The sequence below is a fragment of the Pseudomonas sp. GW821-FHT04C07 genome, assembly GCF_059420325.1.
This window is the reverse complement of sequence record NZ_JBWKTM010000006.1, coordinates 57,672-115,342: the sequence shown is the minus strand read 5'-3', so window position 1 is coordinate 115,342 and position 57,671 is coordinate 57,672. Positions and strand designations below refer to the sequence as shown.

48 protein-coding genes, 1 tRNA gene and 3 pseudogenes are annotated in these 57,671 nt (G+C 58.6%); 21 read left to right on the top strand and 31 right to left on the bottom strand.

What is annotated here, in order from left to right; genetic code table 11:
• The first annotated feature begins 173 nt into the window (after positions 1-173).
• Positions 174-866, top strand: a complete 693-nt coding sequence (locus AC07UI_RS13030) for a Crp/Fnr family transcriptional regulator (RefSeq protein WP_494992871.1) — start codon at positions 174-176, stop codon at positions 864-866.
• A gap of 20 nt (positions 867-886) precedes the next feature.
• Here the strand turns inward: AC07UI_RS13030 and AC07UI_RS13025 are convergent, their stop codons facing one another.
• Positions 887-1,678: an SDR family NAD(P)-dependent oxidoreductase gene (locus tag AC07UI_RS13025; protein WP_494992870.1), complete on the bottom strand. Its 792-nt coding sequence runs from the start codon at positions 1,676-1,678 to the stop codon at positions 887-889.
• 113 nt (positions 1,679-1,791) lie between these two features.
• Entirely contained in the window at positions 1,792-2,922 is a 1,131-nt protein-coding gene (locus AC07UI_RS13020) for an alkene reductase (RefSeq protein WP_494992869.1), read from the bottom strand.
• 128 nt (positions 2,923-3,050) lie between these two features.
• Here AC07UI_RS13020 and AC07UI_RS13015 point away from each other — a divergent pair, with 128 nt between their 5' ends.
• The 7 genes from AC07UI_RS13015 to AC07UI_RS12985 all read left to right on the top strand — a co-directional run bounded on the left by AC07UI_RS13015 (position 3,051) and on the right by AC07UI_RS12985 (position 9,889).
• Positions 3,051-3,938 carry a LysR family transcriptional regulator gene (locus AC07UI_RS13015; RefSeq protein WP_494992868.1) on the top strand — a complete coding sequence of 296 codons (888 nt, stop codon included), beginning with the start codon at positions 3,051-3,053 and terminating at the stop codon, positions 3,936-3,938.
• Positions 3,939-4,291: 353 nt separating this feature from the next.
• Positions 4,292-5,635: an NADH:flavin oxidoreductase/NADH oxidase family protein gene (locus AC07UI_RS13010; RefSeq protein ID WP_494992867.1), complete on the top strand. Its 1,344-nt coding sequence runs from the start codon at positions 4,292-4,294 to the stop codon at positions 5,633-5,635.
• Positions 5,636-5,771: 136 nt separating this feature from the next.
• Positions 5,772-6,698, top strand: a complete 927-nt coding sequence (locus AC07UI_RS13005; protein WP_494992866.1) for an alpha/beta hydrolase — start codon at positions 5,772-5,774, stop codon at positions 6,696-6,698.
• A 411-nt stretch (positions 6,699-7,109) separates the two neighbouring features.
• The gene (locus AC07UI_RS13000; protein WP_494992865.1) at positions 7,110-7,262 is read left to right on the top strand and encodes a hypothetical protein; all 153 of its coding nucleotides are present in this window, start codon (positions 7,110-7,112) and stop codon (positions 7,260-7,262) included.
• Positions 7,263-7,353: 91 nt separating this feature from the next.
• Complete coding sequence (locus AC07UI_RS12995) at positions 7,354-7,608, top strand: DUF2790 domain-containing protein (protein WP_494992864.1); 255 nt, start codon at positions 7,354-7,356, stop codon at positions 7,606-7,608.
• 146 nt (positions 7,609-7,754) lie between these two features.
• On the top strand, positions 7,755-8,426 hold the full coding sequence (locus AC07UI_RS12990; protein ID WP_494992863.1) for a heavy metal response regulator transcription factor: 672 nt from the start codon (positions 7,755-7,757) through the stop codon (positions 8,424-8,426).
• Positions 8,423-9,889, top strand: coding sequence for a heavy metal sensor histidine kinase (locus AC07UI_RS12985; RefSeq protein WP_494992862.1), 1,467 nt, complete (start codon positions 8,423-8,425; stop codon positions 9,887-9,889). The genes AC07UI_RS12990 and AC07UI_RS12985 overlap by 4 nt, the downstream gene beginning before the upstream one ends.
• Positions 9,890-9,892: 3 nt before the next feature.
• Here the strand turns inward: AC07UI_RS12985 and AC07UI_RS12980 are convergent, their stop codons facing one another.
• Both AC07UI_RS12980 and AC07UI_RS12975 read right to left on the bottom strand, forming a co-directional pair.
• Positions 9,893-10,198: a hypothetical protein gene (locus AC07UI_RS12980; RefSeq protein ID WP_494992861.1), complete on the bottom strand. Its 306-nt coding sequence runs from the start codon at positions 10,196-10,198 to the stop codon at positions 9,893-9,895.
• Between the two features lie 226 nt (positions 10,199-10,424).
• A complete protein-coding gene (locus AC07UI_RS12975) occupies positions 10,425-10,871 on the bottom strand; it encodes a VOC family protein (protein WP_494992860.1) in 447 nt (148 codons plus the stop codon).
• Between the two features lie 105 nt (positions 10,872-10,976).
• On the opposite strand from AC07UI_RS12975, the gene AC07UI_RS12970 reads away from it, so the two are divergent.
• Entirely contained in the window at positions 10,977-11,636 is a 660-nt protein-coding gene (locus tag AC07UI_RS12970) for a TetR/AcrR family transcriptional regulator (protein ID WP_494992859.1), read from the top strand.
• 52 nt (positions 11,637-11,688) lie between these two features.
• Here the strand turns inward: AC07UI_RS12970 and AC07UI_RS12965 are convergent, their stop codons facing one another.
• The 7 genes from AC07UI_RS12965 to AC07UI_RS12935 form a co-directional block, all read right to left on the bottom strand.
• The gene (locus AC07UI_RS12965) at positions 11,689-12,582 is read right to left on the bottom strand and encodes an NAD-dependent epimerase/dehydratase family protein (protein ID WP_494992858.1); all 894 of its coding nucleotides are present in this window, start codon (positions 12,580-12,582) and stop codon (positions 11,689-11,691) included.
• Between the two features lie 33 nt (positions 12,583-12,615).
• Positions 12,616-13,869, bottom strand: coding sequence for an NADH:flavin oxidoreductase/NADH oxidase family protein (locus AC07UI_RS12960; RefSeq protein ID WP_494992857.1), 1,254 nt, complete (start codon positions 13,867-13,869; stop codon positions 12,616-12,618).
• Between the two features lie 161 nt (positions 13,870-14,030).
• On the bottom strand, positions 14,031-16,424 hold the full coding sequence (locus AC07UI_RS12955) for an efflux RND transporter permease subunit (RefSeq protein ID WP_494992856.1): 2,394 nt from the start codon (positions 16,422-16,424) through the stop codon (positions 14,031-14,033).
• 20 nt (positions 16,425-16,444) lie between these two features.
• Positions 16,445-17,599 (bottom strand): WD40/YVTN/BNR-like repeat-containing protein, encoded by a 1,155-nt coding sequence (locus tag AC07UI_RS12950; protein ID WP_494992855.1) that lies wholly within the window; start codon positions 17,597-17,599, stop codon positions 16,445-16,447.
• 79 nt (positions 17,600-17,678) lie between these two features.
• Positions 17,679-19,037: a DUF1329 domain-containing protein gene (locus AC07UI_RS12945; protein ID WP_494992854.1), complete on the bottom strand. Its 1,359-nt coding sequence runs from the start codon at positions 19,035-19,037 to the stop codon at positions 17,679-17,681.
• A 17-nt stretch (positions 19,038-19,054) separates the two neighbouring features.
• Positions 19,055-20,875, bottom strand: a complete 1,821-nt coding sequence (locus AC07UI_RS12940) for a DUF1302 domain-containing protein (protein WP_494992853.1) — start codon at positions 20,873-20,875, stop codon at positions 19,055-19,057.
• A 104-nt stretch (positions 20,876-20,979) separates the two neighbouring features.
• Positions 20,980-21,771, bottom strand: coding sequence for an SDR family NAD(P)-dependent oxidoreductase (locus AC07UI_RS12935; protein ID WP_494992852.1), 792 nt, complete (start codon positions 21,769-21,771; stop codon positions 20,980-20,982).
• Between the two features lie 285 nt (positions 21,772-22,056).
• On the opposite strand from AC07UI_RS12935, the gene AC07UI_RS12930 reads away from it, so the two are divergent.
• Positions 22,057-22,668: a TetR/AcrR family transcriptional regulator gene (locus AC07UI_RS12930; RefSeq protein ID WP_494992851.1), complete on the top strand. Its 612-nt coding sequence runs from the start codon at positions 22,057-22,059 to the stop codon at positions 22,666-22,668.
• A 167-nt stretch (positions 22,669-22,835) separates the two neighbouring features.
• On the opposite strand, the gene AC07UI_RS12925 is transcribed toward AC07UI_RS12930, so the two are convergent.
• On the bottom strand, positions 22,836-23,567 hold the full coding sequence (locus tag AC07UI_RS12925; RefSeq protein WP_494992850.1) for an SDR family NAD(P)-dependent oxidoreductase: 732 nt from the start codon (positions 23,565-23,567) through the stop codon (positions 22,836-22,838).
• A gap of 155 nt (positions 23,568-23,722) precedes the next feature.
• Here AC07UI_RS12925 and AC07UI_RS12920 point away from each other — a divergent pair, with 155 nt between their 5' ends.
• Positions 23,723-24,085 carry a hypothetical protein gene (locus tag AC07UI_RS12920; protein WP_494992849.1) on the top strand — a complete coding sequence of 121 codons (363 nt, stop codon included), beginning with the start codon at positions 23,723-23,725 and terminating at the stop codon, positions 24,083-24,085.
• Between the two features lie 79 nt (positions 24,086-24,164).
• Here the strand turns inward: AC07UI_RS12920 and AC07UI_RS12915 are convergent, their stop codons facing one another.
• The 7 genes from AC07UI_RS12915 to AC07UI_RS12885 all read right to left on the bottom strand — a co-directional run bounded on the left by AC07UI_RS12915 (position 24,165) and on the right by AC07UI_RS12885 (position 32,674).
• Positions 24,165-24,479, bottom strand: coding sequence for a DUF3303 domain-containing protein (locus AC07UI_RS12915; protein ID WP_494992848.1), 315 nt, complete (start codon positions 24,477-24,479; stop codon positions 24,165-24,167).
• Positions 24,480-24,744: 265 nt separating this feature from the next.
• Positions 24,745-25,542: a transglutaminase family protein gene (locus AC07UI_RS12910; RefSeq protein WP_494992847.1), complete on the bottom strand. Its 798-nt coding sequence runs from the start codon at positions 25,540-25,542 to the stop codon at positions 24,745-24,747.
• A complete protein-coding gene (locus AC07UI_RS12905) occupies positions 25,539-26,489 on the bottom strand; it encodes an alpha-E domain-containing protein (protein ID WP_494992846.1) in 951 nt (316 codons plus the stop codon). Before AC07UI_RS12905 ends, AC07UI_RS12910 begins: the two co-directional genes overlap by 4 nt.
• Positions 26,490-26,492: 3 nt before the next feature.
• Complete coding sequence (locus AC07UI_RS12900; RefSeq protein WP_494992845.1) at positions 26,493-27,902, bottom strand: circularly permuted type 2 ATP-grasp protein; 1,410 nt, start codon at positions 27,900-27,902, stop codon at positions 26,493-26,495.
• Positions 27,903-28,788: 886 nt separating this feature from the next.
• On the bottom strand, positions 28,789-29,787 hold the full coding sequence (locus tag AC07UI_RS12895; protein ID WP_494992844.1) for a LacI family DNA-binding transcriptional regulator: 999 nt from the start codon (positions 29,785-29,787) through the stop codon (positions 28,789-28,791).
• Between the two features lie 105 nt (positions 29,788-29,892).
• Positions 29,893-31,368, bottom strand: coding sequence for a glycoside hydrolase family 32 protein (locus AC07UI_RS12890; RefSeq protein WP_494992843.1), 1,476 nt, complete (start codon positions 31,366-31,368; stop codon positions 29,893-29,895).
• 13 nt (positions 31,369-31,381) lie between these two features.
• Positions 31,382-32,674: an MFS transporter gene (locus AC07UI_RS12885; protein WP_494992842.1), complete on the bottom strand. Its 1,293-nt coding sequence runs from the start codon at positions 32,672-32,674 to the stop codon at positions 31,382-31,384.
• Positions 32,675-32,927: 253 nt separating this feature from the next.
• Here AC07UI_RS12885 and AC07UI_RS12880 point away from each other — a divergent pair, with 253 nt between their 5' ends.
• From AC07UI_RS12880 to AC07UI_RS12870, 3 genes and pseudogenes are all read left to right on the top strand, one after another.
• Complete coding sequence (locus AC07UI_RS12880) at positions 32,928-34,541, top strand: carbohydrate porin (RefSeq protein ID WP_494992841.1); 1,614 nt, start codon at positions 32,928-32,930, stop codon at positions 34,539-34,541.
• Between the two features lie 350 nt (positions 34,542-34,891).
• A pseudogene (locus tag AC07UI_RS12875) lies at positions 34,892-37,711 on the top strand (multicopper oxidase domain-containing protein); the annotation flags it as partial.
• 82 nt (positions 37,712-37,793) lie between these two features.
• On the top strand, positions 37,794-37,988 hold the full coding sequence (locus tag AC07UI_RS12870; protein ID WP_494992840.1) for a hypothetical protein: 195 nt from the start codon (positions 37,794-37,796) through the stop codon (positions 37,986-37,988).
• Positions 37,989-38,055: 67 nt separating this feature from the next.
• Here AC07UI_RS12870 and AC07UI_RS12865 read toward each other — a convergent pair whose 3' ends face one another.
• A complete protein-coding gene (locus tag AC07UI_RS12865; protein ID WP_494992839.1) occupies positions 38,056-38,409 on the bottom strand; it encodes a DUF1428 domain-containing protein in 354 nt (117 codons plus the stop codon).
• 898 nt (positions 38,410-39,307) lie between these two features.
• Here AC07UI_RS12865 and AC07UI_RS12860 point away from each other — a divergent pair.
• Complete coding sequence (locus AC07UI_RS12860) at positions 39,308-40,948, top strand: NRAMP family divalent metal transporter (protein WP_494992838.1); 1,641 nt, start codon at positions 39,308-39,310, stop codon at positions 40,946-40,948.
• 425 nt (positions 40,949-41,373) lie between these two features.
• Positions 41,374-41,625, top strand: a complete 252-nt coding sequence (locus tag AC07UI_RS12855; RefSeq protein ID WP_494992837.1) for a hypothetical protein — start codon at positions 41,374-41,376, stop codon at positions 41,623-41,625.
• A gap of 101 nt (positions 41,626-41,726) precedes the next feature.
• Here AC07UI_RS12855 and AC07UI_RS12850 read toward each other — a convergent pair whose 3' ends face one another.
• The gene (locus AC07UI_RS12850; RefSeq protein WP_494992836.1) at positions 41,727-42,344 is read right to left on the bottom strand and encodes a DJ-1/PfpI family protein; all 618 of its coding nucleotides are present in this window, start codon (positions 42,342-42,344) and stop codon (positions 41,727-41,729) included.
• 113 nt (positions 42,345-42,457) lie between these two features.
• On the opposite strand from AC07UI_RS12850, the gene AC07UI_RS12845 reads away from it, so the two are divergent.
• Positions 42,458-43,792, top strand: coding sequence for an aminotransferase-like domain-containing protein (locus AC07UI_RS12845; protein WP_494992835.1), 1,335 nt, complete (start codon positions 42,458-42,460; stop codon positions 43,790-43,792).
• A 220-nt stretch (positions 43,793-44,012) separates the two neighbouring features.
• Entirely contained in the window at positions 44,013-44,339 is a 327-nt protein-coding gene (locus AC07UI_RS12840; RefSeq protein ID WP_494992834.1) for a DUF2388 domain-containing protein, read from the top strand.
• 97 nt (positions 44,340-44,436) lie between these two features.
• Here AC07UI_RS12840 and AC07UI_RS12835 read toward each other — a convergent pair whose 3' ends face one another.
• Entirely contained in the window at positions 44,437-44,760 is a 324-nt protein-coding gene (locus AC07UI_RS12835) for a hypothetical protein (RefSeq protein WP_494992833.1), read from the bottom strand.
• Positions 44,761-45,239: 479 nt separating this feature from the next.
• Between AC07UI_RS12835 and AC07UI_RS12830 the strand changes: the two genes are divergently transcribed.
• Positions 45,240-45,497, top strand: coding sequence for a type II toxin-antitoxin system RelE/ParE family toxin (locus AC07UI_RS12830; protein ID WP_494993089.1), 258 nt, complete (start codon positions 45,240-45,242; stop codon positions 45,495-45,497).
• A gap of 96 nt (positions 45,498-45,593) precedes the next feature.
• Here the strand turns inward: AC07UI_RS12830 and AC07UI_RS12825 are convergent, their stop codons facing one another.
• Positions 45,594-46,526, bottom strand: coding sequence for a LysR family transcriptional regulator (locus AC07UI_RS12825; protein WP_494992832.1), 933 nt, complete (start codon positions 46,524-46,526; stop codon positions 45,594-45,596).
• A 142-nt stretch (positions 46,527-46,668) separates the two neighbouring features.
• On the opposite strand from AC07UI_RS12825, the gene AC07UI_RS12820 reads away from it, so the two are divergent.
• Positions 46,669-48,126 (top strand): MFS transporter, encoded by a 1,458-nt coding sequence (locus tag AC07UI_RS12820; RefSeq protein ID WP_494992831.1) that lies wholly within the window; start codon positions 46,669-46,671, stop codon positions 48,124-48,126.
• A gap of 347 nt (positions 48,127-48,473) precedes the next feature.
• Positions 48,474-49,325, top strand: coding sequence for a CAP domain-containing protein (locus AC07UI_RS12815; RefSeq protein ID WP_494992830.1), 852 nt, complete (start codon positions 48,474-48,476; stop codon positions 49,323-49,325).
• Between the two features lie 98 nt (positions 49,326-49,423).
• On the opposite strand, the gene AC07UI_RS12810 is transcribed toward AC07UI_RS12815, so the two are convergent.
• The 8 genes and pseudogenes from AC07UI_RS12810 to selA all read right to left on the bottom strand — a co-directional run bounded on the left by AC07UI_RS12810 (position 49,424) and on the right by selA (position 57,567).
• Entirely contained in the window at positions 49,424-50,188 is a 765-nt protein-coding gene (locus AC07UI_RS12810) for a methyl-accepting chemotaxis protein (RefSeq protein ID WP_494993088.1), read from the bottom strand.
• Between the two features lie 93 nt (positions 50,189-50,281).
• Positions 50,282-51,313, bottom strand: a pseudogene (locus AC07UI_RS12805) (HAMP domain-containing protein); the annotation flags it as partial.
• Entirely contained in the window at positions 51,303-52,538 is a 1,236-nt protein-coding gene (locus AC07UI_RS12800; protein WP_494993087.1) for an aspartate aminotransferase family protein, read from the bottom strand. The pseudogene AC07UI_RS12805 and the gene AC07UI_RS12800, both read right to left, overlap by 11 nt.
• A gap of 39 nt (positions 52,539-52,577) precedes the next feature.
• A pseudogene (gene ctlX / locus AC07UI_RS12795) lies at positions 52,578-53,492 on the bottom strand (citrulline utilization hydrolase CtlX); the annotation flags it as partial.
• A gap of 262 nt (positions 53,493-53,754) precedes the next feature.
• On the bottom strand, positions 53,755-54,093 hold the full coding sequence (locus AC07UI_RS12790; protein ID WP_494992829.1) for a carboxymuconolactone decarboxylase family protein: 339 nt from the start codon (positions 54,091-54,093) through the stop codon (positions 53,755-53,757).
• A gap of 52 nt (positions 54,094-54,145) precedes the next feature.
• Positions 54,146-54,241 (bottom strand) — tRNA-Sec (locus tag AC07UI_RS12785).
• Positions 54,242-54,247: 6 nt separating this feature from the next.
• Positions 54,248-56,167, bottom strand: a complete 1,920-nt coding sequence (selB, locus tag AC07UI_RS12780) for a selenocysteine-specific translation elongation factor (RefSeq protein ID WP_494992828.1) — start codon at positions 56,165-56,167, stop codon at positions 54,248-54,250.
• A complete protein-coding gene (gene selA / locus AC07UI_RS12775; RefSeq protein WP_494993086.1) occupies positions 56,164-57,567 on the bottom strand; it encodes an L-seryl-tRNA(Sec) selenium transferase in 1,404 nt (467 codons plus the stop codon). Before selA ends, selB begins: the two co-directional genes overlap by 4 nt.
• Positions 57,568-57,671: the final 104 nt, after the last annotated feature.

Here is a 57,671-nt window from a genome sequence, read left to right as displayed (position 1 = left end):
GTGTCCCGCATCCCGAAACAAGGGGCACTGATTGAGCGCAAGGTTAGGGTTTTGCGCTGCCGCGAACTGCAACGAATCTTGCAATTGGACACCTTTTTAAACGCATGAACCGAGGTTGCCTCAAGGCCGCAGAGCGGCTCACTATGTCGTCTGAACGGCGAGAGGTCAGCGCGATGTTTGATATGGATCTACTTCTGACATGGATGACTGCTAATCCATGGTTTGCGAGTCTTGAACACCCCATTCAAGTGACACTGTTGGCAGAGGCCAGGTTGCAACGCCTCAACTCAGGCGAGTACCTCGTTCGTCAAGGAGATGCACCGGGCTGTTTCTATGGACTGGTCCGAGGCGCTCTGAAAGTGTCGACGTTACGAGAAGATGGCAAGGAAGCCATCCTGACGGTGTTAGAGCCCGGCAACTGGTTTGGTGAGACGTCGTTGCTCGATGGCCTGCCTCGGGTGCACGACATCAGCGCGACGGATCCTGCACAGGTACTTTGTATCGATCCGCAGGCGTTCGACAACCTCATGGCTCATAACAGCTTCGCCAGAGCAATTGCCGCACTTCAGGCAACGCATTCCCGGCTGGTCTACAAGATGCTGGAAGACGCCATGCTGCGTTCGACTCGTGTACGAATTGCACGTCGCCTTGAACACCTCGCCAGAGGGGACGCGACCCAATCGTTGAACGAACGACACCTCCTCAACGTCACTCAAGATGACCTGGCCATGATGTTGGGTATCACCCGGCAGACGCTTGCGCTGGAACTCAAGGCGATGGTTGCTTCGGGTGTATTGAAATTACGCTATGGACAAGTGCAGATAGAATCTCTGACGAAATTAAAAGCGATGGAATCGCAACTGTGAACGGTCTGCAAGGAAACAGCTCAGTGAAGACCCATCCCACGCGACGCAGCCGCGGCGGCGCGAACGGCGAGCGCGCGCGGAATAACACGGGGCAACCATGAGGTGATGCGCACGCTGGACCGCCCCGGATACACCACCCGCTGCTGACGATCAAAGGCTTGCAGAGTCCTTTTGACGACAACCTCTGCTGTGTCCATTTTTATAGAGGGCTGCGTAGCCGATATTGCATCGAAGAATTTGGTTGCGGTGGGGCCGGGACAGGTCGCCATCACCTGTACATTGCTCTGAGACAGCTCATGACCCAGTGCTTCCGTGAAATGGAGCACGAATGCCTTGCTCGCCGCGTATGTCGCCATGTACGGAATAGGCTGGAAGGACGCATTGGAGGCCACGTTGATGATGCCACCCTTTTTCCGGGCAGCCATCGCCGTACCGAGCCTGTGGGAGAGACTCACCAAGGCCTGGATATTCACCTGGATCAGGTCTTCCTCCCTGGCCAGCGGGTTCGATAGAAAGTCGCCGGTGAGTCCAAAGCCAGCATTGTTGACGAGCAGGTCCACCGCGATATGCTGCCGTTCAAGCTCTTCGCTGATGCGCGTCACGGCATCGCGCTCGGCCAGGTCGGCCGTCAATACAATGGCCTGGACGCGGTACTGTTCAGTGAGTCGCTTCGCCAGGGCATTCAACGTGTCGAACGAACGTGCTACGAGAACGAGATTGGTGCCTCGTGCGGCGAGTGCTTCGGCGAACGCTTCACCAAGGCCCATGGATGCGCCGGTAACGAGAGCAAAGGCATTGCGATAAGTAAACATGATGTGAACCTCGATAATAGAAATATGTTGAACCAGGTGGTCAAATTCGGCCGCATGTCAGTGCGTCATCCGATCTCGACTCAAGGCGAACGATGCACGCGGACTACCGTGCATTACGCGAGAACAGCGTTCGCCGCTGTAGCCATCGGCCACGCCGGATAGTCCGAGTAACCGTGCTCGTCACCGCCGAACAGCGTGTCGCCGGCAAACTCGGCCAGGGGAAGACTTTCCGCCAAACGCCTTGGTAGATCGGGGTTGGCGACGAAGGGACGTCCAAACGCGACCAGGTCGGCATAGCCTTTGCCAATCACCCAGTTGGCGCGGTCCAGATCGTACTTGCCGGCAACGATGATGGGCCGTTGGAAGCGCGCCCGAATGTCGGCTCGGAACGTCTCCGTGAACTGCGGCGCGTCGTCCCAATCGGCTTCGACCAGATGCAGGTAGGCAATGCCGAGTGTTTGCAGGAACGAGGTGGCGTCAAGAATCGTCGGCAGAATGTCGGGGCAGGCCATACCGCGTGCGGTCAGAAACGGTGCTAGCCGGATTGCGGTGCGCTCGGCACCCACTTCGTCCGCGACAGCACTGACCACTTCCTTGAGGAATCGCAAGCGATTTTCGCGCGAGCCGCCGTATTCGTCGGTGCGGGTGTTGGCGGTAGTGCGCAGGAACTGATCCACAAGGTAACCGTTCGCTCCGTGGATTTCGACGCCGTCGAAGCCAGCCTCTATAGCGTTGCGCGCTCCGACGCGGAAGTCGTTAACGATACTGTGGATTTCCGCTCTGCCAAGTGCACGCGGCGTCGGGCAATCCACCATCTCGCCTTGACCGGTCGCAGGGTTCACTTTCCAGATTTGTGCTTCGAATGAAACCGCCGAAGGTGCGACCGGCAACTCTGCGTTGTGAAAGTCGGGATGAGACATCCGACCGACATGCCACAGCTGAAGAAAGATGCGTCCACCGGCGGCATGCACGGCATCCGTGATGAGGCGCCATCCTGCTATCTGCTCTTGGCTATGAATGCCCGGGGTAAAAGAGTATCCCTTACCTTGCGGTGAAATCTGCGTCGCCTCCGAGACGATCAGAGCGGCCGAAGCACGTTGCGCATAGTAATGGGCGTTCATCGCGTTGGGCACGTCACCCGGTTGTGTGCTGCGAGCGCGGGTCATCGGAGCCATCACCACGCGGTGAGCAACGTTTTGTTCGGCAACAAAGATCGATGTGAACAGAGGTGAAGAGGCTGTCATGGCAAGACTCCAGAAGCTGGCTGTAGTCGAACAGAGGTTTTCTGATCGGGTACGGACAGTGTTATCTCTTGCCTTGCGTATTAGAATATAGCTATCGGTAGATAGATTATTGAACAAGGGTTGATAGTATGCTGGACGATCTCAACGAGCTTCGTACCTTCCAGCGGATCCTGGTGTGCGGCAGCCTGTCAGCGGCCGCGCGCGATTTAGGCGTGGGACTCGCGGTAGTCAGCAAGCGGCTCATGGCACTCGAGCGGCGCGCCGGACAGCGGTTGATCAATCGAACCACTCGCACACTGTCCGCGACCGACGAGGGTTTGGCCCTGATTGCTCATGTCGATCGGATACTCGAGGAGTTGGACGCTGCGGAGTCCCGAATGGCCGTAGGCGGTGAAGAGCCGTTCGGCCTGCTGCGGGTCAGCTCGCCCGTTTCGTTTGGGCGCATTCACCTGGTACCGTTGGTGGCTGAACTGGTCGAGCGCTATCCGAAGCTTGATATCGAACTCAGACTTGACGACCGGCTTGTCGATCTGACGCATGAGCGGATAGATGTTGCGGTGCGCATTGGCCAACCGCGAGACAGCAGCGCCATCCTGCGCAAGCTTGCTGACAATCACCGAATCCTGGTTGCCGCACCTGCGTATCTTGAACGTCACGGGGAGCCTGAATGCGTACGTGACCTTGATCGTCATTGGTGTCTGCGCTACGACGATCTCTCCCTGCCATGGCGCCTGGAAGGTCCGCAAAACGAGGCCGTCGATTTTCAGCCACGCTCCCGGCTTCAGGCCAATAGCGGCGATGCCGTGCGGGATTGGGCGATCGGAGGCCACGGCGTGATGCTCAAATCCAGGGTCGACGTTGCGGCCGATCTTGCCGCCGGCCGCCTGATACATATCCTGCCTGACTGGCACAGTGCGTACGCACCTATCTATGCATTGCTTCCTTCCAGACGCCACATTCCGACAAAGACAAGGACGTTTCTCGAAGCCATCAGCACCCGACTCGCAGACCTTTAATTGCACATGGGTTGCTCTGCCCCGGCCCGACGCCTTGGCCCTATCGCTGTGTAAGGACACACAGGAATGCAGTGATCGCCTGCTGCTGGGCGGGAGATAAACGAATACGTCCCGAAGATACCTCTTGCGATTGCGGGACGACCTGGAAGCTGGATTGATCCTGTGGGAGCCCGGATTAAGTGTCTAGCTGTCCACTGCCTACCCGAAACGGTGGGATGTCACGCATAAAATACCACTTGTACTTCAGATACCAGTGAGTATTTAATGCGTTTCCAGCTTCGCGAGACAACCTCGCCAGCACCTGAACGGGTAGCCACCGACATTGGCCCCCCAACCTGCGGAGTTTATGTCCCATGCCTATTCAACCCGTCCGGACTGCCGCCGATGCGACACCTGATGCTGCAAGCGTTTTGAATACTCCACTGACGCTGCCCTGCGGCGTCACGCTCCCAAACCGTTTAGCCAAAGGTGCAATGTCGGAGCTACTCGCCGACTCAAGCAACCGAGCGACAGTAAAGCACCAAACCTTGTACCGCACCTTCGCCCGGCAAGGTCCCGGAATGCTGCTAACCGGCAATGTCCAGATAGATCGCCTCCACCTGGAACACGGTGGAAACGTGGTCATTCAAGGCCGACAGTCACCGGCACAATTGAGAGCGTTAAAGGCTTGGTCTAGTGCCGCCAAGATCGCCGGTGGACACATATGGATGCAGCTCTCCCATGCTGGCCGCCAGACCCAGAAGTCCATCAACCCCACACCAAAGGCTCCCTCGAACGTTCAAGTCGCCCTCCCCGGCAACAAATTCGGAACACCGGCCGCCCTGACACATGCGGAGATACTTGACCTGATCGACCGGTTTGCCTTCGCTGCGGGTATCGCGCGCGAGACCGGTTTTGACGGCGTCCAGTTGCACGCCGCACACGGGTACCTGATCTCACAGTTCCTGTCGCCGCGTACGAATCAACGGAACGATACATGGGGCGGCGATCTGCCTGGACGAGCGCGCTTCCTGTTGGCTTCAGTCGCTGCTATTCGCGAAAAGGTCGGGCCTGACTACCCCATTTCAGTGAAGCTGAACTCTGCTGATTTCCAGCGAGGAGGCTTTAGTTTCGAAGACAGCCAAACCGTCGCCGGTTGGCTTGATGAAGCGGGCGTCGACCTCATCGAAATTTCGGGCGGCACCTATGAGCAGCCGAAGATGGCCAATATCGAAGGGCTTGAACCGGTTTTCGATCCCACCATCAGCAAATCGACACGCGAACGCGAAGCTTTTTTTGCCCGCTTCGCTCCGGAAATTCGCCGCCATGTCAAACGTGCAAAGTTGATGGTAACCGGCGGTTTCCGCACCGCTGCGGGCATGGCCGATGCGATTACCCACGACGGTGTCGATCTGATCGGCATTAGCCGACCGCTCTGCGTATCTCCAGGCGCCCCAGCGGCACTGCTAAGCGGTGAGTTGTCAGGCTTTGAATCCCTGGAGCACCGTCTGCGCCTGGGGCCTGGCCTGCTCGGCCCACAATCCTCTATCACCATTATCAAGGCGATCAACGGGTTTGGATCAGTGACCTGGTACAACGAACAACTGCTTCGCATCGCAGATGGTTTGGCGCCTGATCCGAAGATGAACTTCTTTATGGCGGTCGTGAGAGGCATTTCACGCGAAAGCCGGGTGGCACGTGAATTGGTCCGTGAGTGATCGCCCCTGAAAAGTCCCGCCACGCCGCCTCGTAGAACATTTTCCGCTGGCGGCGTTCTCGTGACAGGAAACAAGGAACAGCGTCTGGCTATGACTTGGCCACGCCTTGCGAATTGAACAAAGAGGATGATTCATCATGCTCCATACGGGTAACGACATCTCACCTTTACGCACTACCGTACGTATTCCCACGGCTTCTGGCGATGAGTTAGAAGCCTGGGTTTATCAGCCAGATGGCGATGGCCCGCACCCGGCAGTCGTACTGGCTCATGGGCTAGGCGCGGTAAAATCGGGCGGGCTCGCGCCGTTCGCAAATCGGTTCTGCCGTGAGGGCTTCGTTGCGATCGTATTCGATTACAGGCAATGGGGCGGCTCTGGCGGACAGCCTCGCGACGTACTCTGCGTCCCGCGTCAACGCGAGGACTACGGCACCGTCATTGGCTGGGCGACCGCGAATCCCGGCATCGACAAGAATCGGATCTTCGCGTGGGGCACCTCGTTCGCCGGCATGCACATCGTATCGCTCGCCGCGTCGGATACCCGGCTTGCCGGTGCGATTGCCCAATGTCCCCTCGTCGACGGCCTTGCTGGCGCAGCAATGGTTCCGCTGGTGCAATCGCTCCGGTTGATGGGAGCGGCGCTTCTGGACGGCATGGGCTCGGTCTTTGGACTATCCCCACGATATCTGCCCATCAGCGTAGCGCCAGGGCAGTTTGGCATATCGGCAACCGAGGACGCCCTCTACGGAAAATCGCTTATCCAGCCCAAAGACTCGACTACATGGCAAAACCGTCTCGCCGCCCGTTCGCTCCTCAGCATATCCACACACCGGCCAGTACGACAGGCAGCCGCCATTCGCTGCCCCATTCTGCTCATCGTCGCCGAACACGACACGATGGCGCCGGTCGGCCCTGCGCTGCGTGTCGCTGAACGAGCCCCCCGAGCAGAACTCCATCGCAGTCGCGGCGGCCACTATGACGTCTACAAGGGAGGGATAGACTACGACAACACTCTAAATATTGAGGTTGAATTCCTCCGCCGACATGCGGGACTACCAGTGTGATGTGATCAGGATGGGGCTTGCCGAATTGGCTTTTCAAGGTCACCACCGACTGTGCTCATGACATATTGAAATCGCTGATCTGCTGGACCGCCAATACGTTAAATTCCAGCCTGCAATTAGCCGTCCTGACAGCCAAAACCGCGCGTTTGAAGATGCTGACCAATACCCTTCAAGCGCTAGCTCTAATATTCAATTCCGGCAGCATTTTCATTCCCCCTCGAGTCTTTCTCTAGAGGACGCAGGGCGCAGGCGCGCCTCCTGCTCACGCCTTTTAGTCGTGTCGATCACCGCGACAAATTTTCCAGGCCGCTTGCCTGCCTTACGATCGTCTCACAGCCGTTTCTTTTTGGTCGCCGCGCGGCGTGGAGCTTTGGTAAGGCAAAGCAACGCAGCACATGGACAACCGCTCGCATGGCCTATATCAGCGCGTTGCTCGATGAGGTAACGCCATTTCGCTCCTACCGGATTAATCCAGCGCCGCAAAGCAGACTTGATCACCTCAGCGACATCCCGCTGGAGCACATCAGCTTTAGCCTCGGACAAGATTGCATTACGACTTTGTAATTGCTCTGTTCGTCGGCTGTTTGAGTTGCCTTGTTACTGTGAACTCACTGCCAGAAAACAGGCAGCCCACCTTAGATAAGGAGCTACAGCCATGAAACTGTTCATGCTCGGGTTCGCCACCCTCCTCGCCACCGGTTCAGCCTTCGCCGATACCACCGACACCTCGGCGGTGATCCACGACAAGACCGGTTTCTTCGTCCACTTGGACGTTGCAAAAGTAAAATCCATGACTGACACCTCAGACCAATGCGGCGTCATTCCGGCCCGCATCGATTACCTGGATCATCAGGGTCGGGAACATGTGCTGGACTATCTGGTTCAAGGACGTTGCACGAACGAAAACTGATGGAATGCTTTATGCCCATGACTGTCCGAGAGCAGGCAATACGCAACACAACCTGATGATTGGGCTACACTTGCGGGTAGCCTGCTCTCGGCTTTCAGGTCCGTTTTTTGTGGATCGAATACCGAAACCGAACCAAGGTAATTCTCATGAACATCCTTGTAGTGGAAGACGAGCCCAAGGCGGGCAATTACTTACTCAATGGCCTGCAGGAGCAGGGATACTCCGTCAGCTTGGCCCGCGATGGCGTTGATGGTTTACACCAAGCGCTGGAAACGCCTTTCGACGTCATCGTGCTGGATGTGATGATGCCGAAGATGGACGGCTGGGAAGTACTGCGCCGCCTGCGCAAGGAAGCTGACACGCCGGTACTGTTCCTGACCGCGCGAGATGACATCGCCGACCGAATCAAAGGCCTGGAACTGGGGGCCGACGACTACCTGATCAAACCCTTTTCTTTCGCCGAGCTGGTCGCACGCCTGCGCACCCTGACCCGCCGAGGTCCGACCCGGGAAGAAGAGCAACTGCAGATCGCTGACCTGCAGATTGATGTAATCAAACGCCGCGTCACCCGCGCCGGCGTGCGAGTGACGCTGACAAACAAGGAGTTTGCATTGTTGCACCTGTTCGCCACGCATCAGGATCAGGTGCTGTCTCGTTCACTGATCGCCTCCAGGGTCTGGGACATGAACTTTGACAGCGACACCAACGTGGTGGACGTGGCTGTGCGACGCCTGCGCCTGAAAATCGACGACCCTTTCCATCTGAAGCTGATCCACAGTGTGCGGGGCATTGGCTACCGCTTTGATACGCAACCATGACCCATCGCCATTACTCCCTGACGCTGCGCCTGGCTGTGGTGTTTGCCTTGCTGGCCTACGCCCTGCTGGCAACCACCGGCGTCGCACTGTACCGCGACCTTGAGCGCGAACTGATACGACGCGACGAGTCCACCCTGGTCTACCGCATAGATCAGCTGCGTAATTTTCTCAATGGCAGCAATACGCTGGAACTGATCAGGAGCAAACCTGTGCTGTTTCAGAACATGCTGGGCAATCGCGAGTACGTACTCACTATTGGCGTTTCAGGGGAAGCCCCTTTACTACAGGTCAATCCCAGGAATATCGATATTCCCGACCTCACTCCCGTGGCAATGGACCATTCCCTGGCGCTGACAGATGTACAGCATCTACCCGCCGTGAACGGTACTCCCTTCGCGGCCATCTCCGCGAGTATCGACTCGGGCAAACTGAAAGTGACCATTGGCTGCCTGATGACCGAACGAACCGCAGTGCTCGCCAGCTATCGTCTCAGCGTATACGTCCTCGCCGGTCTCGCGGCCATTGTCCTGGCGCTGGCTGGATATGTAGTGGTTCACCGCGGTTTGTTGCCCCTCAGACGCCTGGCTCATCAAGCCCACGGTATCGGCATTGGCAATCTGACAGAGCGACTCGACGGCCGAGGCGCCCCGAAGGAGTTGCTTCCGATGATCGACTCTTTCAACACCGTGCTTGAGCGACTCGCCAAGGGTTTTGCGCAACTGAGTCAGGTCTCGACTGACATGGCCCACGAACTACGCACGCCCATCAACAACTTGCTGGGTGAAACCCAGGTCGCCATGCAGCAGAACCGCAGCGTGGAACATTACCAGCAGTTGCTCGCCTCCAACGTCGAAGAACTCGAACGCCTGGCACGCATGCTCGACAACATGCTGTTCCTCGCTCGTACTGACCCCGGTAGCGCTCGTGACCAGCGCCAGGAACTGGGCGCCGCCGACGAACTGGAACGCGTCGCCGATTACTTTGAAGGTCTGGCCGCGGACGCCGATATCACCATCCGCGCGGAGGGCGACGGCCTTATCTGGGCCGAGCCAACACTGCTACGCCGCGCCTTGGCTAACCTGTGTGCCAATGCGATAAAATATGGTGCACCTCATTCCGAACTGTTGATCCAGGCCACACCGTCCGAGGGTGGCATCAATCTGCGCGTGCGCAACTACGGAACAACCATCCCGGCGGAACACCTTCCGAGATTATTCGAGCGTTTCTACCGCGTTGATCAATCACGCGAGCGCTCGGCCCAGTCCAATGGCCTGGGGCTTTCGATCGTAGCTACTATCATGCAGCTGCATAGTGGCCGCTACAGCGTCACCAGCGAGAATGGCGTGACTTGTTTCGAGCTGTTTTTCCCCATGCGGGATCAGCAAGAGCGTCAGGCCGGCTTTCAAACCGGCCCAGACACCCCTCGCCTCAGCATCGTCGTGAAGCGCCCGTCCCCCGGTTGACCTTCATCGAACTTCCACAGCAAGCTCCGTGGAGTCCCATCCCCCACCGAGCGCTTTGACGAGGCCGACATTGGCACTCAATTGTTGTGTCTGCAGGTCACGCCTGCAACGAGACTGTCTGGGCTTCGACCACATCCAGGTACCCAACCGCGCCCTGCTGATAACGGGCCAGCGAAATATTCTCTGCAGATTGCGCTGCATCAGCTGCGCGGCGCCGAACACTGTAACCACCCGAGCCAACGCGGTCTCGGTACCGGCGCGCCTGTCCATGGGCTCGGTGGCGAGCCAGATCGAGTCGATGCGGATCATCGTGTCAGACCGCGAACAAACCGGGCACATCCTGCCGGGTCGATGGCGGGCCATGTCACGCTCAGTGTCCCTTGTTCGCATGGTATCTCGATGCTGACTGAGGCCTCAGGGGGTGCTTGAGCCTTGGGTGGAAGCTGCAAGGGTACAAAGGCAGGCAAGTTCGTGACCGCGTTATCGCGCTTGGGCGGTAGCCATTTGCGTACGACGTGGATGCGCCAATGCGGGCTCAGGCAGATCTTGCCGCTTGCGCCTCAGACGCCGGGAAATTCAGCTCAATGATCACGCCAGACGGATCCTCAACGAAAACCTGATGCAGTCCAAGACCAGGAACCGTGCGATCGCGCCAGGCAATCCCCTCAGCCTTGAGCAGGCTCCAGAATTCAACCAATCCTGTAACCAGAAAAGCGATATGGTCAACCGTGCCGGTGCCTGTCAGCAACATGTCTTTGTCACCCAAATATTGCTTCAAGCCCTCTGGATTGGAAGGGTCAATGCCAATAATGTGAACCGTGCCAAAGTCGGCTTCATCCCCCCCCATGTACAACCAGGCTCCGGGAAAATCGAATGGGGGACGGTAACCGCGCACGAAGCCGAGCACCCTTTCGTAGAAATGGCAGGACCTTTCGAGATCCAGCGAACGAATCGAGTAATGAGCAAGTTTCTTGACGTGCATGGTGCCTCCAGGTTGCTTTTATATGTACGCTGAATGGCCGTGCGACAATGATCGCTGTAGTATCATATTCATTTGCACACCATGGCAGCTGACCGTAGGAAAAAAATGAGACAGTGGAGCGCAGACAACCCCAAAGCCTCGCTGATGGAGCGTAAACGCGCCCTCATCGTGGCCGCTGCACAGCAGGCGTTTCTGGACAAGGGCTATGCCGAGTCGTCCATGGGCCGCATCGCCGACGCTGCTGGAGTTTCAATCAAAACCGTCTATCGACACTTTGAGAACAAGGACGATTTGTTCAGTGCAGTCATGCATGCCGCGTGCAATGCAAATGGCACGAGCGACACTGGCGAGCACGCACCACAGCACCTCGAACGCCCTTGGTTCTCCAAAGAGCCCGAACAAGCCCTTCCCCTGGCCGGCATCGACTACCTCACCGACGTTCTCGGTGCCCAGCAACTGGCGCTCTACCGGGTGGTCACGCGCGATGCTCACCGGTTTCCCGAATTAGGCCAACGATACCGAGCGGAAGTGACTGAGCGTCGCACTGCACTTTTCGCAGACTACCTCCGGCACTGGGCCCCATTGGAGCAATGGAAAATCAAGGATATCGAAGAAGCATCACGGACATTTCTGGCATTACTGCGCGTCGACCTGCTCGATAACGCCCTCTTTGGTACCCATCAACCGAACGATGAGGAAATAAGCAGTAGAGCCCACCGCGCATCGGACAACATGCTGCACTTGCTACAAGCCTCCCGATTCTGAGCTCCTCGCTGATGGCGCTACAGGGATATGTAACGCCATCAAACGCTGAGGTTCAGGCGCCTTTGCGGAAGTCTTCAGCCAGCGACGGCCGGCTTGGCGACCAGCCCAACCGGCGTGCGTTGACTGCACTCACGCGACTGTTGGACGCTGCTCCATAACGCGCAGCCTCACCGAGATTGCGCGTGACATCGTCGACATCCAGGCTATGGGTTTTGCCGCCAAAACCCAGTGACTCACTGATCAATTGGGCGATTTCAAGAAACGAAGCATGACCGTTCTCGGCAAAATAAAACGAGCCCCCGGGAGCCTTCTCCAGGACCAGCAGATACAGGTCAACCAGATCGTCGATGTGGACGTTCGAATAACGGTTCAGCCCCTTACCTACATGAATACCCGCGCCCACCTGCGCCGAAATGGCAGTCATTTGCGGAATCTGTTCACTCTCTTGCTTGAGTCCCGCACCTACGCCATAGATCATCGACGGACAGATCACGACAGCGCGGACACCTTTGTCGATCGCCGCCTGGCGCACGTGTCGATTCATCTCGACGCGCTGGCGACGAAACGGGACCGGTACAAAGTAGTCATCGTCGCTGAATACTTTCTCACTGGCATATTCGCCACACGCATCGTCGGCCACGATGGCGGAGCCACTGGTGTGGATCAGCAGCTTGGCGCTGCGTTCAAGTGCTGCGACCAGGGTATGAACGGACGGCTCGTGATCGGCACTGGCAGCGTGTATCACTGCGTCAGCTTCCTGAGCGGCCCTGGTCAATACCGCCGCGTCATCCAGCGTGCCAATGATCGGTTCGATACCACGCTGACGCAGCAACTGTGCAGTGGCCTCGGTACGTGTCAGGCCCGTTATGCTGTGACCCAATTGAAGCAAGCGATGAGCAACGGCTCCGCCTATGTAACCAGACGCCCCTGTAATAAAAATCTTCATATAGAACTCCTCGATGAGAAAACGAATTGGGGATCAGGACTCGACAACTGCACGATGCTCAAGCAGCTTGTGCATTGCACGCTCTTCGATAGCGATGAACTCGGCGACGGCAGCCTCACCCGCCAACGTCAGATCCGGCTCGACACCGTCGGCCAAGCGCTCGATCTGTACGTTGAACCATGGCAACAAGTGGAATGGGTTGATGGTCGCTTCGGGTGTCAGAGCAGTGGCCCATTCGCCAGCCAGCAGCCGTGCCGGAGTAAGCGGATCCGAGATCAATGGACGGCCCAGGCCAACCATGTCGACATCACCGCGCTCGAAAGCCAAAAGCATGCCTTCAACGCTACGGAAATTCCCCGTCACCATCACCGGCATATTCGCCACCTCGCGTACCGCACCGGCAAATTCGACGAAATAAGCTTCGCGTTGAATCGTGCTCGCGCGCGGCGCATCTTCGCCCTCATCCTTGACTACCAGCCCTACTACTTTCGGCTGCTCCAGCGAACCACCCGATAGCTCCAGCAGGTCCAGACTGGTGTTGTTGAGCAACCCAACCAGCGCAACGCATTCGGCATTGGTGAAACCGCCCTTCTGGAAATCAGACGAGTTCAGCTTGATGCCAATCGGGAAGTCGTCGCCAACCTCGGCTCGCACTGCAGCGATGACCTCAAGCAATAGGCGCGCACGATTCTCCAGCGCTCCACCCCAAAGATCTGTGCGCTGGTTGGATAGCGGGCTGAGGAACTGAGACAGCAGGTAGCCATGGGCAGCATGCAGTTGCACGCCAGTGAAACCCGCAGCCCGTGCCTGATTTGCAGCGAAAGCGAATTGATCGATAACGGCGGCAATCTCATCCTCGCTCATGGCACGTGCCAACCCAAACTCCAGACCCAGCCCCGGTGGAACCTGAATCGCTACCGGCGAAGGCGCCAGGGGTTCGGGATTTATCGCATGGAGTACCTGACGCCCGGTATGGCTCAACTGCAACCAGAAATCGGAGCCACCAGCCGTTCCGGCAGCAGCCATCGCCCGTAAAGCGCTCAAGTCAGTGTCGGCATCAAGCACGATGTTCCCCGGGCGCTCCAGGTGCTGGCGGTCCACCTGCACGTTCCCGGACAGCAGCAAACCTGCGCCGGACGAGGCCCAACGCCGGTAAAGATTGACGTGGCGCTGAGTGGCATCATTTTTGTGGTCGGCCAGGCCTTCGCTCATGGCCGCTTTGCACAGTCGGTTTGCCAAAACTGCGCCACAAGGCAAATGCAGCGCACTAGAGATTTGATCAGTCATAAACACCTTCAGCTACATGACAGGGGCTGCTTGAGCTGCTCGGTTGAGCTGCACGCGGCAGGCCAGGACATAAAGTAAAACGATCGTTGTCGTACGTACGACAATGATAATTGTTGTTTTGCCAGTGTCAAGCGAAACCTCGGGCTACGAGGCATGCCGCTTCATGCCTTCTCCAACACCACCTGCACCTCTTGCGCACCTTCCTTATGCCGCGCAGGCAAGAGCAGACAAGCCAGGGCCGGCATCATCAACAGGGCGCCAACCATGTTCCAAAGGAACATGAACAACAGCAGCAGTCCCATGTCGCCCTGAAACTTGATTGATGAAAACATCCAGGTGGAGACCCCCAACGCCAGAGTAATTCCGGTGAGGGTGACGGCGGCGCCGGTGGTTTTCAGGGTTTCGTAGTACGCGTGCTTGAAGTTCAAACCGCGGTTCATGAAATGTTCGATTCGGTTGTAGATATAGATGCCGTAATCGACCCCGATACCGACTCCCAGCGCGATGACGGGCAATGTGGCGACTTTCACCCCCATGCCCAGTTGAGCCATGAGCGCCTCACAAATCACCGAGGTGATATAAAGCGGAATCATGATGCAGATCGCCACTCGCCAGGACGCAAACTCCCACCACACCAACAGCGCGACGATGCTGTAAACCAACAGCAGAATTCTGGGCTCGGATTGCTTGATTACTATGTTGGTGGCGGCCTCGATACCGGCGTTACCGGCTGCCAGCAAAAAGGTAGCGTGCTCATCATTGTTCGCCTTCGCGAACGTCTGTGCCGCATCGACCACCTTGGCCAGGGTTTCGGCCTTGTGATCGGTCAGATACACCATGACCGGCACCATTGAGCAGTCGCTGTTGTAGAGCTCGTTGGGAATGGTCTTAAACGCCGCATTGGCGATGTAGCGATTGCGAGTAATGGCATACCAGCGCAAGTCGCCACCGTTCGAACCCGCAGAGAACTTCTTCAGTTCATCCACCAGGGAGTGGGTCGACTCCACGCCTGGCACCCCCTCCATCGTCCACTTCAAACGTTCGATCGCGCTGCTGACCGGGTACGAACCGCACTCTCCTGCCTGGGTCTTGACCATCACCACGAACACGTCCGGGCTGCTGGCGTAATGGTGGGCGAGAAAGTCATTGTCCTGGTTGTAACGACTGTCCGGGCGCAGTTCTGGCGCACCGCGATCCAGATCACCGATCTTCAGATCCTGTTTCAAATACCAGGCGCCGCCGAGCAGCATTGCCGAGAGCAACAAGCCGATCAGGGCCGGCTTCGGTTCGGCGGCATGCGATAACCAACGTGCCAGGCGATGAGCGCTGGTGGCCTTGCGGTTCTGATGACGCAAGCCAGCTGGTGATACCCCGCACCAGGACATCAGCACAGGCAGCAAGAACATTTTGGTGAAGATGATCACCGCCACACCCACGCTCGCGCTGATAGCCAACTCGCCGATCATGTCGATATCGATCAGCATCATGGTCGAGAAACCTACTGCATCGCACAACAGTGCAATCGACCCCGGAATGAAAAGCATGCGAAAGGTTCGACGGGCAGCTTGCATAGGGCTGTAACCGGCAGCGCAGTCGGCGCTCATGGTGTTGATATTCTGCACGGCATGGCTGACGCCGATCGCGAACGTCAGGAACGGCACCAGGATCGAATACGGGTTAAGCCCGAAGCCCAGCAAGTTGACGATACCCAACTGCCACAGCACCGCGAGAGAGCAACACAACAATGTGACGGCGGTACTTCGCCAGCAACGCGAATACGCCAGAAGCAGCAGCGCCGTCAGGACGAACGTAATCGCAAAGAACTCGAGAATATCGTGCGCGCCTTCAATCAGGTCACCGGCAATTTTGGCGAAGCCGGTGATATGAATGGCGTATCGATCGCTGTTGTACTTGTCGCGTACCAGTGTTTCCAAACGCTGGGAGAACTGACCGTAATCAAGCTTTTCGCCGGTGAGCGGGTCGCGCTCAAGCAAAGGCACAAGCACCACCGAGGACTTCTGATCCGCGGCCACCAGACTCCCGATACGCCCGGAACGTTGAACGTTGAGTTGCACCTGGGCCAAGGTTTTGGCTGAGCCATCGAAGCCATCCGGAATGATGCGGCCGACGGCAAAACCGTCTTCGGTGACCTCCTGCCACAAGACGTTGGGGGTCCAAAGTGATTTCAAGTTCCCACGATCAACGCCCGGAATGAAGAACACCTCGTCTGTGACGTTCTTCAGTGTTTCGAGATAGTCCTTGTCGTAGATGTTGCCCTGCCGTGCTTCAAGCGCGATACGCACCACATTGCCCAGCGGACGCAGTTCGTTTTCATACTGCTGGTAGTTGACGATATACGGATGATGGCCGGGCACCATTTTCTGCAGGCTGACATCGAGCCCAAGCTTGCCGGCCTGATGGGCGAGAAACACCGATATCACCAAGAACAGCAGGACCACCATGACCCGATGGTTAAACAGTAGCGGCTCTATGCGGGCCTCCAAAAAACCCGGCTTCACTGGAGCGGCGGTAAGATTGTCTTGTTTCGCGCTCATGGGGGCGGTCTCCGTGAGATTCATTTAGCGTCTAGCGCGATCGAATGCGCGCCCGCAATACCAGCGGTCAGCACCGCCCCATCGGGTAGCTCGACCAGCGAGGCAACCCGCAAGCCGGGACTGGCTTCGGTCATCTGAAAATGCTGACCACCATCGACGCTGCGCAACAAGCTGGCGTCCTGACCTAACAGGACGATCTCGCCGTTATCACGCACAATGCCGGCCACCAGAGTAGGTGCCTTGACGTCCGCGCCTACCTGCTCCCAAGAGACCCCCTGATCAATTGAGCGAAAAATATGCCCGCCGAATCCATAGGCCAGCAAAACGTCGTGGTTGTCCTGACGCAATTGCAACACGCCATAGAGAGCACCGTTGTAGCCGACGTCGAGCGTCTTCCAACTGCCGTCGGCAGCGCTGATGTACACCTTGCCCGCTTCTCCCGCGATGACTTGCCGTCCTGACTTGTCGCCGCTGATCGAGTTGTAGTGCAGCGCATCAGGGTTGTTGATCTGCTGCGACAGGGATATCCAATGGACTCCACCGTCGGCGGTGGCGAAAATCTGACCGTTCGATCCCACCACATAGCCTGCGGTATCGTTGGCGAACCAGACACCGAGCAACGGGCGGGAAGGCCCGAATTGTGCACCCGCGTTGACATCATCGAGCCCGAACTGCGCCTGTTCGATCTCGCTTTGCAGCGTTGAATCACCAGGCGTCTCCTGCAGCGCCGCCTTAGCGCGCACCAGCCGTGCTTCGGCGTCGACCCGTACCAATGCGTTAAGCCGATTACCATCGGCCTGCTTGACCCAGGTCTTGCCACCATCGGTGCTGTGAAGGATCACGCCATCGTGCCCCACCGCCCAGCCGCTGGAGGGGTTGACGAAGTACAGCGCCGTCAGCGTGACCGAAACCGGCACTGCACTCTGGTGCCAGCCGTGCGCGCCATCGTCTGAATACAGGATGATGCCGCGCTCTCCCGCCAACACCACACGGGTACCCGCAAGAGCCGTGGCCATCATGGTTACTGTGGCGGTACTGGCTGATTGCATGGCTGGCAGGTCCAGAAGATCGGACGCCGCTACGGCCAGCGGCGGCATCAAAACTGCCGCGCTCGCCAGAATCAGAACGACGCCCACACTGCTACAGCGCCGTATATTGCGATAGGTCTTCACCATTTCATCACCACGAGAAAAAACTGACGATAGCCGTAGGCAACGCCTTCTCTGGAAGGGATGCCTACGGTGATTTACACGATCAGTTGCTGGATCGTCGCAAGTTGTCCACCGTGTAATAGGCAGCACTTCGCTTGACCTTGTAGTCAGCAGGTTTTTCTTCGTTAGACAGGAACATCACGAAAGCACGACGCGATTGCAGGTCGTAATCGACCTGGCCTGCGGTGGTGCTGACGAGGACGTCGTAAAGGTTAACCGCGTGGTTTTCCTGAACTCGCCAAAGATTGTCGCGACTGTCATACAAGTCGCCATGCACGATTTCCCAACTGTCCTCGTCGACGTAGAGCATGCGCCGACCATAGATGCTGCGAACCCCTGGTTTGACTTGCGCTTCGACCACCCATACCCGGTGTTTCTCATAGCGAGGCAGATCCTGATTCAAGTGATTCTGCTGCACGATGTCGCGGTACTTGAGAGCCTTCGAAGTGAGGTCGTAGTTGTTGTACGACACGATCATTTCTTTCTTGCCAACCAGTTTCCAGTCGTAGCGATCCTGCCCGCCGCCAAACATGTCGTAACTGTCGATGGTGCCCAGCCCGTCGCTGTTGAATTGCGGTGTGTCATACGCCACGTCTGGCGCGCGCAACACGCGACGCTGGCCCGGGTTGTAGGTCCAGGTCTTGCGCGCTCCATCCGTACGGTCCGAGACGTCGATCAGCAGAACCGCCTCGCCGGCAACGTTGGACGGGCTCAACGTGCGCTGCATGTAATAGGTGATCTGGTTAGGAGGATTGTCAGCGATTGCCTTGCCCGTCGTTCGTGATTCGGCCCATTTTATCGGCGTGAAACTGCCGTTGCTCTGTACCGGAAAAATGACGAACTGACGCTCCGAACTCAAGCCGTAGTAACGATATTCGTGGTTGTAGATCACCTCTGAACCATTTTTCGGCACAGGGAAAGGTACGCTTGAAGCGAGGACACCGATCACTCCCATACCACCCTCAACCGTCTTGATCCGCCCGGCTTCGGTCTTGATATCGCTGTATTCCTGCGGTGGCAATGCAGCCGTTCTGTGGGTGGGGTAGACCTTCATTTTGTAGTCCGGGTAACGCTTGAGCATTTCGATCTGCCCTGGCGCCAACAGGTTCTGGTATTGCGCCAGATTGGCGCCTGTAACCGTGTAAAGCGGCTTCTCCGCCGCGTATGGATTGGCATACCCCTTGGTGCTATCGAATCCCGCCACAACCTGGGTCAAACCGCCTTCCCAAGGTGGAATCGAACCATCGGCATTACCTGCTTTTTGCGCCCCGACAGGCGTGAGATCCTTGCCCAGTCTGGCAAGGTCTTGCTCTGAAGTTTCGGCATGCGCGCCGAGGGTCACCCCGACAAGTGCGCCCGCGGCCAAGATGCCCAGCACGCCTTTTAGTCTTTTGTTGTCCATGCTTTTGCCTGCTTTGGTTAGAAGTTGATGCCAGCGACCAGAGAGAAGAAATCACGATCATGGAATTCGTCGTACTTCGCGTTGTGGTTGAAACGCGAATAGCTGAAGTCGACGTAATACTTGCCGCTGTAGTCGAGGCGAATACCTGGCGCGATTACTCGTCGCCCCTCACTGAACAAGCCATCACCGGAGTAACCGTGTATGTCATCCGACACGAAGACTCGCGGCTTGACGTTTACCCCGGCGAATACGTCCGGGTAGCTGACCTCCAGTTGGGCACGTACACCCCATACGTTGGATGTGGCGAAGCCTTTGTTTTGGCAATAGCTCGTATCTGGGTTAAGCGCCTCGCACGGCACGCCTGCGACCGGACCTGAGCCGAACACAGCGGCGCGTCCGTAACGAGTCGAGTTGTCTGGATTGCCGATTCCATCCCAGTGCTGATAAACCGCTTCCGCCGCCAGAGTGGCAGCCTCGGCACCGAGGATCCGTGGCAACACCTGAATGGTCGACAGCTGAGCCTGAGTTTTGGATTTGCGGTCATAACCGCTCACGAAGGAACCATCCGGTGTGGATACCAAATTGGCCTGCGGGCCAATGCCAGCGACAAGGCCGTTAATCAGGTCGGTACCGTTGATCTGCACGGGCAGGCCAGACGTATGGCTAATTTCACCAAACACTGACCAACCACCGATGACGGTAGACGCACTCAGGCCAACGACATGGATACCGTCAGCGCTGTAGTCGAGGGTCTCCTGCGCAGCGCGCAGGCCTTGCGGCGGGTCGGCAGACCAGATCGATCCAGGTATCGTGGTGGGCACCAGCGTCGCGCTTACGTTAGGGATGCGGGTGTGATAGCGCACATAGTAGAGCCCGAAATCAGTGTCCAGCGCCTCGACCCGGTGACGCAGCGCGATGCCGTACTGACCGCTGTTTGGGGGCTCTCGGTCAGGCGTCAACGCCATCCGGAAGTTGGCTCCGCCCAATGCAGGAACTCCGGCGAAGGTCTGGCGGTCAGTAAACTGCCCCCCGCCCACCACCGTTCCGCTGTTCGAGCAGTTGACGACACTGGACGCAGACCAGTAGGTGCCACAGCCGTCCAGCACGGTTTTTTCCCAACGCAACTGGTAGAACGCTTCCACACTGGTGCCGTCGGCTATGCCGAAGCTGGCGAACAACTGTGGCAACGGGAGGAGGATTTCTTTGACCTGGGCGCCAGGCCGGTGGGCTGCGGTGATGTCGAACGCACCGTATTCGTTGATACCGGGCACAAACAGACTTTCCCCCCAGTTCACGACCTGGTTGCCCAACCTGACGGTCAAAGGATGATCGCCACTCAGCTGGAATGTGTCGTAAACATAGGCGTCGAGTAGTGCGACGCCGGAGAATTTGGACAAGTGATCGAAATCGGAGTCGTCCAGCCGCGCGCCGTGCTCATAACCGTTGGCGACGCTGCCATGGGGCACGCCACTGTTGTTGAGCGTGAAGTCGTCCCAGGCCTTGCCGCGTACAAACACGCCAAGATCGCCCTTACTGATATCGATGTCGCCCAGGATATTCAAGACGGTTGAGTAGCGTTGACCCTTACCGAAGTTCAGATCGCCGTTATCGTTACCGCTGCTGGCTTTACCACCATTTCCCACGGAAATCAGACGAGGATCGGCGCTGCTTGCCCGCCAACTGGTGCCCAGCGATGTGCCGAGCGACCAGCGAACATCGACCCCCTCATCAGTGGTAAACGAGCCAGCCTCGGCGCTGCTCGCAGCCAGACCTGCAAGACACAACGCGACGCCTAGCCTGCCGGCGCGCACAACGCCGGAATGGTCCTTGTTTTTCATAGTTTCACTCGTATTTTTGTTTTTGGAGGTTGCGAGGAAATGTGTGAATCAGTGCCAGCCTCCGCCGCTGGCAACTGATTTTTTCCAGGACACTGGGTCGACGCTTACTTCGGTACCTCGGGCTTGCGGACGGGGCCGGCGGTCACACCACCATCGATCACCAGTTCGGCGCCATTGACGTACGAGGACTCGTCCGACGCCAGATAGACCACCGCGTTGGCGACGTCACTGGGCAAACCCACACGCCCTGAAGGGATCAGTGCGCTGAACATTTCTTCAACACCCAGCCCGGCACCAAAGCCGTAATGACTTTGCGTCATCGGCGTATGGATCACACCCGGCAGCAAGGAGTTGCAGCGAATTGCCAGCCCCTGACTGGCAGCTTCAATCGCGGCGCATTTGGTCAATGCCCTGACGGCACTCTTGGAAGCGCAATAGGCCGTCTGATTGGTTGCACCTATCAGCCCACCGATCGAGGACATGTTGATGATCGAACCGCCGTGCTCTGCCATGGCGACAAAGGCCGCCTTGATCCCCAGGAACACGCCGTCGATATTGATCGAGGTAACTTGCCGGAATTGTTCGAGGCTCATGTCGGTGATCGACTGTACCGCCAGCACGCCGGCGTTGTTGACCAATACATCAAGCTTGCCGAAGCGTTGCTGGACCTGTGCCATCACCGCATCCCAACTTGCGGCATCGCTGACATCATGACGTAAGGCTTCTGCGGTCAAACCCTCGTCGCGCAAAACGGCTGCCGCCTGTTCAGCGGTGGTCAGATCGATATCGGTCAAGGCCACTTGGGCACCATGACGTGCCAATGTCGCAGCGATTTGCGCACCAATGCCGCGAGCGGCGCCTGTAATCAGTACTACTTTGCCATCCAGTCTTTTCATTGCATCGCCCTGAATAATGCCGAGTGCACCAGATCGCCATGAGGTTTTGGCAATTCTGAATTCTTATTAGTATTTGGATACCGCAAAGAATTTCTACACCTTTATTTGAGCGTCAGCCAGAGTTTTTTTATTTTTTTGCGACGCGCTCCTGCCTCTGGCACCAGGCATTTGCAACGACTCAGTCATAGCTGCGGGGGGATGATCCAGGGCGGACTCAACGCGCAGGCTCGATAGGCGAATTCTCGGACTTCCTGCTATATTCTCGCGTTAACTACAGGAGAGCCCATGCGCCCCACCCGCCTAACACGCCCTCAACAGCAAGCCCAGACACGCGAATATCTCCTGACTGCAGCTGAGAACGTCTTTTCTCGTCTCGGTTATGGTGGGGCCTCATTAGAGCTGATCGCCGCCGAGGCAGGTTTTTCAAAGGGCGCGATCTACTCCAACTTTCCGAACAAGGAAACGCTCCTCTTGACGCTGCTGGATCGGTACATGGAACGCGACATGGCCGGATTGAAAGAGCTCGCGGCTCAAGATCCTGACAGGATGTTCGAAGGGGTGACCGAGTGGTTGATGACCATGAATTCCGACAGCGAGTGCCCGTTGTTGGCGGTCGAGTTACAACTTCATGCAAGCCGCAATCCCGAGTTCGCAGCGGCATACGACGCGCTGCATAAGCGTCAGACTGAAGGGCTGGCCAATCTCCTCGACCTGTATTTCAAAGCCACTGGTACGAAAAGCCCTCTACCTTCGACCGATCTTGCCATAGCGCTGACAGCCATGGTGCATGGCATCAGTCTCCAGCGACGCAACGCCAACGATACAGGTCCCGTTGAAGCGGGTCGTATCATCAACCAGTTATTGACTAGCCTGGTCGTCCGACAGCGAGAGGCATAGTCATCTCTGCGTTGGAGCTTCTTCGCCGATGCGCCTTTAATAACTGATTGCACAGGTGGCCGCGCTATTGCCCGGTCCGGGCAGGAAATGGAGGCGCCCTCCCACCAGCCCCTACTCCCGGCGCGAACGCCGGCAGCAGGCATACTCACCGATGGTTGGGCAGACCGTTAGAGTCGTAATCCACCGTCGACCACAATCTCGGCGCCATTGACATAACTGGCCGCATCGGATGCCAGGAACGCGACGACCTCGGCGACTTCCTTCGGATCAGCGATCCGGTTGAGCGGGATCATGGCTTGATACTTTGCATTTGCTTCCGGCGGGTTGCCGGCGATCATCGGCGTCTGGATCATGCCCGGAAAGACCGCGTTGACACGAATACCGACGCGCCCCAACTCGGCGGCGGCGCAACCGCTCATCCCACGTACCGCCCACTTGGACGCTGCATAGGCGAACTGCCCCGGAATATTGCGAATGGCCGAAAGCGAGGAGATGTTAATGATCGAGCCACTACCTGCGCTTTGCATCGCCTCGGTCACTGCCTGCATGCCCAGCATCACGCCCAACACGTTAACCTGGAAATACCGCTCCAACTCGCTCGGCGTGGTCCCCTGCAAATAGTTGGGACTGTAGATTCCCGCGTTGTTGACGAGGATGTCGATCCGGCCGAACCGTTTCAGTGCCTCCTCGACCACCACAGCCCAACCCTCGGCGCTCGAAACATCATGCTTGATGAAGCACGCCGCCTCTCCGATCTCTGCCGCGACCTGTTCGCCGTTGTCTTGAACATCAGTCAAAACAACTTTGGCGCCTTCGGCGGCGAAGAGCCGGGCTTCGGCCTCTCCCTGCCCACTTGCCGCACCCGTAATGATTGCAACCTTGCCGCTTAACCGTCCCATGCCATTTCCTCTTTTTGATTTTATTGTATGAATCGCAGCGCCTCGACGTTCCGGAGCAACTCCGAAAGGAGGTGATTGTGTGGCGCAGAGTCGATTAGATACTTATTGGTATCTGAAAATCAATCAGTATCTTCGGTGCTCGAAGGAAGGGGGAAATGCCGGAGCCTCGCGGTTCATCGAATACTGGGAGCTCCACCCAGGACCGTGTCCAGTCGCGAGCTTTGGCATTGCTGATCAGTGACCAGTTCGATGACCACGCCGGATGCCATCGCGACGAACAACTGGCGTTCGCCCGTGAGCGGCACTTCATTGAGCCCATAGTGAACGCCGCTGAGTCGAATCCGATTGCGCGCCTCGTCAAGCTCGAATCTGTGTTGCATACGCGCCTGTTCGAGCGCACGGCACGCCACCTGCGCTTGACGGATGAGGGGCGGACGTATTTATCCTATTGCCAGCAGGCACTTCAGGCACTCGACGATGGCAATGCCTTTCTACAAGCCGGGAAAAGCGCCCCATGACTACCAATCCCTTGGGCAGACTGACCTCGAACGCCAGCAAGAAACCGCGCATGTGGCACAGTACGTATAAAGGCCGCTATCAATCGCGCTTCAGTCCATCGCGCCAGGCGATTGCTTCGAGTTCAACCCGAACCGCGTCTTCGACGGCAATCACCGGGCGAACCTGGAATTCAAACGCAGGGAACGTCGAGCACACCTTGTGAACCGCCATCGGATCGTCGCAGTCCACCAACATGTGTCCACCCCATTCACCCACGCGCACGACAAACACCTCGATCTTGAAATTGTCCGGTGCTTTCCATTGACCGAACACTTCAAGGATCCGTTTCTGCGCATTCTCGTACTGCGCAGGCGAACCTTGTGGGCGTTCGAACCAGCTGATCATGTACTTCATCGCCATCCTCCTCTATTGCATTGATGTAGTGGTCAACTGATCCCGGACACGACGACTGCTTGAGCTGGCTATCTACAACCAGACACCACGTGGTGCAGACGAAAACCTCACTTTGCGTGCGGGTTTCAGCACAGGCAAGGATAGTTCTCGAGGCAACGCAAAGCCAACCTGGGGGCGACAAGGGAAGCCTGTCGTCATTGTTGTGGGTTGAAGGATCATGCCGTGACGCCCACGGCATGATCGGGTCTTCCTGAGCGGGGTTCGACTACTGGTGCTGCACCTGGAACAACGAGTTCACCTGAACCCGCGCCAACATCCGCTCTGCCCCGCCGCCACGTCGCATACCGCGCACCGGACAGGCGTCGAGGTAATCCAGACCGACCGCCAGCTTCAGGTGACGCTCGGGTCGGGTCAGCCTGTTGGTCACATCGAAGCTGTACCAGCCATCATCGAGCCAGGCTTCGGCCCAGGCGTGACTGGCCAGATGGCTTTCATCCTCGGTGCACAGGTAGCCAGAGACATACCGCGCGGGAATCCCCAGGCTGCGAGCACAGGCCAGAAACGCGTGAGTGTGGTCCTGGCAGACGCCCGCACGGCCGGCAAACGCCTCGGCGGCGGTGCTGTCGACCGCGGTCGCACCGGGGCTGTAAGGCATGTGCCCGGCCAACCCGTGCATCAGGTCGATCAACGCCTTGCGATCGCGACGGGTGCCGCACTGCTTCACGGCAAAGTCGCTCAAGGCGTGATCGGCCTGGGTCAGGTGACTGGTGCGCAGGAACGGCAACGGCGATTGGCTATCGCGTTCAACCTCCTGCGCCTGGTCGATCTCCACCTGGCCGTAGGCGCTAAGCACAATGGCACCGTGGGGCTCGTCCATGGTCAATACATGCAGGATGTTGCCGTAAGGATCGAGTTGACTGCGCACCAGGCGCGGCAATTCCAGGTGCCACTCCAGAATGCGCTGGCGCTCGCTGTTCTGTGGCGTCAGGCGCAGGAACTGGATGCTGGTGCAGACTTCATCGGCGTAGCTGTAGGTGGTGTCGTGACGTATGGAAAGTTTCATACGACCTCCAGATAGGATTCGTGGATGGTCTGGCCAAGATGGCGCACCTGGGAGATGAAATCGGTCAGCCAGAGGTGCAGGCCCGCATCGAGAATCTCGTCGATCCCGGTATAACGAAGGCGCGCCTGCAGTTCGGCAGCCAGGCGCTGGGCGGGACGGCCATTGTTGCCCGGCAGGCTGGCGAGGATCTGGTCCAGTTCCTCGATGCACGCATGCAGCGAGCGCGGCACGTCGGCACGCAACAACAGCATCTCGGAGACCTGCTCGGCGCCCGGCGCATTGCGGTAGATCTCGTTGAAGGCCTCGAAGGACGACAAGGCACGGAGCAAGGCGCTCCACTGGTAGTAGCCGCGGGCCGAATTATCGCTGACCTCCTCCGACTTTTCGCCGAACATTTCGTAGCGCGCATCCAGCAGGCGCAGGGTGTTGTCGGCCCGTTCCAGGAAGGTGCCCAGGCGAATGAAACAGTAGGCATCGTTGCGCATGATGGTGCCCGAGGTCGCCCCGCGGAACAGATGGGAGCGCTCCTTGACCCACTCACAGAAATGGCTGATGCCGTAACGACCCAGGCCGTTGCTGGCGATATTGCGCATCTCAAGCCAAGTGGCGTTGATGTTCTCCCACATGTCGGCGGTGATGCGTCCGCGCACCGCGTGAGCGTTGGCCCGCGCTGCCTGCAGGCAGCAATAGATACTCCCGGGATTGGTTTCATCCAGCGCGAAGAAGTGCAGCATGCGCTCGGTGTTGAGCTCGCCATAGCGCTCGTTGTAGTCGTCCAGTGTGCCGGCGGCCAGCAGCGACATCGCCAGTTCGGCGCGGCCATCGGTGCGCCCGGCCTGGGGCATCAACGATAGCGAGTAACTGACTTCGAGCATGCGTGCCAGGTTCTCGGCACGCTCCAGGTAACGGGACATCCAGTAGAGGTCCGAAGCGGTTCTTGAAAGCATGTCTTAGTCCTCCACTACCCAAGTGTCTTTGGTGCCGCCGCCCTGGGACGAGTTCACCACCAGCGAACCTTCGCGCAGTGCCACGCGGGTCAGGCCGCCGGGCACCAGACGGGTTTCACTGCCCGAGAGCACAAACGGGCGCAGGTCGATGTGACGCGGGGCGATGCCGTTTTCGACAAAGGTCGGGCACGTCGACAGGCACAGGGTTGGTTGGGCGATATAGGCTTCAGGGCGGGCCTTGAGGCGCGCGCGGAAGTCCTCGATCTGCGCCGCCGTGGCCGCCGGGCCGACCAGCATGCCGTAGCCGCCGGAACCCTGGGTTTCCTTGACCACCAGCTCGGGAAGATTGGCCAGCACATGGGATAACTCTTCCGGCTTGCGGCATTGCCAGGTGGGCACGTTCTTCAGGATCGGCTCTTCGTCGAGGTAGAAGCGAATCATGTCAGTGACGTAGGGGTAAATTGACTTGTCGTCCGCTACCCCGGTACCTACGGCGTTGGCCAGGACCACGTTCCCCGAACGATAGGCCGCCAGCAGTCCGGGGACACCGAGCATGGAGTCCGGGTTGAAGGACAGTGGATCGAGGAAGGCATCATCGAGGCGACGATAGATCACATCCACCTGCTTCGGGCCGGCGGTGGTGCGCATAAAGACACGATCGTCGCGGACAAACAGATCGGCGCCCTCAACCAGTTCCACCCCCATTTCGCGGGCCAGGAACGCATGCTCGAAATACGCACTGTTGAAACGGCCCGGGGTCAGCACCACCGCCGTGGGGTTGTCCAGCGGGCTCGCGCTCTTGAGGGTGTCCAGCAGCAGGTTCGGGTAATGATCGATGGGCGCCACGCGCTGGGCGGCGAAGAGTTCGGGGAACAAGCGCATCATCATCTTGCGGTCTTCGAGCATGTAGCTGACGCCGCTGGGGGTGCGCAGGTTGTCTTCCAGCACGTAGTAGCTGCCATCGCCATCACGTACCAGGTCGACCCCGGAGATATGGGCGTAGATGCCGCGGTGCAGATTCAAACCCCGCATGGCAACCTGATACCCCTCGTTGGCCAGGACCTGCTCGGGAGCAATGATGCCTTCCTTGAGGATGCGTTGCCCGTGGTAGATATCGGCCAGGAACATGTTCAATGCCTGAACCCGCTGAATGCAGCCGCGCTCGACCATCTGCCATTCGCTGACTTTGATGCTGCGTGGAATGATGTCGAACGGAATCAACCGCTCGGTGCCCTGCTCGTCCCCATACAAGGTGAAGGTGATGCCGGCGCGATGGAACAACAGGTCGGCTTCACGACGACGCTGGTCCAGCAGCTCCAGAGGAGTGTCCGCCAGCCAGCGCGCGAACGCCTGGTAATGTGGGCGGCAGCCACCGTTGGCATCATACATCTCATTAAAAAAAGCACGGGACATACCCCACTCCTTGCCGTGTTTCATTCGGCATTTTTTATTTAACTTCGTTATTTCGATAGATCAGGCCTTACGCTGTTTTAGTTGATGCTGTTTTGTTGAGCACCTCATTGTGCGTCGTCAATAACCTGCTTCATGCAGGCCGCAAACTTTTTATAGGCGCTGGCAAATACCGGTGTATTTGAGCGCCCTACCCTGGCGAATTCTGTTAACTCGATAAAAGCCTTGTGGCTCGTGTCAAAAACTCCCTCTTTAAAGTGATACTTCCCGTGGACTTGACAAGGCTTGTGCAAGCGCTATGCCCGATTGCGACCTCGCGAAAAATAAAATCGGAAATCGGCATCAATCTGCCACAAAAGGACATTTTGCTTCGATTTTGCGACATTTCAGTCAAGTAATGCTGAAACGTTTATCTCTTTAGGTTTTTGCACAGCTCTGGCGCGACCTAAAAGAGTGCAATAGAGGGGTTAACTGTTTTTATGCGCCAGAATAGGGATATTTTGATGAATGTTATTTTTATGGCTCCGCATTGCCTGAGCGCCAAGCCTCTTTATATAAATAAGACCCAGGCACCCTTTTGGAGCCTGAATGCGCACCAAACAGGGGTTTATCGCACCATTATGTTTCTTGCTTTTCAGCAACTCACTTCATAGCCGGTTGACATGAGCAGTCCGGCCACGGAGTTCTTCAGCCCGTAAGTAGAGCTCTGACATTTATTGCAGCTGCAACCATGCTGACTCCAGCTATCCATACCAGGGCTGGAGCGAAAATATGAAGGTACCGGGAATCTCGGGTTTCCGAATTGTTTCGAAAAAAGACAACACTCGTAGTCAGTACTCGGTGTCGGACGTAAAAAACTATCGTCCGCCGCATAACGTTGTGGCAGTTGTCACCAGGATTTACGGTCCACGAGGGGGCATGAAACCCTATGGATAAAGGGTTCATTTCGGCTTTCGATCAAGTGCTGAGCAGCACGGCGGCCCATTTCGTAGTACGGAAGTTGCACGGTGCTCAGCGGTGGATAGAACAGCTCGGCAACGCCGATCATATTGTCGTAGCCAAGTACCGCCACCTCGGCCGGAATGCGCAGACCGCGACTGAGCAGGTACTGATAAGCGACCAAAGCGATGCGGTCGTTGCCACAAACAAGCAGATCGAAGGCCGGCTTTCCATCCGACTCCCGTAATTGCTGCTCCAGCGCGACAAGCGTTTCCTCATAGGCGTCATCGGTCGACAGGTTGTATTGGGGAACACTGTCCAGGGACATACCGGACTCCGCGAGGGCGCGAGCCAACCCCTGCTGGCGCTGATCCCAGGCCAGACTGCTTTGCGGCAGGTTAATGCACAACGGATGCCGGTAGCCCTTTTTCAGCGCCTGCCGCACGGCCTGATACTGACCATCTTCGTCGTCGGGCACATAGCATGCGACGCCTGGCTCTGAACTCATGCAGTTGCTGAGTACCAGCGGCAGGCTGCGCAGCGCCTGGGGAATCTCGACGGTGCGTAACTGCATGGCACTGAAGATAATCCCGTCGGGCTGATGCGACAGCATCAGGTCGATGGTTTGCTGACTCGGTGGAGCCTCGAACACATTGAGGATGAAGACGTTCCAGCTGTTTTCTCGTGCGGTGCGCTCCAGCGAAAGCAGCATTTCGACGGCGAAGGGGGTTGTCGCCGTGTCGAGCGCGAAGACTCCGATGGTCTTGCCACGGGAGTGACCGCCACGAATCTGGCGAGCGGAAAGGCTTGGTACGTACCCCAAGGCCTCGACCGCTTGACGAACTTTCGCCAGAGTTTCCTGGTTCAGCTTTTCCGGGGTATTGAGTGCCCTGGACACAGTCATGAAGGAAACCCCCGCCAGCCGTGCAACATCTTTAACTGAAGCCATTCGCGGGTGCCATTGCTTGTCTAGCCAGGCATCATGTCATGCTTGGCAAAAGCATGACAACACGATGCCAGGCAGCAGGCTGCACGAATGGTACGTCAGGGGTGTTCAGAGCTGGAGATCGGCCAGGCTCCAGACCGAGGTATCCCCGAACAGCCCTACCCCATTGATGGCGAAGGCGCTGACACCGAGGCTGTCGGGGCGAGGATAAATCCGACTGCTCAGGCTATGGGCGCCGTCGTCGACGAAAACCTCAATGGAGGAGCGATCCAGGAAAATCCGCAGAGCGATCTGCGTTTGTTCTGGCGTCACAGGTACGCTACGGACCCCGCTCACGCCAGCTCCCGATTGTTGCCTGTCGAGTACCAAGCGTCGGGACATGGCATCGAAGTAGAGCAAAGTCCGTTCCTGCTGGTCTTCGCTACAGCGCAGGGCCAGGCCAAAGCGCTCAGCGGTGCTACCGGCCAGGTCCAGTTCGAGCTCAATCTCCAGCAGAGCGCCACGAACTTCAAGTGTACGGCTCTGTGAGTCAAGCATCCCGATCTCCAGCGTTCGAGGTGACTGCCGTAGCGTTGTCAGCTCTCGTGCCGGACTCATGCGTAGCCGGTCACCGTCGCGGCTCACTTCACGTGGCAACGACAGCGCGCCACACCAGTGTTGTTCTTGACTCGGCATAGGGCTGTCCCACATGTCCATCCATGCCCAGAGCAGGCGGCGCCCGTCCGGCGCCAGCAGGGTCTGGGCGGCATAAAAATCGTGACCGTGGTCGAGTTCGTGCAGCCTGCCGGTCTCAGTGAAGCAGCCGGAATTGTCCAGCTGGCCCAATCGATAGCTGTTCTGGAATTTGTTCCAGTTGTCGTAACCACTGGGCTTCAGGCCTTGCGGCGAGTACAGAAAAACATCGCATCCATCCAGTTCGAACACGTCCGGACATTCCCACATGTAACCGTCAGACGCGCGTTGGCCGTCCAGGGCGCAGCCGAGGTAATCCCAATGATGCAGGTCCTGGGAGCGATAGAGTAAAAGCTGCGGGTCATCCCCTTGACGAGCGCCAAGCGCCATCCACCATTGGTCTGCGCGCTTCCAGACCTTCGGGTCGCGGAAATGCATGATGTCCGGATGCGGTGGCGTTTCGATCACAGGCCCATGTTTGGTGAATGTGATGCCATTCGTGCTGCTGGCCAGGCATTGGACCTGGTGGATTTTTTGGTCGTCGCCCGGCTCCCCTAACCAGATATGCCCGGTGTAGATCAGATAAAGCGTATCGCCCGCAACGACAGCCGATCCTGAAAAACAGCCGTCTCGATCGTAAGGGTCACTGGGGGCTAACGCTATGGGCAGATGCTCCCAGTGAACCAGGTCCTTGCTCTTGGCATGCCCCCAATACATCGGGCCCCACTGCGCCGAATAAGGATGGTGCTGGTAGAACACGTGGTACTCGCCTCGAAAATAGGCCAGTCCGTTTGGGTCATTCATCCATCCGGCTGGGGGCGACAGGTGATAGCCGAGGCGATAGTCGTTGCCGCGCTCGGGCAGTTTTTTTTCGATGGCGCGATGCGCTTCGTCCAGCAGTGCAGCGTGCATGGCTTGATCCTTACTAAGGTTCGTAACGGGTAGCTGATTGAGCTATGGCAGGAAGGTCTATCGAATCAGGAGCTGTTGCCCGGGATGATTTGCGGGCCGGGTCTGCGCGTAACAATGACCATGACAGCAGCAGGCAACCGCCTACCAGGCCAGCCATCGTTACGTAAACGCTCGAGAAGCCAAAATGGTCGTAGCCGTATCCCACAACCGGCGACAGCAGCATGGCGGTCAATTGTTGGGCGAACTGGAATCCCACCAAATAGATCGAGGCCGACAGACGAGAATCAAAATTCAAGGAGATGTATTTGAATACCGAGACCAGCAGGATCGGGACTTCCAGGGCGTGCAGCATCTTGCAGGCGGCGATGGTCCAGGCATCCATTGCCAGCCCGGAGCCAAGAATACGGACGAACATGATGCTGCCGGCCAGTATCAATCCATATTTGGCGCCCGTACGACCGACCACCCATGGCGCGAACAACATGCAGAGGGCTTCGAGGAGCACCTGGGATGAATTCAGGTAACCGTAGGCTCGAGTTCCCTCCTCCGGGGTTGGGAAGAAGGAGGAGAAATACACCGGAAACTGTTGTTCGTAGATCATGTAGATTCCACAAACCCCGGTCAGGTACAAGCTGAATGCCCAGAAGCGAGGAAGTGTCAGCAGCTTCCAAAGATCGTTCAGACGCACCGGCATGGCAGTTTCGCCAGCCGTTTGCATTACTGGTTTGTTGAAAGCGGCCAGATCCAGCCGGGACAGGATCAGCAAAAACACGATCCCGGCTGCGCTGCTCATGTAAAACGCAATGTCCGGGTCAATGTTGAATACCACACCGACGATACCCGTCGCACTGGCCCAGCCCAATGAACCCCACATTCTGGTGGTGCCGAACTCGAAGCCGGCGTGGCGTGACAGTCGCTCCGTATAGGATTCGATGACGCCCACTCCCGCGAGCATGGATAGCGCCAGGAAAGTCGCACCGACCACGGCTCCCAACACCACGTTCTGGGCCAATAGATTGGCGTATACGTAGATCGCAAAAGGTGCGGAGGCGCAGAGCAGTACGCCAATCCATACCAGCAGTGTTTTGGACAGGCCAAGTCGATCCTGGAGAGCGCCATAGAACGGCTGAATGAGCAGCGCCGCAATGGCGTTGGCGGCAAAGATGAATCCGGTTTCCGTTCCATTCAGGCCGATGACTCGATGAAGCCATATCGAGAACAGCGAATAGCTGGATGACCACGCGAAAAAGAAGAAAAACAGTAAACCACTGATAAGCCAGTACTCACGTTTGACTGACAGCTGCATGTGACAACCCTCTTGTTTTTATTTAAGTTAACGTTAACATCGCAGCGCATTACGCCTCCTCCACCAGCTCGCTGTCAAGTGGATCCAAGTGCCAAAGGAGCAGGTATCGCGCTTGAGCAGACCTTGCAGAAGCGACTCTCAGGGCTTGCTCAGCGGATGGTTCAGGTTTTGCCCAAGCGCCATTTCGGCTGGCGGAAAGGACCTGTTCGAAAGGTCTTTGCAGTACCCGAATACAAAAACAAGAGGGTTACCTATGCGTTCTACTGTCTGTCGGCCTTTGGCTGGCTTTTCCTTGCTTTTTCTCTCCACTCAACTGCTCGCCGCGCCGGCGCAAAGCATCGAGGAGCGTCTTGCCAGGCTTGAGGCCAGAACCTCCGTTGCCGAGGCCCGCGCCTTGGTGGCCGAAGCTGACGCAGCTCGATTGCGCAAGGAAGTCGAGCTACTCAACAAGCAAATCGCCATCCCCGCCCCGGCGACCACACAAGCATCTCTCAACGAGCGCGTTGCCCGGATAGAGGCGAACCAGCAGTCCCTTGAAAGCCCTCCCCCGACGACCGCGTCTTCAGCCAGTTCGACCGAGCATCTGAGCGATGGCTTCACCTTCGGTGGATATGCCCGCTCCGGGATAATGACCAATGGATCAGGTGCCGGTCATGGCGGACCCTACGTGACCCCCGCAGGCTCCGTAGGTGGTGCCGTTGGCCGGCTTGGCAATGAAGTCGATACCTACGTGGAGGCGAAGTTTTCGAAGGAAAACCAGGCCAGCAACGGTACGCGTTCCAAATACACGCTGATGCTCGCCGACGGCCTGGAAACACCTAACGACTGGACCGCGGCTGAAAGCCGGCTCAATGTGCGACAGGTCTACGCTGAACTCGACCATTTGGCTTCCTTTCGAGATAGCCCTCTGCTACGCGATGCAACGCTGTGGGCTGGCAAGCGCTTTGATCGGGATAATTACGATATCCATTGGCTCGACCGGGGGATCGTTTTCCTTGCCGGGACCGGTGGCGGTATCTACGACGTGCATCTGACCGATGACTGGCGCATCAATGCGTCCCTGATGAGCCGCTCCTTCGGCGACTTCGGTACTGAGGAAAACAAAGACATCAGGAGCTATGTCGCGACCCTCAATCAATTTTTCGATGAAGGTCGCTGGCAGATCATGCTCAATGGCATTTCCTCGGGCCAGAACGATGCCAGGCTGAACGAGAAGGGCAAACAGGCATTCGCCAGCGATACCCGGGTGAACGCGTCGGGATTCAGCCCTGCCGAAAGCGGTTCCCATGGCATGCTCGCCTACCATCAGCCAGACTTTTTCGGCCGTGAAGGCTACTTCAAAGCAGCGCTCCTGTATGGCAAGGGGTTGGGAGCGGAGGTCAACAGCATCGGAGCCGATGGCGACTTGCTGGACGAGGCCCAGACATTGCGCCTGGCACTCTATGGCCATACTCGCCTGAATCAGGATTGGCGCATCGCACCAGCCATCATTGCCGAGCACAGCAAGGATCGCTATGTGCCCGGCGACGATTATCGCTATGTGACGCTCAACCTGCGATTGGCCAATGAACTGACCAGCAACTTCGAAATGCTTTATGAGCTGAGCTGGCAGACGATGGACCTGAATGCGCTTGGCTACAAGGGTCGACAAACAGCCAATGGTGACTACTGGAAACTCACGTTTGCACCAACGTTCAAGGCACAAACCGGAGATTTTTTCACTCGTCCTGAATTGCGCCTGTTCGCCACCTATATGAACTGGTCCAGGGACCTCGATCACTTCAGCGCAACAGACGATTTTGGTCAGAAGGGCTTCAAGTCTGGCGGGGTCTGGCAATTCGGAATGCAGATGGAGACCTGGTTCTAGGAGCCTTGGAAATTGACCGCCCCAAGGGGCAACAACAAAAAGTCGATCAGTTACGCAAAAGATCGGGCAATGGGGCGTCTGCCGGTCGCTTTAGCACCTGCGCATACACCACGCAGCACACTCGAAAACCTGGGGAAATGACTATCGGACTCCCCGGGAGTGGGGACCTGCCCCCATTGAACAAAGGCTTTGCTGCCCCCTTCAATAGCAAGACTTGAAGCCAACCCGCTGATTATTCCTGGTTTTTTATGATTTTCGTGCCTGGCTCGGCTTTTGCCTTTGTCCTTGACAATGCTGCAAAGAGGAGATGGCGGCTATCGCCATGCCGGCATGCAGCGAGGGGGCGCACCATGAAAGACACTGCATCGCAGCAATCATCGCCCAAACTCTTTCGGGGTTCAGTCGTCGCGTCAGCGATGGTCATCACCTTCAGCCTGGTCGCTATCAGCGCTGCGCCGCTCGATGATTTCGGTCCACCGCCACCGACCGATCCCTCGGCCTTCAGCAATCCTCCCGCCGACCCCAAGGCCGCGCTGGAAGCACTGGAAGACGCGCCACCCGCCAACCAGGGTGCACTCGCCCTGCCCAACGGCGTGTTTGGCGACAGAACCACCCCGCGCGCCGAAAACGTCCTTCCCCCGGACCTGCAGACGTCGTTCAATATTCCCACCAATGGCAAGCCAAGCCCACTGTTCGGGGCCGAACCCTTCACTCAGCAAATGCTGCTGTTCGAAGAGCTCGGCTCGGAAAAGCTCGACCCGACGACCCCGCCGCAGACACTGACGTTCCCCGTTCCTACCCTGGGCCCGGAACCGCAGCAGGATCCAGACAGTGTCGCCCGCAGCGGCCCCTCGAGTGCGGCGCTCGAGGCCTTTCTGCGCCAACCTGGCTTGACCCCGTTCCCGTCGCAGTTTTCCAATGTACTGGACCGCAACCCCTGGAAGGCGCAAATCGAAGCCTTCCTCAACCGCAGCCCGGTAGACTCGCCGGCCGAGGGGCGGCCACCGGGAAAAGGTTGGTCGCACCAACGCTTCAATGAGTTTTTTCCCCAGGTCCAGTTGAAGACAGTGCAAGCAGGCGCCCGAACCAATCAGGGCTTGCGCGACAACAAACAGTTGCACGGCTACACCAAGGGCGAATTCGGTCCCGGTGGGCTCTACAACCAAACATTCGACAACCCCGTGACAGTGGCCACGACCCGCGGCATCGAAGTGCGTTTTCATCCCAGATTGCCAGTGCAGAATCACAAGTCGCTGTGGACCTTCGATGGCACGCTTCCACCCAAATTGCTGATGGTCCGCAATGGGCAAGCAATACTGATGCGCCACTACGACGCCCTGCCGATCGACCCGGCGGCAAACGCGGGGTTTGGCCTGCACACCCTTACTACCCACGAGCACAACGGGCACACCCCGGCCGAGAGCGACGGCTTTGCCAATGCGTTCTTTTTTCCCGGGCAGTACTACGACTACCGTTGGGCACTGCAGCTGGCCGGTTACGACACGATCAATACTACGGCGCAAGACCCGAGGGCGGCGTTCCCCTGCTCACCGGGCGAAACGCTGTTCGTCAACGATGCCAGTCCCGGTCTCAAGACCTGTGAAAACGGCAGTATCAAACTGCGCGGCGACTGGCGCGAAACCATGAGCACCCACTGGTTCCACGACCACATGCTCGATTTCACCGCGCAAAATGTCTACAAGGGCAATGGCGCGATGATGAACTACTACAGCGCCGTCGATCGCGGCAACGAGGCGTTCGAGGACGGCGTCAACCTGCGTTTTCCCAGTGGCTCGGCACTGCCCTGGGGCAACCGCGACTACGATGTCAATCTGCTGATCGCCGACAAGGCCTGGGACGAAACCGGCCAATTGTGGTTCAACCCGTTCAATACCGACGGTTTTCTGGGTGACCAAATGCTGGTCAACTGGCAGTACCAGCCCTTTCTCAAGGTACGGGCGCGCAGTTATCGCTTTCGCATACTCAACGCCTCGGTGTCGCGTTTCTTCAAGTTTGCCGTGGTGCGTGAGATCAACGGCAATGGCGGCGAGTTCCCCGGGCCGGCGGGCTCCGGAGTGTCCTTCGCCAGAGTGCCGTTCCACATGATTGCCAACGACGGCAACGTCATGGAGCATTCCGTGCCCTTCGACGGCACTCTGGACCTGAACGGCGATGGCGACCTGCAGGACAACAACGCCATCTTGCCGGTTCAGGGCATTGGCGAACGCTATGACATCATCGTCGACTTCGCCAAGAACGGAATCAAACCGGGAGACAAGATTTATTTCGTCAACCTGTTGGAGCACAAAGACGGCAAGCGGCCCGAGAAGAACGCAATCCCGCTGGCTGACGTGCTGTCCGAAAAATATAAAGCGGTGATCAAGCAAACCAGCAACGGGCCCAAATGGGACAAGGGCGATCCCGCAGTCATCAAGTTCTTCCAGTTGCTCGTCCAGCCCTACGCCGGCCAGGACGTGAGCATGAACCCGGCGGACTTTGAACCGGCCAAGCCCGGCAAGCCGGCCGGGAGGAAAATGATCCCGTTGACCATCGACCGCGACAACCCGGCCGACCAGGCCAGACTCAACGCGGCGCGGCATCGCCTCTTTACCTTCGGGCGGTCCTCTGGCACTGACTTGGCGCCCTGGACCATCAAGACCGACGGTGGCATGGGCTTTAACATGGACCCTCGCCGTATCAGCGCGGCCCCCCAATTGACTCAAGGCCCGACGCCTGCCGGTTTCAGCGGCGATGGAACCCTCGAAGTGTGGAAGATCGAGAATGGCGGCAACGGCTGGAGCCACCCGGTGCATGTACATTTCGAAGAGGGGATCATTCTCAACCGCGATGGTAAGGAACCGCCGGAATGGGAGAAATGGGCACGCAAGGACATCTACCGCATCGGAGAAGACGTCGACAGCTCCGTGAATCTCCAGGTGGCGCTCCACTTCCGCGAGTTCGCCGGCACCTACATGGAGCACTGCCACAACACCCAGCACGAGGACACCTCCATGTTGCTGCGTTGGGACGTCGAATTTCCTGGTCAGTTCCAGTTGATGCCAACGCCCTTGCCAAGCTGGGACGGCGTACGCTTCGTGAACTCCGTAGCGCTCCCCACCTTCCGCACTGGCCTTGTTGAGGATAAAAGTAACGGTGGCCCCAACACGAAACAGCGCCAATAGCAACACGCGATCCTGGCACCCCCACCCAGGCGCGTTATAGTTGAGTTGATCCCATTCAACTGGAGGGGGTATGCGCCAGATCGTCAACAAAGAGCCATGGTGGGCTGCGCCTCCGAAACCTGGTCAGGATGAGTCTGAGCTGGAGTGGGGATGGCTGGTCACGTACAGCGAGGGCGAGCCGCGGTTTGAGTTCGTGAAAGAGCGGCCTTCGGATAACGAGATCCGTAACCGCAAGAGCTGCCGTATCACGTCTGCGCCGGAATGATCCCCGCCCTCCTTCGCCTCGATCTCGCCCCCACATTGAGCGTGGGAGCAAGATCGCGCTGCGAACCCTACGCGTTAACGATCATCTCGAAGCCGCCGAAGATCATCCGTTGACCATCAAAGGGCATCGGGTTGAGGTCCGGGTTGGTTTGGGCATCGGCCATGAACTTCTCCATTCCGGCGTCGCGAGTTTGACGGTTGGGCCAGATGATCCAGGAGAAGACCACTGTCTCGCCCTCCTTGAGTTTCACCGCCATCGGGAAAGAGGTCACCTTGCCGTCGGGCACATCGTCCCCCCAGCACTCGACGACGCTCAACGCGCCGTTCTTTTTGAAAATGGCCGCGGCGGATTCGGCATGCCGCTTGAACTGTTCACGGTTGGCGGTGGGCACTGCGGCGATAAAGCCATCAACATAGGACATGATCAATCTCCTGCCTGGGTTGTGTGAATGGGCGCAATCTACCTTGGGCGGATCGCGCCATCGGTTACGGGTCGATCTGCTGGATAGTCGATCCGCTGGGCGTCAAATCGACAGGCCTGAGACGAAGACCCGATAGAACCGACCGACGGCAGGTGTAATGACTGAGCGCTTTACGCCCCGAGCATGTAAAAACACCGCTTTTGGCATCTGCCGCCAGTTCGTTGTGCTGTGCCAGCAGCCGGTATCCGGGTTGACTTTTAACGGGGCACACCTAAGATTTACATATAGTTACATCTGAGGCCGTATTACTTTGGACAGCTATTGTAGTCAATCGGAGAAATTCTCCGTACAAGCTTGGCACGACCTCCGCTAGATTCCCTTAGCCAACGTTCTGTCAAGTGCAGGACGTTGCGCGCATCAGTATCAAACTCCTTCGCGTAACCAAAACTTGAAACCCGGGCGAGCAGATTTTTCTGTGCGCTCCCTGATTGTTGCGTGCGTCTTGCGTTCGCTGCGGTCGCAGGTTTCTGCACCCATCGTTTGCCTGCCTGTGTGCAGCAGCGGTGGTTTTAACGTGATCATACCGCCAGGTATGGAAAGGAGGACGTCATGCCACCTGAAAGCAATCAAAGTCCGGCTCAATATTTGAAGCTGCGCTGCCACCCAAAGCATGAAGGAGAGACCGTTTATGGACCCCAGTAAAAGTAGTCCGGTCACTCTGACTGAAATGGCGGCGTCTAGCGGGTAGTAGCACAACCTTCACTGGCTGAACTCCCCCCCACCTTTCGCGCAATTCTCTCCGAGTGACCTCTTCGCGCCCCTGACCTCTGCGGGTACGCACCTATCCGGCGGGAGTCGAAAGCGGCATCGAGCGTTACGCTTTTGGAGAGATTTCGTTATGTCCAACCTGAAGATTGAAACTGCCGTTCTTGACAGTGCCCACGTCGGAGACATCCGCGGAGCGCTCGGCACCATCCGTTATGACGACATCGCCCCTCGCAATGGTTGGTGGCATCGCTTCAAAACGCTTCTGGCCATCCTGGGCCCCGGGTTGATCGTGATGGTGGGTGACAATGACGCCGGTGCGTTCAGCACTTATGGCCAGGCCGGCCAGAACTACGGAACCATGCTGCTGTGGACAATGGCGCTGTTGGTCCCGGTGCTGTACGTAAACCAGGAAATGGTGCTGCGTCTGGGCGTCGTGACGGGTGTCGGCCACGCCCGGCTGATCATAGAGCGCTTTGGCAAGTTCTGGGGTGCATTCAGTGCGATCGATCTGTTCATCCTCAACGCGCTGACCATTGTCACGGAGTTCATCGGCATCAGCCTCGGGATGGGCTTCCTCGGCGTGCCCAAGGTAGCCGGGGTGTGCCTGGCGGCGGTGTTCATCATGCTCGCAGCCTGTACCGGCGACTTCCGGCGCTTCGAACGCTTCTCGTTGATATTGGTGGTTGGCAGCCTGCTCCTGGTACCGATCTTCGTGATGATCCATCCACCAATGGCGCAAGTAGCTCACGATTTTTTTATCCCGCTACTGCCTGCTGAAGGCAAGCTATCAGAAGTGTTTCTGCTGATCATCGGCATCGTTGGCACCACTGTGGCGCCCTGGCAGCTGTTCTTCCAGCAAAGCTACGTGATCGACAAACGCATCACCCCGCGTTTCATCAAGTACGAACGCGCTGATCTATGGCTGGGCATTGCGCTGGTGGTGATAGGTGCGGTGGCAATGATCGCCTTCACTGCGCAAATTTTTGCCGGTCACCCAGAGTTCGGCCAGTTCACCGATGCGGGCGCCATCGCAACGGGCATCGCCAAATACCACGGGCGCCTGCCAGGGATACTGTTTGCGATCGCACTGATCGACGCCAGCATCATCGGTGCAATGGCGGTGTCACTGTCGACCGCCTACGCGCTGGGCGATGTACTGAACCTGAAACACTCGCTGCACCGTAAACCAGGCGATGCAAAGGGTTTTTACATGATGTTCTGCGGCCTGATTACGCTGGCTGCGGCGCTGGTGTTGATTCCAGGTGTGCCGCTCGGCCTGCTGACCAACGCGGTACAGACGCTGGCTGGGGTACTGCTGCCCAGTGCCACCGTGTTCCTGTTGCTGCTGTGCAACGACAAGGAAGTGCTGGGCCCATGGGCAAACAATCGCTTCACCAACGTAATGACTGCCGTCATTGTCGCGGTGCTGGTGCTGCTGTCGTTCGTATTGACTGCTTCGGTGGCTTTCCCGGACATGTCCGGTGAAACCATCTCCGACATCCTCATTGGCGGTGGTTTGCTGGGACTCATCATCGCCATTGCGGTGAATGTGTTGCACGCCCGCAAAGAAGTCGACAAAGAGGCGCTGCCCGACAGCACCGTCACGTTCACCCAACAAATGATGCACGCATGGCGGATGCCACCACTCGCACAACTGAAGCCGGTGGTACTGTCGCAACGCAACCGCCTCTGGATGGGGGTGTTGCGCGGCTACCTGATGGTGGCAATGGGCATGGTGATTTACAAAGTCATTCAGCTGGCGCTCGCTTGAATGTAAACCTCGGCAAAACCCCAACATAGTGTCCACCTCAATGGACACTATGTTGGCTCTATAGCGTGGCCTGCACATAAACCAGATAAAGCCCCGCCTTACCGCAATGCTGTTCACTTAAGGCGACGACGCGATCCGTAGCAGCTGGCGAAGCCTGCGTTCGGCTGCGCAGCAGTCGCAAATCATGCAACCACGGTCAACCTGTAACACCACAGTGCCTGATTTTACGACCGCTACGCAGCCTTCGGCAGCTGCTACGGGGAATGTGCAGAGCCAGAAATTCCTTAACTGAACAGCATTGCCGCCTTACCGGTTCTCTACGTAGCGTTACGAAATGTCAGGTTGCAATTCGAAAGGTCCGGCAGGCTGGCTCGATAGAAAACAGACGTGGTTACAAGGGTAGCCTTGTATGAAATGGACTCAGAATGATCGAAGCAGTCAAGCAAGTCAGTGAAGCGCTGGATCAGCAGATGGAATTCAATTTTTTCATGGCTAGCCAGCTCATTCAGCTTTGTCCTCCCAACGAGCAGAAACGCCTGAAGAAAGAGCTCCATTCCCGGCTAAGCGCCCTCAGGGAGCGCACCCTGTTGGCCACTAACGCTATTGAAGAGTTGGTGGACAAGGGGACGCCAGCAAGGTCGAGCATGTTCTCATCCGTCAGGAAATGGCTGTTTTGATCCCAAGGGCGATTGGAGGCAACCGTGCAGTATTCAGTTGCTGGTGCGTGGCGCCTTGAAACACCCGAATGCTCATTCGTTTTCCGCATCTGGAAGTCTGTTTACACAGGAACCCGCCCCAAGTGCAGATACGGCGCGATATTGCGCATCCCGCGCTGAACGTACTCTTCTTTTTCCCCTACCGGCGCGACGTAGTGAAGTGCGCTCTCTGCCGCTTCGACGCCTTCCAGACGGGCAATGATCCAGGCCGCCAGATAAGGCGAGGCGAGGCATCCGCCGGCTGTGGCTATATTGCCTTTGGCGAAGAACGTCTGGTTAAGGACATCAATGCCAGCCGCCTGAACCCACGGTTTCGTCGTCAAGTCCGTACATGCCGGTACCCCCTCCAGCAAGCCAAGCTTTGCTAACACCAATGTGCCCGAGCATTGCGCACCCAGGAGCTGCCTCGAGGGATCAAGCTGCAACTGCGCCATAAGGGCGGTGTCAGCGACGACTTCGCGAGTCTGCATGCCGCTCCCGACAAGGACCGCATCGGCTTCGCTGGCCTCGCGCAGCGTTGCCTGGGATTCGATCACGAGCCCATTCATCGAGCGAACACGGGGCGTTGGACTGGCAATCGATACCCGCCATCCCGGCTTCTTGACACGGTTAAGAACGCCAAGCGCGATGAGGGAGTCGAGTTCGTTGAAACCTTCGAAGGTCAGGATAGCGATATGCATGGCTTGGTCTTCCCGCAAATGTGGCTTGGCATCCGCCTGAAGGGGGCGGTTGTGCAGACGCAGACTATGGCGAACAATTAGCACAATCAAATAATTGTAATGGATACATCTCCATGGCTCGTTCCCGCTATAAATCGTTGGTGGACGCGTTCGCCGCCGACATTCGCGCAGGACGTCTATCACCTGGCACGCGTCTGCCCACGCACCGAGAGCTTGCGACAAACGAAGGTCTGGCATTGGCCACCGCTACACGTGTCTACGCGGAGCTTGAGGCAATGGGTTTGGTCAGCGGCGAAACCGGCAGAGGTACTTTTGTCCGGGAGACCTCATTACCGCCAGGGTTAGGCATCGACCAGCATGCCGTCGCTTCGGGAATTCTGGACCTTAACTTCAACTATCCCTCTCTACCGGGCCAGGCAGAACTGCTGCGTGGCGCCTTGCGCCAACTGGCGTCTTCGGGCGATCTGGAAGCCTTGCTCCGTTATCAACCCCATGGGGGACGCCAGCATGAGCGCGCGTCAGTCGCCCGGCATCTGCAAGGCAGAGGTTTGAACATCGGCGAGGAACACGTACTGATCGTCAGCGGGGCCCAACACGGGTTGGCGGCGACGGTCATGGGGCTGCTTCGCCCGGGTGATATCGTCGCGACGGACGCCTTGACCTATCCCGGTTTCAAAGTCCTTGCCGAGACCCAGCGCCTGGAATTGGCTCCCATCCCTGCTGCAGGCCACGAACCTGATCTGGATGCCTTGGCTCGGCTGTGCAAGAGCAGAAGGGTACGCGCCGTGTATAGCATGCCCACCCTGCACAATCCGCTGGGATGGGTAGCCAGCGAGCATTGGCGGCAACGCCTGGTGACCATCGCCCGCGAGCACGACTTGCTTATCATTGAGGACGCCGCCTATGCGTTCCTCGCCGAGGACGCACCTGCACCCTTGGCCGCGCTTGCGCCGGAAAGAACCGTGTACGTGTCGGGCTTGTCCAAAAGTGTCGCCACCGGGCTGCGCGTCGGATTTGTCGCGGCGCCCTCGCGCTGGATACCCGCTATCGAGAGAACCATCAGAGCTACCATCTGGAACACGCCTGGCGTGATGACTTCAATCGCTTGTAACTGGCTCGACGATGGCACTGTCAGTCGCCTGGAAGGCGAAAAGCGCCAGGATGCTGCGAACCGACAGTCCATGGCCAAAGCCACGTTGACCGACCTGAAGTACATAGGCCACCCCTCCTCCTATTTTCTCTGGCTTCCTTTAGGTGAAGAGGTTCGAGCTGACCAGGTAGCGATGGCGCTAATGCACGAGCACGTTTCGGTTTCGACTGCGGAGCCCTTTGCGACTTCTGCCCATGTTCCTCACGCAATCAGGCTCGCGCTCGGATCTCTAGAGCTGGATGCCCTTCAAGTAGCACTCAAAACGGTGAAGCGAGTTGTTGATACTTACTCTTATTGACCTGGCCGAGAATCGCTATCGGCCATGCGCTCCCTTCACCTTCGTCAGACCGCTTTCGACCAATGGGCGCTTTCGGGGAGCAGATAGCGTGTTGGCATAAATCGCCCAAGCCTCGACCTCTGCGCCGGGATGCGGTACCGGAAGGGAACTCCTGGCGGGTACCATGCATCATAAAGTATGTGGTAGATCATTCAGGATTCATGCTTTCGGAGGACACATTATGCGCCGCATATTCCTCATACCCTTGCTAACGCTTTGTCTGCCCTTTGGTTCGGCCATGGCCCACAGACACCATGTGGATGCGGACGAAATTGCCACTTCGGCAGGGCTTTCGGTGTCGCTGTACTCGACGTTGAAAGACGACAAGATCATGGTTCCCGCCCGCGATGACCTCTCCAGCTTCGTCGCGAGTGGAGGCACCATTCGCGGCGCCTATCTGGAGTCGGTGTTGATGCAGATTAGACACGATCATCCAGGCCTCAAGGCAAGCGACGAAGAACTGGCCCAAGCGCTCCTCATTCAAGATGAGCGAGCTGCCGGTCATTAGTGGCGTACGTACATCGCATCGAGTTGCAATGTCTGCGCGAGGAAGCCGCACGGCCGGTGGCCACCTGCACACCGTTCTTGCCGATGAGCAGATCTCGTCATCGGGCTGTTTCGCTGCTGACGAGCGCCTTATGCGGCCTGACGATCAGTACCAGAACCAGAGCCAGTGCTAACGCCAGCATCAGCGTGCCGGCGGTGAATGCGGCGGCGACGCGGTGCGCGAGCAACGCTTTGGCATCCGTCGCACCTACACCTGCCGCATCGAACACGACGATAAGAATGGCCAGCCCCAATGAGCCGCCCAGCTGATGAGCAACGTTGACCAGCCCTGAGGCAGCACCCGCATCTTGCGCAGCTACACCTGCAACGCCCGAGACCGTGAGAGGGCTGAGGGTGCAGCCCTGACCGATGCCGATGAGCATCACATGAGATCAATTCATAAGTAACCCAAGACCCAGGCTTGATCAGCGGGCCAGGCCAGGGCTCGTTGCATCACGTTCTGACGAGCGTGGCTTTTCGTAGGAGCCGAGCTTGCGATGGCAATCTCAAGGGCCCCACCGCCGGCAAGCCGTGTTCCTACGGACAGGCTATGCGTCAACCCTGGGCCACGTTGCATCACGTCCTGACGAGCATGGCTTTTCGTAGGAGCCGAGCTTGCTCGCGATGACAATCTCAAGGGCCCCATCGCCGGCAAGCCGAGCTCGCTCGCGATGGCAATCTCAAGGGCCCCATCGCCGGCAAGCCGTGCTCCTACGGACAGGCTATGCGTCAACCTGGGCTACGTTGCATCACGCTCTGACGAGCGTGGTGTTTCGTAGGAGCCGAGCTTGCTCGCGATGGCAATCTCAAGGGCCCCATCGCCGGCAAGAGCTAGGCGCGATACCGCAGTGCTTCAACCAGAATCGCCAACGCCCGCGACGACTGTGCCACCAATACTGAGAAGGAAGAGCGCCCAATCCGCCCGGTGCGCAAAATTGTGGTCAAGGGCGCGGCTGCGCCGACCACGCTGCTGGCCAACCCGCGTATTGGCGAACGCCTGCAAGAGTTCGAACCTCGGGATGGGCGCCGAATTCAGGTCGGCCATTACGAGATGTGCTACGAGATAGTGGGTTCCACCCTATACCTGCTGCGCCTGTGGCGCACACGTGAGGATCGATAGCATGGTGAAAACCGTTGCTCCCTCTCAAGAGGACATCATGGCGACCGGTCGAGGCACAGTGATGCCGCGCCTTAGTGGCCTGTGTGGTGAGTTCTGTCAGTCAACTTCGGCGCTACAAGCCCCTATCCTGGGCTGCTGCGCACAAACCTCCCGAATGCATCCGCGCAACCAGCGATGCGCTGGATCGGCATCCAGCCGTGGATGCCAGAGCAATGAGACGGTGAACGTCGGCAAGGAAAACGGAAGAGAAAAACTGTGCATTCCGACGCGCAGGTTTGCGGTATGTCGTTCGGGAACACTGGCGATCAGGTCGGTGGCCCGGGCGAGCGCCAGTGCAGACGAAAAGCCACCGACGATCGTGACGATCTCCCTTTGCAGCCCCAATGGAGTCAAGGCTTCATCGATATCGATCGGTCCCCTGTCCAGACCCCGTCGCGAGACGCAGATGTGCCCACCGGCCGCATAACGGGAGGGAGTGATCTCGCCCTGGCTCAGCGAGTGCCCCATTCGCACGACGCCAATGAAACGGTCTCGGAACAATGCCTGCGTAAACATCTGCGCAGGCGTCGTCTTCCCCACAACGCCGGTTTCCAGATCGACGGTCCCGTCGCGAAGTGGCGCGCTGTCTTTGTTTGGCTTCTGCACGAAGCACAGCCGCACGCCGGGCGCTTGCTCGCCGACGCGCGCAATGAGGTCCGGTCCGAAGTTCTCCACAAAGCCGTCACTGGTGCGCAGCGTGAACGTTCGGACCAGCTGTTTGAGGTTGAGCATCTGCGCAGGGCGTAGAACCGCTTCTGCGTCCTGCACCAGCTGACTGACCCGCTCGCGCAGTTCGAGCGCTCGGGGTGTGGGAACCAGACCGCGTCCAGCCCTGACCAACAGCGGATCGCCCGTTGTTTCACGCAATCGCGCCAGTGCCCGACTCATCGCCGACGGGCTGAGCCGCAACCGCTGCGCTGCGCGCGCAACGCTGCCTTCTGCGAGCAGCACATCAAGGGTGACAAGCAAGTTGAGATCAGGTGTCGACATGCATCGACCATAGCACGGTGTGATTGTGACATGGCGTTAAACGCATGAATAAAGTGCAAATGGTGCGCCTTCCGCCATATCAGGCAAAGGATTACGCTTCTGACAGCTCCGTTTCGGGAGTTGCCAGAAAAAGGAGTTCATGTTGAAGCCAATCATTGCAAACCGAGATGAGACAGTCGCTGGAAGTGTGCAACGGACACCTTCGGTTCGGTGGGCGCTTGCCAGCCTGTCGCTATCGATGTTGCTGTCCTCGCTCGGCACCAGCATCGCCAATGTGGGCTTGCCGACGTTGGCTCAGGCGTTCAACGCCTCCTTTCAGGAGGTCCAGTGGATCGTCCTCGCTTATCTGCTCGCCATCACCACCTTGATCGTCAGCGTCGGAAGGCTCGGTGACATCATCGGCCGCCGCCGGCTGCTACTGGCCGGCATCTTTGTGTTCACGGTGGCCTCGGCCCTGTGCGGCTTTGCGCCCACGCTCTGGCTGCTGATTGCCGCCCGGGCGGCACAGGGCCTCGGAGCAGCCATCATGATGGCCCTCACCATGGCGTTTATCGGTGAGACGGTTGCGAAGGCAAAGACCGGTAGCGCCATGGGGCTACTGGGGACGATGTCCGCAATTGGCACCGCTCTCGGCCCGTCGCTTGGCGGCGTTCTGATCGCCGGACTCGACTGGCGGGCCCTCTTCCTCATCAATGTACCGCTGGGCATCCTGACTTTTGTTCTCGCGCATCGCTCCCTGCCTGCCGATCGCCAGAGACCAAGGACCGATCGTGCCGGTTTTGACCCTGTGGGCACCCTGCTGCTGGCGCTGACGCTCGCGGCCTATGCACTCGCCATGACCCTGGGGCGCGGAAGTTTCGGTGCGCTCAACATCGCTCTGCTGCTGGCTGCTGTCTTTGGAGCCGGCCTCTTCGTGTTCGCCGAGGCGAGAGCCGCATCACCCTTGATCCGATTGGCGATATTCCGCGATCCCGTGCTGAGCGCAAGCCTGACGATGAGCGCGCTCGTCTCGACGGTGATGATGGCGACGCTGGTGGTCGGGCCGTTCTACCTCTCTCGTGCACTCGGGCTCAACCTGGCTCTGGTTGGCGTCGTCATGTCGATTGGCCCAATCATCTCCGCACTGAGCGGTGTCCCGGCTGGTCGTATTGTCGACCGTTTGGGCGCGCCAAACACAGTCATCGCTGGACTCATCGCAATGGCGGCTGGCTCATTGGCTCTATCCGTGCTTGCGGCGATGTTCGGCATTGCGGGCTACATTGCTGCCATCGTCGTCTTGACCCCCGGTTATCAGCTATTCCAGGCCGCTAACAACACTGCCGTGATGATGGATGTCCACCCGGACCAGCGTGGCGTCATTTCCGGCATGCTCAGCCTGTCGCGCAATCTTGGACTGATCACCGGTGCATCCGTTATAGGTGCGGTGTTCGTGTTCGCATCGGCGACGACCGACTTCACGACGGCATCCCCCGAGGCCGTTGCGTCCGGTATGCAGATCACGTTCGCAGTCGCGCTCGCGCTGATCGCTGCTGCGCTGGCCATCGCGGCTGGAAGTCGCGCGCTGGTGGCACGCCCTTCGCTCCCTGAAGACGTCTCATGAGGCAGAAAACAAAAGGCGACACGTATATTTTCCCCCAACCGGTCTTTGTCAAGAGCAGACGTTCCTATCGTGCTGTACCGCCGTGAGGCTTATAGAGAAGAAACTTTCCGGTCTCGGCGGTCTTGATGTATTCCTTGGCCCTGGAGAAGGACGATTACCAAGCAGGTTGCCATGCATGGGAGGCGCATGGTCGAACCTTCTGACTGAACCCGTTGGTTTTACACACTATAGTCATCAAATCATTCCATCAGACTGACAGCACATTGCACTTACGCTGTCCGCTAAACATGGCGCTGTGTGAAATGAAATCGCGCATCATGGGCACAGTCAGCTCAAGGGAGACTTACATGCACGTCCTGTCATCCGTTATGCATCTTGGCGCGTTGTCTCTGGGACTGGTGTTCGCCGCCACTGCGGTGGCGAGCGAAGAGACTCAACTGGTCGAGTCGATCAACGCCTATCGCAGCCAGGTGCAGCGCTGTGGGGGCCAGGCGTCTTCGGAGCTGCCACCGCTAGCGGCCGATCCGCGTCTGGTCCTGTCGGCCAGTAGCATCGGGAACCTGCAGCAGGCGCTGGCAAATGCGGCTTATCCGATGGTCAGCGTGCAGGCGATCAGCTTGTCCGGGCCGCGTGATGCGCAGTCGGCCATGAAGGCGGTGCAGGAAAGCTTCTGCCAGGTTGTGCTGAACCCGCAATTCATCGATATCGGCGTGAGCCGCGAGGGAGGTCAGTGGCGCATCGTGCTGGCGCGTCCGCTGTTGGCCGCTCGCTTGGGCGACTGGCAAGCGGAGGGACAGAAGCTACTCGCAATGATCAACACCGCCCGCACGCAGCCGCGCCATTGCGGCGCCCAATCCTTTGCCGCCACGACGCCGCTGGCCTGGAACGCCATGCTGGCAACGGCGGCCCAGACCCATACCCGGGCCATGGCCAATAACAACTTCTTCGATCACAAAGACCGCGATGGCCACACGCCGGGTGACCGGGCTGAACTGGCGGGCTACGTCGGTCGGCAGATCGGCGAGAACATCGCCGCCGGGCAGGACACCGTGCGCAGGGTGGTAGATGGCTGGCTGGCCAGCCCCGGTCACTGCGCCAACCTGATGAACCCGGAGTTTCGTGAGCTGGGTGCTGCCTATGCGGTTGATCCGAAGAGTGATGCGGGAATCTACTGGACGGCAATGTTCGGTACGCAGTGAGTGCCTGAACGCGTTTCTATACTTTCGCCGCTGAAGACGGCACCTTTGAGTCTGGCCCGCGCAAGACACAGCTGCCCGCACAAGGTGAGGGCAGCTGCTCAGATCCGAAAACTGCCAACCAACTGCTTCAGGCGGCCTGCCTGCTGCTCCAGATCGGAACAGGCCCGCAAGGTCGACTGCAGGTTTTCCACGCCGTCCTGATTAAGGGTGTTGATCTCTCTAATGTCCGTATTGATCGACTCGACCACGGCGGTCTGTTCTTCCGTGGCGGTGGCAACCGATTGGTTCATGCCGTCGATCTCACCGATGCGCAGGGTCACGCTATTCAAGCGCTCGCCGGCCAGGTTGGCGATCTCCACGCTTTCCAGGCTGTGGCGTTGGCTCTGACTCATGGTACTGACCGACTCGCGGGCGCCAACTTGCAGCTCTTCGATCATCGTCTGCACCTGTTGCGCCGACTCCTGGGTGCGATGGGCCAGGTTGCGCACCTCATCGGCGACCACCGCAAAACCACGCCCGGCCTCTCCGGCGCGGGCAGCTTCAATGGCGGCGTTAAGTGCCAGCAGGTTGGTTTGCTGGGAGATGCTGGTGATCACCTCGAGAATCTGCCCGATATTCACCGTTTTGCTGTTGAGGGTCTCGATATTGCCGCTGGAGGTGCTGAGCATCCCGGACAACTGGTTCATGGCCTGGATGGATCGATCGACGACCTGTTGACCGTCTTCAGCCAGACTCCGGGCATCGCTGGCCTGATGCGAGGCAAGGGCTGCGTTGCGGGCAATTTCCTGTGCAGCTGCGCCCAGCTGGTTGATGGCGGCCGCCACGCTATTGGTTCGGCTGGATTGTTGGTCAGAGTTGAGCATCGACGAATTGGACGCGCTGACCACCCGCAGGGCCACTTCGTTGACGTGTTCGGTGGCCGAGGAGACCTCGCGGATCGAAGCATGAACCCGCTCGACAAAGCGATTGAAAGCCGTACCAAGGGTGCCGAACTCGTCCTGGGACTGGATGGTCAGGCGCTTGGTCAGATCGCCTTCACCGTCGGCAATATCCTGCATGGCCCGGGTCATCACCCGCAGCGGACGCATCAGGATGCGAATCAGCATGCTGAGCAAAGCGATGATAATCAGCACAGCGATGAGGGTGGCGACCAGCGCTGAAGTACGGAACTCACTGAGCATCGAGAACGCCTTGTCCTTGTCCACGGACAAACCGATATACCAGTTCAGTGAGGGCAAGCCTTTGATCGGTGCAAACGTGACAATCCGGCTTTTGCCATCCGATTGAACTTCACTGATATCGCTGCTGATGCGCGGGGTATCCTGGGCATAGACATCCTTGAGTGTCTTCATCACCAGCGCTTTGTTCGGGTGGACCAGAATCTTGCCATCGGCGCTGACCAGGAAGGCATAGCCCATGCCATTGAAGTCCAGGGCATTGATACTGTCGGCAATGGCCTGCAGGCCCAGATCACCGCCAGCGACACCCAGGGTTTGTCCGGCCCTGTTGACCGCGTCGACGACGGAGATGACCAGGTTACCGGTCGTGGCGTCGATGTAAGGCTCGGTGACCGTCGGGCCGCCGCTTTTGAGCGCATCCTTGTACCAGGGGCGAGCACGAGGGTCGTAGCCATCCGGCATCCTGGCATCCGGATAAGTCATGAATTTACCGTCTTTATCCCCCACATAGGTGGCGATAAATGTCGACGCAAGAGCCTGCTGTTTGAGCAACAGCGTGATGTTTTCCGCGGTCGGATCTATCGCCACCGACTGTGAAAGATTTTCCATCAACAACACTCTGCCATTGAGCCAGTTGGCAATGTTGCTCGCGGTGACACCGCCCATTTCGTGAAGATAACTATCCAGGTCTTTACGGATCGCGCCGCGTTGCAGGTAGTCGTTGTAGGCGGTGAATAACGCGAAAGCGGCGATGACAATCAGCGAGACGACAAGCAGGATCTTGTGGCTGAACTTCAGGTTATTGCTCATGGGCGGCTAATCCACTCAAGCCTGCTGGTAATAGTTCACTTTCAACCTGGTTCGCAGTTCCGCTCAGAAGCACAAGCGTGCTCTCGAACCGGGCCAGCCCTTCCTCCGTATCGGCCTGGGACACAATCAAACTGGGGGCAAAGCGCAGCACATCGGGACCTGCCTGCAACAACATCAGCCCCTGCCCGGCCGCCGCGGTCAGTACCTCCTTTGCTCGCCCGCGCCAGACGCCGCTGAGCTCGCAGCCGATGAGTAGCCCCAACCCGCGAATTTCGTTGAACACGCCATATTGCTCGGCCATTTGGGCAAGGCGAGATTTGAACTGTTCGGCGCGTTGTTTGACGCCATCGAGCAGGCTCTGCTCGCTCACCAGATCAAACACCGCCTCGGCCACCGCACAGCCCAGAGGGTTACCACCGTAGGTGGTGCCATGGGTGCCCGGCAGCAGATGTTGAGCCAGCCCTTCTCGAGTCAGCATCGCGCCGATCGGGAACCCGCCGCCCAGGCTCTTGGCACTGGTCAGGATGTCGGGTTCAACGCCGTAATGCTGGTAAGCGAACAGCTCTCCAGTGCGCCCCACCCCGGTCTGCACCTCGTCAAAGATCAACAATGCATTGAATTGATCGCAAAGCGTGCGGGCACCTTCCAGGTAAGAACGTTCAGCCGGGAGCACACCGCCCTCACCCTGTATCGGCTCAAGGACCACCGCGCAGGTTCTGTCCGAGATCGCGCTCTGCAGTGCAGCCAGATCATTGAAAGGTACATGGCTAATCCCTTCGATTTTCGGGCCGAAGCCGTCGGAGTATTTAGGCTGGCCGCCCACACACACGGTAAACAGGGTTCTGCCATGGAAGCTGTTCAACGCGGCGATGATTTCATATTTTTCCTCGCCATAACGGTCATGGGCCACCCGTCGTGCGAGCTTGAATGCCGCCTCATTCGCCTCGGCTCCCGAGTTGCAGAAGAACGCGCGGTCGGCGAAGGTCGCATCCACCATCTTGCGCGCCAGGCGCAACGCAGGCTCGTTGGTAAATACGTTAGAGATATGCCAGAGCTTGTTCGCTTGCTCCGTCAGGGCACTGACCAGTTTCGGGTGAGCATGGCCGAGCACATTAACGGCGATCCCGCCGGCGAAATCGATCAACTCACGACCACTCTGGTCCCAGACCCGTGATCCTTTGCCGCGGACCGGAATAAACGGCGCAGGTGCATAGTTGGGAACCATGAAACGATCGAAATCTCCACGACCGACGGCCTCCTGCTTGTTTTGCTTTGGCAAATGCACTTCGGCCAACATGCAGCGAGCACTACCGCCACCGATCAGTTCGATCGTATCGATGTTCACCGGCAATGGCTTGGCATGTCGCTCGATAAGTTGGCGTTGTTCGGTATGCAGGGAGAACCAGGCGGTCCGCGACATTACCAGGATGGGCTCACCCTTTCGGTTGTGAACTTCCAGCATGTTGCCCGCAAACGACTCGAGCTGATCCCAGGTCAGTGGCAGGATTTCCTTTCCACTGGATCGCAGCTGAGCCTCAAGCCCGGCGCGCTCCTGAAGATCACTGACGGCCTCCAGGCAGACCACGGCAAGACGAGTGCCGACGCTCATCATCACGTTGGTGTGATAGATCGCCACCCCTTCACGGTCAACGGCGCTAAAGGCACACAAATGGTACCCAAGGCTCTCGACGAACTTGCGCAGTGCATCGACATGGGTACGCGTCGAATAACCGGCGTAACAGATACGTTGAACTCGATCGAGCACCATGCTGCCGGTGCCCTCCAGGAACAGCTCCTGCTGCTCCAGCTCGGTAAAATCGAGCACCTGTTCGATTGAATAGTCCTGCAGCAACGCTTGCAGAACACCCTTGTCACGCTCCAGCCGGCGGTTCTGTCCCTGCATGGGGTACAGCACAAGCGTGCCGTCGGCATGACTGCTCCACCAGTTGTTAGGGAAAATCGAGTCAGGCGTATGTGGGGACAGACTGTCCTGGGCCACCAGCACTTCGACGCCCTGCTCGCGCAATACAGCTACATAGCCGTCAAACTCCTCAAGGGCCTGAGCCTGCGCCTGATCGTGCGGCAATGAGCACTTCTGAAATCGATTGTTCGCGGCGGTATCAACATTGAAGGAGAACCGCGAAGGCCGAATCATCAACACTGTATTAGTCGTTTGCATGGGAGCCTTTCAAGAAAGGGAAGTGAGTGCCGCTATTCTCCCTCCACTCAAGCGTCCGACTTGGCTGTTATCTAATGAGCCCTCGACTCAGAATGCTGAAAGCTTCACTTCGGCAGCCGATTCCGCTCTTGCTGATTGGCTGTACCGAACCTGGCGGCTCAAGAGGTCGTAGTGTTATTTCCTGGTTAAATCACTACGACCCTTTCTCGATGTTCAATCAAAACCATCAATCAATGAGTCTTGGATTCACGCCTGGCTCGTATTACTCGGGGACAGCCTTGCCTGCGCTCCCGATCACATCGTCCGCCCAGCTCATGGCCGCCACGACGGTCGGGAAACCGATCGTGCTCGTCAGTGAGATCAGTGTGTGATGGATCTGCTCAGTCGTAGCGCCGGCTTCCAGTGCCCGCCTGACATGACTGTGCACTGCGCCCTCAGAGCGGATGGCCGCCGCGGCACTGAGCTGGATCAACTGGACGACCGTCTCGTCCAGCGGGCCGGCATGCCGCACAGCGGCACCCAAGGCCTGCACAGCGCCAAAGTAATCCGGGTACTGCTGTTTGAGACGTTGGTAGGTGTTGTGCTCTCTCTTGCGTTCCATCTTTATCTCCTCGCGTTGGAGGTGCGACGGGGGTTGCCTCATTGAATCAGTATGGCGGAAGGCAGCGGGAGTCGAACCTGCCCGGGAACGGCTGCCGTCCCCAACCGGGTTTGAAGCCCGGCCGCGCCACCGGGCGCGATTGCCTTCCTGGAAATCAGCCCTCGGTTCTTTGCGCCAATGCATTGTCCGGGCGAATGTGGCGCTGGTCGCCGAGCCGTCGGGTCAAGCCTATACGGTCGAAGAACTCGAGAATCTGGATACTGCGCTTGCGGCCGATACCTGCGGTATCGCGAAACGCCGCTGCCTGAATCGCCGGGTTATCGGCGGCCAGTTTCAAGAGCATAGCCGCCAATCGGCGCACCGTAGCATCAGCGTAAAACAGGTCACGCACGACCTGGTGCACCTGCCCTGATCTCGCCATCTTGCGCAGCAGCAAGCGTACGGCCGCTTCGTCACGGCCGATGGCGCTGGCCAGGTCGCGTACCCAGGGTGGATCGAAGCCAGCCTGTTCCACCAGCGGCTGCAATCGTTGCCACATGGCCTCGTCTTCTTCGCTCAGGCGCACCTGGTGTTCGGGTAAGTGCAGCCACGGCCCGCTGGCTGCAATGGCGCCGCTGGCCAGCAATTCGTCGAGCAGACTGATGAATGTCGGTCGGTCCAGCGGCGTGGCCGCGAACCGGCGCAAGCGATCCCGGTCCGGTCCCAGTTGGTCCGGTTCAAGTTGATGAAAGCGCGCCAGTTGCTCCAGCAGCGAAGCTTTCAGGGCCTGCCAACGGACAGTACTGAACAACAACGGGCCTTGGCGCGTGGCAATGACGCAGACATCCGCGGGCAACTGCCAGGTGCTGCGCAGGCGATTGAACTGCCGCTCCAGGCGCTGAGGATCAAGCCCTGTGTCACTGTTGGCCAGCAGCGCAGGCAATACCTGCTCCAGACTCTCGGTTGCGGCCAGGGCCTGTAGCTGCGCCAACCGTGCCGGACTGCGGCGCTGGCGGGCCGGTGCGAACGGGTCGAGCACGCGGCCGCCGCCGAGGGTGCGCCGGGCACTCTGGTCGCGCAGGACCAGGCGGTCGCCATGCACCGCCTGCAGCGGCGCGTTCACCAACAGTTGCGCGAACATCCGCTCACCCGGTGCCAAGCGGGTGCCCTCCAGCAAGGCGACCCGGGCGGTGACGTCCTGAGTGCCCAGATGCACGTGTACCGGGCTGAAATGTTCGAAGGCGCGTGGTTCGCTGCCCAGCAACTGCATCTCGATGTCCAGGCGTTGAGTGGGTGCATACAGCCACTCGGCCAGCAACCAGTCGCCACGGTGGATCTGCTCCAGGGCCAGGCGTTCGGCGCTCAGGTTCAACGCCACTCGCTGCCCGGCCCAGGCCTGGACGGTGGCCTGGTTCTGCGCATGCAAGCCACGCACCCGCACAGGCTTGCCGGCCTGGCCCAGCAGCAGCGTGTCGCCCACCCGCACTTGCCCGGCGAGGGCGGTGCCGGTCACCACAATACCGGCCCCGGCTACGCTGAAGGCACGGTCGATGGCCAGGCGCAAACCGCCGCAGGTACTACGCTGCCGGACCTCGCGCTGGGCCGCCAGCAACGCCTGACGCAGGGCCTCGATGCCCTCCCCGGTCAGGCTCGACACCACGAACTGCGGAGCGCCGCAATAAGGCCCGGGCGCCAGCAATGCCGTAACCTGGGCTTGTACCGCCTGCACCCGGGCCGGCTCGACCCGGTCGCATTTGCTGATCGCCACCAGCGCCTTGGGGATGCCCAACAGCTCGACAATCGCCAGATGCTCGCAGGTCTGAGGCATCACCCCGTCATCGGCAGCCACCACCAGCAGCACCAGGTCAATGCCCTGGGCGCCAGCGAGCATGTTGTGGATGAAGCGCTCGTGGCCGGGTACGTCGATAAAGCCGGTCAGGCTCGCCCCCGGTTCCAGCGCGGCATATAGGTAGCCCAGATCGATGGTGATGCCGCGCTCGCGCTCTTCCCGGCGGCGGTCGCCGGCCTGGCCGGTCAGGGCCTTGAGCAAGGCGGTCTTGCCGTGGTCGATGTGTCCTGCGGTGCCGACGATCACTTTGCCTCGCCCTCCCCTTGTAGCTGGTCCAGTTGGGCGAGCCAGGCCGCCTCGTCGTCCAGTTGGCGCAGGTCCAGCCACAGGGCATCGTCGTCGATGCGGCCGAGCACCGGAATGGGCAAGGCCCGCAAGGCCGCCTCCAGGCCATGCAGCAGATGTCCGCGCAGCCGTTTGGGCACATGCGGGCGCAGGCACAGGGCGGCGCTTGGCAACCGTGCCAGCGGTTGGCTGCCGCTACCGATCATGCCCAGCGCCGGCAGAGCGGCCACCCCCCAGCCGTCGCCCAGCACGCGAGCCAACAGCGGGCGCAGGCGTTCGGCCTGGGCGAGGATATCGGCTTGCGGGCGGGTCAGCAGGCGCAGGCTGGGCAAGCGTTCGGCCAGTCGGTCGGGGTCGCGGTACAGACTCAACACCGCTTCGAGGGCCGCCAGGGTCAGTTTGTCGACCCGCAAGGCACGCTTGAGCGGGTTTTTCTTGATCCGCGCGATCAGGTCCTTGCGGCCTACGATCAACCCGGCCTGGGGACCACCCAACAACTTGTCACCGCTGAAGGTGACGATATCGGCCCCATCGGCCAGGGCTTGTCGCACCGTGGGTTCGGCGGGCAAGCCCCAGCGGGTCAGGTCCAGCAGGCTACCGCTGCCCAGGTCTTCGAGCAGTGGCAGGCCATGCCGGTGAGCCAGTTGTGCCAGTTCGGCGGTCGGCACCTGGGCGGTGAAGCCCTGGATGCTGTAATTGCTGGTGTGCACGCGCATCAACAGACCGCTGCGCGGGCCGATGGCGGCCTCGTAGTCGTGGGCATGGGTGCGGTTGGTGGTGCCGACTTCATGCAGCCTGACCCCGGCCCGGGCCATGATGTCGGGAATGCGAAATGCGCCACCGATTTCGATCAGTTCGCCGCGGGAGATGATGCCCTCTTTGCGCGCCCCCATGCTGTTGAGCGCGAGCAACACGGCGGCGGCATTGTTGTTGACCACCGTCACCGCCTCGGCGCCGGTCAGCTCGCGGAGCAGATTTTCGATCAAGTCGTCGCGGTCGCCGCGCTTGCCGCTTTGCAGGTCCAACTCCAGATTGAGCGGATAGCGGGCAGCCAGTTGCACCGCCTCGATGGCTTCCTGCGGCAATAGCGCCCGCCCCAGGTTGGTGTGCAGCACCGTGCCGGTGAGGTTGAACACCCGCCGCACCCGGCTGCTGTGTTGGGTTGCCAGGCGCTCGCCTGCCCTGCCCGCTAATACCTGGTCGGTGAATTCAACGGCGTCGAGTTGGCCAAGCCGGACCGGTTCACGCACGTCATCGAGCAATTGCCGCAGAGTGGCGAGCAAGGCGTCGCGGCCATAACGTTCGGCCAGTGGCTGGCAGGCGGGGCTGCGCAGCAGGCTGTCGATGGAGGGCAGATGCAATGGGGGCTTGGCAGACAACATAGCAATTCCCACAGTCTGTACAGGCCTTGAGTGTAGATGCCGTCTCGCTTCTCGTAAGGCAAGCGCTAACGTTGAGTCAAATG

Bases quoted from the DNA above. Each gene is read 5' to 3' on its own strand.
- AC07UI_RS12890 (WP_494992843.1), bottom strand. From the start codon at position 31,368: ATGCACGCTGCACTGCTGGACGAAGCGCATCGCGCCATCGAAAAAAAA.
- AC07UI_RS13000 (WP_494992865.1), top strand. From the start codon at position 7,110: ATGGCCTATATCAGCGCGTTGCTCGATGAGGTAACGCCATTTCGCTCC.
- AC07UI_RS12825 (WP_494992832.1), bottom strand. From the start codon at position 46,526: ATGTCGACACCTGATCTCAACTTGCTTGTCACCCTTGATGTGCTGCTC.
- AC07UI_RS12810 (WP_494993088.1), bottom strand. From the start codon at position 50,188: ATGCTCAACTCTGACCAACAATCCAGCCGAACCAATAGCGTGGCGGCC.
- AC07UI_RS12925 (WP_494992850.1), bottom strand. From the start codon at position 23,567: ATGGGACGGTTAAGCGGCAAGGTTGCAATCATTACGGGTGCGGCAAGT.
- AC07UI_RS12920 (WP_494992849.1), top strand. From the start codon at position 23,723: ATGCCGGAGCCTCGCGGTTCATCGAATACTGGGAGCTCCACCCAGGAC.
- AC07UI_RS13010 (WP_494992867.1), top strand. From the start codon at position 4,292: ATGCCTATTCAACCCGTCCGGACTGCCGCCGATGCGACACCTGATGCT.
- AC07UI_RS12835 (WP_494992833.1), bottom strand. From the start codon at position 44,760: ATGCTCATCGGCATCGGTCAGGGCTGCACCCTCAGCCCTCTCACGGTC.
- AC07UI_RS12865 (WP_494992839.1), bottom strand. From the start codon at position 38,409: ATGTCCTATGTTGATGGCTTTATCGCCGCAGTGCCCACCGCCAACCGT.
- AC07UI_RS13020 (WP_494992869.1), bottom strand. From the start codon at position 2,922: ATGACAGCCTCTTCACCTCTGTTCACATCGATCTTTGTTGCCGAACAA.
- AC07UI_RS12990 (WP_494992863.1), top strand. From the start codon at position 7,755: ATGAACATCCTTGTAGTGGAAGACGAGCCCAAGGCGGGCAATTACTTA.
- AC07UI_RS12880 (WP_494992841.1), top strand. From the start codon at position 32,928: ATGCGTTCTACTGTCTGTCGGCCTTTGGCTGGCTTTTCCTTGCTTTTT.
- AC07UI_RS12950 (WP_494992855.1), bottom strand. From the start codon at position 17,599: ATGGTGAAGACCTATCGCAATATACGGCGCTGTAGCAGTGTGGGCGTC.
- AC07UI_RS12970 (WP_494992859.1), top strand. From the start codon at position 10,977: ATGAGACAGTGGAGCGCAGACAACCCCAAAGCCTCGCTGATGGAGCGT.
- AC07UI_RS13015 (WP_494992868.1), top strand. From the start codon at position 3,051: ATGCTGGACGATCTCAACGAGCTTCGTACCTTCCAGCGGATCCTGGTG.
- AC07UI_RS12995 (WP_494992864.1), top strand. From the start codon at position 7,354: ATGAAACTGTTCATGCTCGGGTTCGCCACCCTCCTCGCCACCGGTTCA.
- AC07UI_RS12935 (WP_494992852.1), bottom strand. From the start codon at position 21,771: ATGAAAAGACTGGATGGCAAAGTAGTACTGATTACAGGCGCCGCTCGC.
- AC07UI_RS12855 (WP_494992837.1), top strand. From the start codon at position 41,374: ATGATCGAAGCAGTCAAGCAAGTCAGTGAAGCGCTGGATCAGCAGATG.
- AC07UI_RS12850 (WP_494992836.1), bottom strand. From the start codon at position 42,344: ATGCATATCGCTATCCTGACCTTCGAAGGTTTCAACGAACTCGACTCC.
- AC07UI_RS12975 (WP_494992860.1), bottom strand. From the start codon at position 10,871: ATGCACGTCAAGAAACTTGCTCATTACTCGATTCGTTCGCTGGATCTC.
- AC07UI_RS13025 (WP_494992870.1), bottom strand. From the start codon at position 1,678: ATGTTTACTTATCGCAATGCCTTTGCTCTCGTTACCGGCGCATCCATG.
- AC07UI_RS12790 (WP_494992829.1), bottom strand. From the start codon at position 54,093: ATGGAACGCAAGAGAGAGCACAACACCTACCAACGTCTCAAACAGCAG.
- AC07UI_RS12915 (WP_494992848.1), bottom strand. From the start codon at position 24,479: ATGAAGTACATGATCAGCTGGTTCGAACGCCCACAAGGTTCGCCTGCG.
- AC07UI_RS12955 (WP_494992856.1), bottom strand. From the start codon at position 16,424: ATGAGCGCGAAACAAGACAATCTTACCGCCGCTCCAGTGAAGCCGGGT.
- AC07UI_RS12930 (WP_494992851.1), top strand. From the start codon at position 22,057: ATGCGCCCCACCCGCCTAACACGCCCTCAACAGCAAGCCCAGACACGC.
- AC07UI_RS12980 (WP_494992861.1), bottom strand. From the start codon at position 10,198: ATGATCCGCATCGACTCGATCTGGCTCGCCACCGAGCCCATGGACAGG.
- AC07UI_RS12845 (WP_494992835.1), top strand. From the start codon at position 42,458: ATGGCTCGTTCCCGCTATAAATCGTTGGTGGACGCGTTCGCCGCCGAC.
- AC07UI_RS12870 (WP_494992840.1), top strand. From the start codon at position 37,794: ATGCGCCAGATCGTCAACAAAGAGCCATGGTGGGCTGCGCCTCCGAAA.
- AC07UI_RS12985 (WP_494992862.1), top strand. From the start codon at position 8,423: ATGACCCATCGCCATTACTCCCTGACGCTGCGCCTGGCTGTGGTGTTT.
- AC07UI_RS13005 (WP_494992866.1), top strand. From the start codon at position 5,772: ATGCTCCATACGGGTAACGACATCTCACCTTTACGCACTACCGTACGT.
- AC07UI_RS12840 (WP_494992834.1), top strand. From the start codon at position 44,013: ATGCGCCGCATATTCCTCATACCCTTGCTAACGCTTTGTCTGCCCTTT.
- AC07UI_RS12905 (WP_494992846.1), bottom strand. From the start codon at position 26,489: ATGCTTTCAAGAACCGCTTCGGACCTCTACTGGATGTCCCGTTACCTG.
- AC07UI_RS13030 (WP_494992871.1), top strand. From the start codon at position 174: ATGTTTGATATGGATCTACTTCTGACATGGATGACTGCTAATCCATGG.
- AC07UI_RS12940 (WP_494992853.1), bottom strand. From the start codon at position 20,875: ATGAAAAACAAGGACCATTCCGGCGTTGTGCGCGCCGGCAGGCTAGGC.
- AC07UI_RS12895 (WP_494992844.1), bottom strand. From the start codon at position 29,787: ATGGCTTCAGTTAAAGATGTTGCACGGCTGGCGGGGGTTTCCTTCATG.
- AC07UI_RS12885 (WP_494992842.1), bottom strand. From the start codon at position 32,674: ATGCAGCTGTCAGTCAAACGTGAGTACTGGCTTATCAGTGGTTTACTG.
- AC07UI_RS12860 (WP_494992838.1), top strand. From the start codon at position 39,308: ATGTCCAACCTGAAGATTGAAACTGCCGTTCTTGACAGTGCCCACGTC.
- AC07UI_RS12800 (WP_494993087.1), bottom strand. From the start codon at position 52,538: ATGGTTCCCAACTATGCACCTGCGCCGTTTATTCCGGTCCGCGGCAAA.
- AC07UI_RS12910 (WP_494992847.1), bottom strand. From the start codon at position 25,542: ATGAAACTTTCCATACGTCACGACACCACCTACAGCTACGCCGATGAA.
- AC07UI_RS12960 (WP_494992857.1), bottom strand. From the start codon at position 13,869: ATGACTGATCAAATCTCTAGTGCGCTGCATTTGCCTTGTGGCGCAGTT.
- AC07UI_RS12965 (WP_494992858.1), bottom strand. From the start codon at position 12,582: ATGAAGATTTTTATTACAGGGGCGTCTGGTTACATAGGCGGAGCCGTT.
- AC07UI_RS12815 (WP_494992830.1), top strand. From the start codon at position 48,474: ATGCACGTCCTGTCATCCGTTATGCATCTTGGCGCGTTGTCTCTGGGA.
- AC07UI_RS12900 (WP_494992845.1), bottom strand. From the start codon at position 27,902: ATGTCCCGTGCTTTTTTTAATGAGATGTATGATGCCAACGGTGGCTGC.
- AC07UI_RS12945 (WP_494992854.1), bottom strand. From the start codon at position 19,037: ATGGACAACAAAAGACTAAAAGGCGTGCTGGGCATCTTGGCCGCGGGC.